Here is a 57,671-nt window from a genome sequence, read left to right as displayed (position 1 = left end):
TTCTGGATCAAACCACAAATACGTCAGCTGACTCTGAAAAGCATAAGGCTTAGGCAAGTAACGGCGATGACGAATGTCAGCAACTGCAATTGCAAGTGGATACAGCTGCATAAGTACTCCTAAGCGGCTTGATTAGATGAATTTAATAAGGCTTCAACCACCCATGACGCACTTCTTGCACCATCTTCATGGAAGCCCCATCCCCAATAAGCACCACAAAAATAGGTCCGATTTAAACCGTTTATTTCAGACCATCTTGACTGAGCTGCAATAGCTTCCGCATTAAATACCGGATGACGATAGTGACGCTGAACCCAGACTTTGTTTGGATCTAAATCAAAATTAGGATTTAATGTCGCAAAAATCTGAGTTTCACATTTCAGATTTTGTAGCTGATTCATCCAATAACTAAATCCATAATGGACACTATTTTGCTGAAATGGAGTGACTTGACCCGCTCTATTCGGTGTGACATGCACATGCCAACTTGCCCACTGACGTCTTGATTTTGGCATAATGCTGGTATCTGAATGCAACACCATATGATTGTCTTGATACTGAAACTTTTCTAATATTTCTGATTCTTTAACCGTTGGTTCAGCGAGCAACTTCAATGTGTCATCTGCATGACTTGCAAATACCACCCAATCAAACCGTTCAATCCCCTGTCCCGTTTCAATACTCACGTCATTTGCTGAGCGCTTAACTGACTTCACTTCTATTTTTTTAAACTGAATATGCTTTGCTTGAGTTTGAATTGCACGGATATATTTAGAAGACCCGCCTTTTACGGTTAACCATTGTGGTCGATCTTTGAGTTGCAACATACGATGATGTTGAAAAAAACTGACTACAAATTTATATGGAATTTGACCTGCTTGCTCTACTGGGCATGACCATAATGCACCACACATCGGATAGAGATGCTCTTGCCTAAACGCTTCCGAGTATCCATGCTCGTTGAAATATTGCTCAATAGTGTAATGCGGGTCGGTCTCTTCAACATCTAGATCTTTATTTGCTGCATAAAATCTGAATAGATCTGACAACATCGCTCTAAAGCGGGTCTTTAAAAAATTCTGTGGTTTGAACAATAATGAGAATTTCTTGGAAGGGTTATATTGCAGTCCTGTGACCTGATTATTAACTGAAAACCCCATATCGCTGCTTTGAGCTTGTACACCAAGCTCCTTCAACATCTCACAAAATAAAGGATAGTTGTGTTCATTAAAAACAATGAATCCGCTATCCACTGCAACTTGCTCACCATCGATCTTTAATTGATGAGTATCAGTATGTCCCCCAAAATAATTATTCTTTTCAAATACGGTCACCTCATGCAACTTACTCAACTTCCAAGCTGCATAAAGTCCTGAAATACCCGATCCAATAATTGCAATTTTCATCTTGATTCCTTTGACTGAACTTGAGAATGTTGGAGTTTGGCCTTTTTCGAACGCGTAATTTTACTTGCTTCATAGACTCGAGCTGGTATGGGTTTCATTCCCCAAACCAAGCCGAACCATGACATAAATTTTAAGATGTAATAGGTCACATCGATCTGCCACCAATAGAACCCTTGGCGCGTACTTCCTGCATAAAAATGATGATTGTTGTGCCAGCCTTCACCAAGTGTAATCAGAGATAAAAATAAGTTGTTGCGACTATGGTCATTCGTCTCAAAATCTCGGCTTCCATAATGGTGAGCCAGTGAGTTAATGCACAATGTGGCATGAATAAGCAGAACAGTAGAAATTGCGCCTCCCCATACCAATAACTGTACACCACTGGTTCCCCAATGCGGCCACATCCAAGCAACCCATTCCCCAAGACCATAAATCCCGATAGCCGTTATTAAGACGATCATCAAACTAAAACGATCTAACCAAATCAGTTCCGGAAACTTCAGCCAATCTTTAATGACACTTTTACGCGTTGAAAAATTATATTCATTTAAAAACCAACCAACATGGCTATACCAAAATCCATGCGTTGATGAATGTGGGTCTTGAGGAGTATCTGTATAACGATGATGATATCGATGATGTGCTGCCCACCATAATGGTCCACGCTGCGCACTCATTGTGCCAATTAAAATAAAGATAAATTGCAGCCATCTCGAAGTTTGAAAAGTTTTGTGTGACAAATAACGATGAAAAAAAGCCGTGATTGCGAACATGCGAATAAAATAAAAAAACAACATAAATGCAAAAGCAAACCAAGAAAACCCGACCCAAAACACTGCCAGACAAGCAAGATGCAGTAGGATAAAAGGAATTATTCTGAGCCATTGAATCTGTTTACTCTCAGAGGTCAATGCTTCATGTGGTACGCTTACGGACCAACTATCCAGCCATTGCATGAGGCTTTTTAACATACAGTCATCCCAAAATAAGCAATCGATCTTTATGATTTAAATAAAGTGTAGTTCTTGATATATGAAGTTTATGTGAAGCACACGCTGTATCTTGAATTTCACGCTGAATCATTGAATTTAATATTAATTTAATTTCATCATATAAACTTAACTCACCCTCATTTTGACTACACAAATGCTGATCAATGAGCACTTCAACCCCTTTTATACCCTCGTTGAGTTACATGACTGCACACTGATAAACCAAACCGAGAAGGTATGTATCTCGATTCAACAAAATAATCATAGGCAAACCTATTGAATCTCGATATAAACTATAGGGAGAAATAAAAAACCAAGAATATTGATGAAAAAGTTGAGACAACGATGTCTGAAACGAATGTAGAAACTGTATCGGATTCTAAACGCGACCCTGATTTAAGAATGGTGCAAATCAATCAAAATTATGTTGCTTGTGAAGAGTGCGATACGCTCTTTCGTAAATCCGATTTATATAAGAATGAACGTGCCTATTGTTCGGCTTGCGGTTCCGAGCTCTATCGTAAAATTCCAACATTTAACACACTGTTGGCCTTAGTCTGTACTGCGTTAATTATCTTTGCGATTGCCAATAGTTTTTCAATTGTCAAAGTTGAACTCCAAGGCATTTATTCAGAAACCACATTATTGGGTGCGGCTTGGGCAATGTTCGAGGCTGATCGTGCTTTTGTAGGCTTTCTTATTCTGATGACCACTTTTGTTGTCCCTTTAGCCTACTTACTTCTGATGGGATATATTCTTTTGATGGCAATGTTTAATAAAAATGTTATTGCAACCCAACAGTATGCATCACTTAAACTCGCATTACGGTCACTCTTTCAACTGAGAGCTTGGGGAATGGTTGAAGTATTTCTGATTGGCGTTTTGGTCACCTTGGTGAAATTAGTGGGGATGGTGGTTGTGATTCCTGGAATTGCCTTATGGGCATTTGCCATTTTAAGTGTTTTGTTGGTCTATTTAGTATCAATCAAAATCAAGGATCTATGGAATGTAATTGATGGAAATCAAATCTCATGACCATTACTTCCACTCATACGAATCAACCCGATCAGATGAAGCATTCGCCACACCCTGTGCAGAAACCTGTCTCATTAGAAACGCTTGCACCGCGTGCAATTGATCTTGAGCTCACACTTTGTCATTGCTGTGGAACACTCAACCGCATGACGTCCTTGTCTGCCATGGAACAAGCACGAAAATCCCGCTGTACCCGTTGTGATAGCCCATTACATACCCGTAAAACCCGAAGTTTAGAACGAACTTTAGCTTATTTAATTGCAGCAAGTATCCTTTATATACCAGCCAATGTTTTACCGATGACGATTACAGAATCTATTCTTGGTCGTCAACAAGACACTATTATGAGTGGAGTCATCTATTTCTGGAAAAGTGGTGACTATTTCGTTTCGTCCGTTATTTTTATTGCCAGTATATTTATTCCACTACTGAAATTGGTCATCCTTGCTCTCCTGCTCAGTGCTGTACATTTACAAGCCTCAAAAAAAATTCACCTCTCACCGAAGCATTGCTCGATCATGTATAGAGTCGTGGAGTTTATTGGCCGTTGGTCAATGATTGATGTTTTCGTTGTCGCCATGCTCGCAGCACTGATCCAAATTCAATCATTGGCAACTATTTTAGCAGGCACAGGTGCAGTTGCTTTTGGTGCAGTTGTGGTTTTGACAATGTTAGCCTCACTGAGTTTTGATCCTAGAATCATTTGGGACAACTATTACGTTTCAATCCTGAGTCAGCATGAAAAAAAAAATGACGCTACAGAACATTGAGATTTACATAAAACCCTTTCACTTCTTGCTTGATATTCATATGATGAAGCGTACAAACAACAAACACATTACGATTTAATAAGATCAATAACTATGTCAGAAAACCAATCGAGTAATGGTCATCCTCATGATGAACAAGTTCTGAGTCAGGTCGGTATACCTGATAAGAAACGTAGCAAATGGAAACCTTCTCTCATTTGGATTATTCCAATTGTGGCATTACTCATTGCATTTTCATTAGCTCTCAAGGCGTATTTGAATACTGGTCCTGTTATTGAGGTTTCTTTTAGGACTGCAGAAGGCATTGAAGCTGGCAAAACTACAGTTCGTTATCGTCAAGTCAATGTGGGTCTAGTACGCGAAATTGACCTTTCGGAAGATCGGTCTCATATCATTGCTAAAATTGAACTTCGGAAAGATGCCAGTAATTTTGCTACGGAAGATTCACGTTTTTGGGTAGTGAGACCACGTATTGGTGCAAGTGGGGTTTCAGGTATCGATACTTTACTTTCTGGCGCATATATTGAAGTAGATGGCGGTAAATCAGATGTCAAAACCACTTCATTTAAAGGGCTAGAAACTCCACCCGTCGTGACTTCCGATGTTCCTGGAAAAATCTTTTTCTTAAAGGCACAAGATTTAGGTTCGCTCGATTTCGGTTCACCTATTTATTATCGAAGAATCAACGTTGGACAAGTAACCTCATACCAACTGGCTGATGATGGAAAAAGCGTTGAACTTCAAACTTTCATTAAGTCACCTTATGACAAATTTGTCACCACAGATGCGCGTTTCTGGCAAGCCAGTGGTGTAGATGTCAATTTGAATGCTTCGGGCTTTAGTTTAAACACACAATCTTTGGCAAGCATCATTTCAGGAGGGATCGCATTTGGTTATCCTGAAAATTCTGATGCAGCTCCTGCTCCGAATAAAATGAAATTTGAATTATTTGACTCTGAAAAGCTTGCGCTTAAAGAGCCTGATCTTAATCCAAGACGGATCGTAATGTATTTCAATGAGTCATTGCGAGGTTTATCAGTAGGAGCTCCAATTGATTTCATGGGTGTCGAAGTCGGTACTGTGAAAAAAATCAACACTGAGTTCTACAATAATCACTCGCAAATTCGAATGCGTGTTGATGCTGAAGTTTATCCTTCACGTATTGCTGGAGGTCATGAGTTGGACCCGCAAGGTACAGTATTCAAGCAATTTGTTGAGCGTGGTTGGCGAGCTCAAATGCGGACTGGCAATTTACTTACAGGTCAAAACTACATTAGCTTTGATCTTTTCCCTAAAGCTAAATATGCCACTGCAATCCGTCGAAATGATGGTGTAGTTGAAGTTCCAACAACTCCTACAGAATTAAAAGGCCTTCAAGCACAAGTGTCCCAAATCGCCGATAATGTATCTAAATTTCCATTGGTTGAAATTGGTCAGGACGTTCGTCATACCTTGGCAAACTTAGATAAAACTATACAATCTTCAAAAAGTTTGGTCGATCAACTGGATGGCAAAGTTGCGCCTAATTTACAAGCCACTTTGGATGATGTTCGTAAAACAGTTCAGTCTTCTGAAACCATCTTGGCAAGTGATGCACCATTACAACAAGATCTACGTCGTGCTTTACAACAAATTACCCGTGCCGCAGCTTCATTGCAGTTAATGGCAGATCAAATAGAACAAAATCCTGAGTCATTGATTCGTGGAAAAACAGCGGAGCCGAAGAAAGATGACAGAGAATAAATTATTGAAATCTCAGCAACGCTGCTACCTAAAAGTCCTTTCAAGCTTGAGTGTTGGTTTGTTTGCACTCATCGTCAGTGGGTGCTCTTCATCCCCTACGCCTAAGTTCTATTCATTGAGCACTCAAACGCTAACATCATCTTCGTCAAATCAAAAAGTGAGGATGATTGAGGTGCTTCCTGTTGGATTATCCGATCGTTTAAACCGAATTCCATTGGTAATTCAACAAGAAAATGGGCAGGCTAAAGTATTGTTCGATGATCGTTGGACATCTACTTTATCGGCTGAATTGAGAGATGCTGTTTCTGCGCGTTTACAGCAAACATTAGGTGCAGTGGATCGTTATAATAGTGGTATGACTGGTGGACAAGCAGCTTATCGAATTGCCTTAGATTTTTCTAACTTCGATTTCATCGAAAAATCAAATCAGCAACGCTTTATGCTCATGAATGCGACTTGGACTTTACGATATGATGATCCCAATCGCCCCTTATTCACACCCAAAAACGCTCAAACATTACCTCAACGTCATCAACTCAGTTGTCGGATGAGTTTTTATGAAGAAATTCAACAAAAATCTAAAGACTTAAATACTTTAGTCACTGTTTCGCAAAAAGCCATTGATCAACTTTCAATCAGTATTGCAAGTTCAGTCAAGCACTTAGAAAATAGGAATCAGCCGATTACTGGTACGGTATGTAGTTAAACATATATCGATCACAAACTGATTTTTTTATTTTAAAAAAATCATGTCTTTTTAGATCTAAAGGATTAAGCAAGATCTATGACTTATTGAGATGGATCCTCTAAATAGTCAATGACTTATAGATTTGATTCAACTAAGTGTTCCCAAAAATGGGCATCATGATGTCGAAGATCTCTCCCCACCTTAGGATTGAATCGTATCACCTCCCACTAAATGATGGGAGAATGTTTTGTTAAGTACTGAATCACGTATGATTTCTTTTTCATTGCCGATCTCAAAATTTCAGCACTCGTCTGATCAATATACCGAATCGCTAAGCCTTCATCTTTAAGGCTTCCAAACAAATGAGGGTAGTGCGTTGATGTACATATTTGATTAGGTCGCCACAGTTTGAAACTGTCATTAAACACATGGCTTCATTTTGATATTGTGCTTATTTTAAAGCTGGAGGATTATTTCTGATAGTTTCAAGACATATTTCCCCCATCTTGGTTTTGAATGAGTTTTAAAAATCATCCATCTCTTTTGATTCTATACAAACTGTCTGCATAAGAAATTAGATCATAAATACTGCTATTCATGCGTGCTCTAATTTAGATTCCAAACAATATCTAAAAAAACATTTTGTGAGTAATTTGATAAAAATATTTTGTGGTAAGAATCACAAAAATTAAGCGCGACAACTGAAATGCCACAATGATTGGGACTGACAAACCTAATACTTTTGCCATTAAGGACATTTCAGCAATCCCCCCCGGAGACAGTCCAAGTAATAGAACTTTTTCATCCACTGAAGCCCATTGAATGAGTCCAAGAACAAATAAAATTGAGAGCATCAATGCCAATAAATTAAAAAGAATCGTGAGCAATAAAAAACGTTTACTGTCTTTTAATAAGCCAAATGGAAATTTACTGCCCAATGACCAACCGATACAGAGTTGTCCAAATGCAATCAACCAATTAGGCAAACTATGCTGAAGCATACCGATGTAAGACAGCAAACCAATAATTAAAATCGGGCCTAATATCCAAGCATTCAGCACATTGAAATGCTCAAATAATTTTGCAATGCCTAAAGCCAATAAAAAAATCAAAATGGTGGAGCCCACATCAAAATGCTGCACGGTCATCACTGTTGTATGCCAATCAACTTCCAAATAAAGGCTCATAAAAATGGGTAATAACACAACTAGAATCACAATTCTTAGGCTATGTGTCGCTGCAACTTTATCGACCTGTGCCTGATATTTTTCAGCTATATTAACCATTTCACTAGCACTACCAATTGCTGATGCAAACCACGCCGTTGACCAATCTAGGCGATTAAAAAAATATTGAAGAGTCGCTAAAATCAAATTCAGCACGATGGACCATAAAATACCCATCAAGATAAATATCCAATAAATCGATAATGCTTTCACAAGCGCCGGTGTGAAATACAGCCCCAAAACCATACCAATAATCACTTGCCCTGTCTGACGCCAGCGGACGTGACATGGATTAGATATCCCAAAACTGCCAATGATAAGCGTGATCAGAAGTGGACCTAATAACCAAGGTAGTGGTAGACCAACAAGAATACCAAGCCATGCACCAATGAAGGCAATTGCCAATCCTTTGGCATTCGATTTGATGTTTTCCATATTCCTCACCAATGATGGTCAACATCATGTTGACCATCAGCTTGGGTTAGATTGATTTTTGTTTTTTTACAAATAGGTATTTGCGTACAATCGGTAGGATCAGTAACAGTGCGGACATCACCCAAAGACCAATACTGATTGGACTACTCCATAAAATGCTAAGTTCACCTTGAGAGATGGACAACGCACGGCGTAAATTCGATTCCATCAACTCACCTAATACGAAACCTAAAATGAGCGGTGCAAGTGGGAAGTCAAATTTACGTAAGATATAGCCAAACACACCCAAACCAAGGCATAGCAACAGATCAAAGACATTGCTATGAATCGCATAAACCCCAATAAAACTCACGGTTGCGATAATTGGAATCAAGATATAGCTAGGTACACTCAACATTTTTGCAAAGAAACCGACCAATGGAAGGTTCAGCACAAGCAAAATAATGTTCCCTACCATTAATGAAGCAATCAGTGCCCATACCAAAGTTGGTTGCTCAGTAAACAGTTGTGGCCCAGGTGCAATGTTATACATTAATAATGCACCCATCATGACCGCTGTAGTCCCTGAACCTGGCACGCCAAGGGTTAACATGGGAACAAATGAACCACAGGCCGCAGCATTGTTGGCACTTTCAGGTGCAGCAAGCCCACGCAAATCACCTTTACCAAACTGACTGTTGTCCTTCGCCATTTTACGTTCAGTGGTATAGGCCATGGCACTAGCTACAGTCGCACCTGCCCCAGGTAAAATCCCAGAGAAGAATCCAATCAATGAACCACGAATGATGGTTGCGAGTGAACTAAAGAATTCTTTGACATTAAATAAAGAGCGTTTACCTTGTTGTAATACGACTTTACCAATGGTAGTACGTTCAAGTAACAGTAAGATCTCGCTGATACTAAATAGACCAATCACGAGTGTAGTAAAGGCGATCCCATCACTTAAACCGACACTATCAAAAGTAAAACGGTAAACACCGGTAATTGCATCCATTCCAACAGTCGAAAGTGCCAGCCCCATTAATGCCATAAGAAAGGTTTTAACAGGTTGGGTACTCACCAATCCCGTTAAACAAACGATCGCAAAAACCATCAATACAAAGTATTCAGCAGGACCAAATGCAATTGCCCACTTTGCTAAAAGCGGTGCAAATAACACAATCCCAATAAATGCAATCGTACTGCCAATAAAGGAACTGACTGAAGATAATGACAGCGCAATCCCTGCTTTACCTTGTTGTGCAAGAGGATAACCATCCAAGGTGGTCATCACAGCGCCCGCATCGCCAGGCACATTAAGAAGAATTGCGGAGATACGGCCACCATATTCGCAGCCCAAATATACAGCAGCCAATAAAATCAGTGCGCTATCGACGGGTAAACCTAAGGCATAAGCAAATGGTAAAAGAATCGCAACACCGTTGATTGGACCTAAACCGGGCAATAAACCGACGACAGTTCCAATAAAAGCCCCAATAAAGGCAATTAATAAGTTTTTCGGTTGTAAGGCAACCTCAAAACCCATCATTAAAAAATTTAATATTTCCATATGGTTGTTATCCTTAACCAAAGAGCCCAAGCGGTAAAGGCACGTCTAACACACGGTCAAACAGATAATAAGTACTCAGACTTAAGACAATACTGGTGATTACAATCGGGATCATTTTGCCGTTAAACAAATGTCCAAGCGCGATTGTGAGTAACAAAGTAGCCCCCATAAATCCAAGAAACTCAAAGACAGCAGCATAGATTGTCAAAGCCACTACACACAGGACCAATTTACCAACCAAGTGCTTTGTCCACCCTAGCTCAACTACCTCAAACATAATGGCTGGCCGAACCGTTAAGTAAAAAGCACTGAAAGTGATCAAGCTCATCAGCAGCACCGGAAAGGCTTTTGGTCCGACTGGGTCGTAAGAAATGGGGGCTTGAAAGTTCAATGCGTAGATCAATAAGCCCAATCCAATAACAGTAATGATGGCTGTAAGCATGCGTTCAGATTTCATCAGCTTCCCTCTAAACAAAACTGAGTTAGAACAACCGTCCTAACTCAGTCTGTTGATTATTTTGATAATTTGTATTCTTCCGATAACTGACGCATTTCATTGGTTTGCTTATATACATACGCTGCTAGTTCGTCGCCAGTCATTTCAAATGGCAGTAAATCTTGATTGTCACGTACTGCATCAAATCTCTGATCTGCCATCATTTTTTCAAAGGCTTTTTTCCACCACTGATAAGCATCATCACTGACTTTTGGTCCCACATAGAAACCACGAATGACAGGCCACTCAAGGTCATAGCCTTGCTCAATTGCGGTAGGTAGATTTGAAAATTTACCTTCCAATCTATCTTTGGAAAACACCGCTAAAATACGAATTGAGCCGCTGTCTAAATGTGAACCAACTTCACTGACATTACCTACACCCACTTGTATATGCTGCCCCAAGAGTGAGGTTAAAACTTCGCCACCTCCTTCTAATGCAACGAAGCTCATATCGGCAGGATTCACGCCTGCTTTTTTCGCTAAAATTGCTGTTTGCATCCAATCCTGACCACCAACACTACCTGCACCACCAAAGCTGAGTTTCTTCGGATTTTCACGCAATGCCTTCATCAAATCATCAAGGTTTTTCAGTGGTGAATCTTTGTGAACTGCTACAAGCCCATAATCAACGGCAACACCTGAAAGCCACTTCACATCTTTTTCTGTGAAATTACCAAATTTGCCTTGGGCCAAGTTCAATAGTGAGCCTGTGGAAAATGCAATCACAGCATTATCGTTCGCTGGGTCATTGTTAACGATTTTGTTATATGCCACTGCCCCTACACCACCCGGCATATACGTTACACGAACGGGTGACTCAAGAACTCCCGCTTCCTTAAAGCCGGATTGCATCAGTTTACAGGTCATATCAAATCCCCCCCCTGGCTTAGCAGGTGCGATACATTCTGCTCGTTTAGGTTGGCCGGGTTCTTTTGATGCATTTCCTGTACCACAACCCACTAACACTGCTCCTGTACATGCGAGTGCTAACCATTTCATTTTTTTCATAGCAAACTATCCTTATTGCTGAATTATTAATTGATGTATGTCCATGTTTTACCTATTTCCAATCTAACCTCTGGCCTAGATTGGTTTGGGTGTTTACTTCGTTTTAGCTCGTTGTTTTGCAATTCTCTCTTCCACAGCGAACTTTAATAAAGCTGCACTGCGATAGAAACCGTGAGCGAACTTACCAAAGGGAATTGTTAAGAAGAAAGTCATAACTGTTGCGAGATGAATTATCAGGAGTAATGCCATTGCCGAGGTATCACGAAATGCCAAGAGCAATAAACCGGTGATACTGATCAGCAGAAGCAAGAAAATAAATCCACGGTCCATTGGCTTTTGCTTCACATCACCATGTAAAGGATGACGTTTAATATTGAGATATAACAATCCTACTGGGCCAATGATTAAGCCAATTCCACCCAACGTACCTAAAATTACGGGTAAACTGCTGTAGGCATAGGGTGCTTGAAGACCAAGAAAATAGTGATAGAACGTTGCAACGCTTGTTGCTGCAAAACAGAGTAAAAAGCCATACATTGTGAAGTGATGATAAACACGACGGATTTGTGTATATCGATCATCTTCTTCATTACAACCTTTACCATGCCCACCATCTAAATATTTGAGCGTGAGAACATTTTTAGAAGCTTGTAGAATATCTGGCTGCGCCACGCCTTCAGGAATAATTTTAGAGGTTTGCTTCCAGAATTTTGCAATGCCTAAACCCAATAGCACAAACGCTAAAATAAACACTGAACCAAACAGCACTGCTAAAAAATTGTGAGGAAAAATGGCGTAGAAATCACCTTGGTAGCGACCAAATAGATCGGTGCCATTCATCCAAACACCTGCCAACATCAGTAAGAAAAATAGTACTGACATTGCAGAAACCAGTGGAATGCCTGTTTTTTGATAGATTGATCCAAATGCAGAAGGGACTGCAAATTCTTGATAAGTCTCTAATCGAACTTGTGCCATGGCTTGCGGAATATTGACACCAAATTCATGCGGTGGCGCATATTGGCAAGCATGTAAACACGCACCGCAGTTATGACAAAGATTAGCCATATAGTGGATATCCGCCTGCTTAAACTCAAGACGTTTGGTCATGGCAGGGAAAACCGCACAAAATGTTTCACAGTATCGACAAGCATTACAAATCTGTAAGGCTTGTTTGACTTGATCTTCGTTCTGACTCAACTGCACGATAGGAATTAAATTTTTTGCATTGGCATTCATAATTAAACTCCCAACATCAGTGCAGCATTCGCCGCATTTTTTCCTGCAATACGACCAAAGGTCGTTCCAATTGACATCCCCACACCTGCGGTATAACCCTGACCTAACACATTGCCAGCCATCATTTCACCTGCAACGAATAAATTTGGGCTTGGCCGATTATTGAAACGAACGGCCGCATCATCCTCTACTTTTAAGCCGAGATAAGTAAAAGTGATCCCCGGACGAAGTGCATAAGCATAGAAAGGGGGTTGATTCAGCGGAACAGCCCAATGGGTTTTCGCAGGGCTTAAATTTTCAGTATGACAATTATCAAGCACAGTATGATTAAACTCACCAACAATACAGGCTTGGTTAAACTCATCCACCGTTTTCGAGAGGGTAGCCACATCTAAATTGAGCTTTGCTGCTAACTCTTCAATGCTATCTGCTTTCGTGCCTTCAAATACGGGGGGCATGAAACGTCCAACGGATTTCGAATCAATTATTGAATAGGCAATTTGATTCGGCTGCTTCGCAACTAAACGCCCCCAAATCGCATAACGTTTTGGCCAGAAGTCTTCACCTTCATCGTAGAAACGCTCTGCATTTTTGTTGACGACAATCCCTAAAGATACACAGTCAATACGGGTACAAATTCCACCATCATATAAAGGAGCACGTGCATCGACAGCGACACAATGCGATTGAGATGGATCGCCAATGATATCGGCTCCTTGATCCATCATAAATTTGAGTAAGTTGCCTTGGTTGAAACGTGTACCACGAATAATAAAATTATCCGCTGGCCACTCACCATTTTCGTTTTGTCCCCAAGCTTCTTTAAGCCATGCTATGTTCGATTCAAAACCACCTGCAGCAAGAACACAAGCCGCTCCTTCAAAACGTGTACCGTCTTCAGCAATAGCAGCTTTGAAAGTATTGTCTTCTATGTCCAAGTCAACAATTTTGGTGCTATAGCGAACCTCAACACCTAAATCTTGTGCGCTTCTAAAATAGGCATTAACTAAAGCTTTTCCACCGCCCATAAAAAATGCATTAGTACGTGCGACATGCAGTGCCCCTGACAGCGGTGGTTGGAAATTCACCCCATGCTTACGCATCCAATCTCGACAAGTTGCTGTACTTCGAATCACCAAGCGTGCCAAATGTTCATTGGTCTTGCCCGCGGTAACTTTTAACAAATCCTGCCAGTACTCTTCCTCAGGATAAGCGTCCACCAATACATCTTGTGGTGCGTCATGCATACAACGTAAATTACGAGTGTGCTGAGAGTTCCCCCCACGCCACTCTTTGGGTGCAGCTTCCAATAATAAGACAGATGCGCCTTGTTCTCTTGCTGTCAGTGCAGCACACAATGCGGCATTCCCACCGCCAATCACAATTACATCATGCATTCGATGTCTTCCCTCTCGAATTTGATGTAATTTAAGACTAAAAGTGTGAATTAACGTGATAGGCAGAATTTAAATAGGTGTTTAATAAAATTAAATAGGTTAAAAGTCTAATAACTCAGCACTTGGCCATAGTCCTTTCTGAATCAAGCTTTTAACTGTGCTTTTAATCGCCACTTTAGTTGCTAAGCTCGCGGGTGAAAGCTCTTCTTCAGCCAAACTAATTAAATAATTAATTCGATCAAGTTCTGGTTCAACCACTTTTAATAAACAAATATCCGACTTTAGATAATCAAAATGTGCACTGACAGGTTGAATGGTTGCCATGTTTAAATTGCTAACACAATTCATCAGAAGATGTAGACCATCTACTTCATAGTCAACATCTAATAATTCAACTTTTTGATCAAGAAATTTACGCAAACCATGTCTCTGACTTGGCAATACAAGTGGTAAGCGATTCACTTTTTCTAAATCAATTTTTCCTTCTAAAATACATTGTTCATAACCCTGCTCTTTTAACAAAGCACAATTGGCCATCATGAACATTTGCTCTTTCAATAAAGGTTGAACAGCCCAGTTACTATCGACATCTTTAGTAAAAATGATCGCAATATCTAGTTGCCTTGCATTGACTAAATTGGTGAGATTACCAGATAGGCTCTCGACTAAATGAATTTTTATATCGGGATAACGCTCCGACATTAGTTGCATGAAGGGAATGCCGAGTACTGATGCAATACTGGGTGAAAATCCCACACTCACATGACCTGTCAAACGTGATGAATGAGCCGCTTCTATTGCATATTGCGCATGACGAAGTGAAAGTTGTGCCTGTTTGAAAAACGCTAAACCTGCAGGCGTTGGAGTCACACCTGTAGAGTTACGTTGCAATAACCGTGTACACAGCTCATCTTCTAACTTTGCAATTTGCTGGCTAAGTGCTGATGTGCCCACATCTAACTTCTGCGCAGCTTTACCTAAACTTCCTGACTCAACAATCGTAATAAAGTATCTAAGTTGCTTCAGTTCCATATGCCTCCCCCTACCCATACGAATATTAAATAAGCATCGTACTTTTCGTTTTATCAGTTTTAATTAGCAATAAAAAAGCCACTTAAAATAAGTGGCTTTTTTATTGCAAGAATTTTGGTGGAGATGGCGGGAGTCGAACCCGCGTCCGCAAGCACTACACTCGAGATTACTACATGCTTAGATATCGTCTATTATTTTAACCCTCAAAGACCCGACGAACAGGGTTAAGAGAGCGATCCTTTAAGTTTAGTACAACACCCCAAGGCTTGATGTTATACGGACTTGTGTGCGTGCGCTTCAGTCGGGATCTCTAACCACAAGTATTCAGAGATGCGGACAAGCTGCCCTTAGGCAGCTAGAGCGTAAGATTCGTCGTTTGCGACTATTTAAAATGCAAATTTTATTTACGAGAGAAAATGCGCTCTCGGCATGCATCTATGAGTTTCATCACCAGCGTCGAAGCCAGGAACATCCCCAAAGTACAACGCAATCATAGCATAAAAGTTTGAAAATACGACCTCTAATTTCACAACAATTAAACATACACATGCGCTTATTCCAATAATTGAGATAAAATCCCTTTTTTCAAGTTCAAAATTGCATATTTTATGAGTTATTTACTTGCACTGGATCAAGGGACGACGTCAAGTCGTGCGATCATTTTTGATGAACATGGAAACGTTCATGCAACAGCTCAAAGAGAAACTAAAATACGAACACCAAAGTCAGGCTGGGTAGAGCAAAATGCACAAGAGATTTGGAGTTCACAAATCGCTGTAGTGCAGCAAGCAATTGCTGATGCGCGATTACTGCCTAAAGATATCAAAGCTTTAGGCCTAACCAATCAACGCGAAACGACAGTGATTTGGGATAAAAAAACTGGTGAACCTCAAGCCCCTGCGATTATTTGGCAAGATCGCAGAGCAAGTGATTGGTGTAATTCCCTCATTCAACAAGACTTACAAAACAAGATAAATTACACCACAGGACTCCGCATTGATCCTTATTTCAGTGCTGGAAAATTAGTGTGGTTACTTGAAAATATTGATGGTTTAAGAGCTCGTGCGGAACAAGGCGAAGTGGCTTTTGGAACCATTGATAGCTGGCTAGTTTGGAATCTCACTCAAGGTGCTGAACACGTGATTGAAGTCTCGAATGCTTCAAGAACCATGTTAATGAATCTGCATACCCAGCAATGGGATGACGAATTACTCGCACTATTTAATATCCCAAAAGCAATACTACCCAAAATCGTGGCTTCTGATTGCCATATTGCCAATACAGCAAAAGGTCTCTTAGGTGCAGAAATTCCAATTACAGGGATTTTAGGTGATCAACAATCAGCGTTATTTGGTCAATCATGTTTTGACGTAGGCTCAGCTAAAAATACCTATGGTACTGGCTGCTTTATGTTATTCAATACAGGTGATCAAATTCAACTGAGTCAAAATCAACTCCTCTCCACTTTAGCTTGGCAATGTAAAGAACACACCTCGTATGCGCTTGAAGGTAGTGTTTTTATGGCTGGTGCAATTGTGCAATGGTTACGTGATGGACTTGGAATTATTCAAAGTAGCCAAGAAGTTGAACAATTGGCGTGTCAAGTTAACAGTACCGATGGTGTCGTACTTGTTCCTGCCTTTACAGGCTTAGGAGCACCTCATTGGGATACGGATGCCCGCGCATTATTATGCGGTATGTCTAGAGGGACAAATAAAGCACATATTGCGCGAGCAGCTCTCGAATCAATCGCATTTCAAGTCGCTGACGTTTTAAATGCCATGCAATCTGATATTCAAAACCCTTTAAAAGAATTGCGTGTAGACGGTGGTGCGAGTCAAAATGATATGTTGATGCAGTTTCAAGCCGACTTACTGAATGTTCCTGTGTTAAGACCGCAACTTTTGGAGTCAACGGCTTGGGGAGCTGCGGCAATGGCAGGTTTAACTGCAGGTGTATTTAAAAATCCGTCTGATATTGCGGCATCATGGAAATTGGATAAAGCCTTTGAGCCAACAATGTCTGAAGATCAACGTCAATTTCATTTACATCAATGGAATCGTGCGTTGAAACGTTCAAGATCAGATGTTTAGTATAAAAAACCGCCTACAAGGGCGGTTTTTTTATAAGAGATACATGGATTTTTCAATATGCGTATGAAGCAATACCTGTTGCAATTGCTTTACCTTCATCATTCACCATATTCATGCGCATCGTACAACCTTTGCGACCCATGCGTAGGACTTCAGCAGTGGCAATAAAATACTTTCCGCGCCCTGGTGATAAATAATCCACTCGCATATCCACTGTTGCTAAACGTGAAACTTTCTTTAAAGTTTCAGGCAACATATCAGGCTCTGCACGCTTGTAAAGCTCGCCCATTGCAACAATCCCGCCAATACTATCAAGTAATGTTGCCGCTACACCGCCATGCAAAATTTGGAAAGAAATATTACCAATGAGATTAGGTTTCATCTCAATATAACCTTGGATTTCACCTTCTACGACACGCATTTGCATTTCGTTGTAAGCGAAATAAGGAGAGGTATTAAATACTTGAGTGAGTTGATTTAATACCACTTCAAGATCTGGTTTAGCACCTAAATGGAGGTTACCCATCCATTTTTTTTGGGAATCGTTCATACAAAACTCAAATTAACATCATGAGAAAAAACCATCAGCATTTTCCCAAAAACCGCCTTAAGGGGGCTACAATTAGACCCAAGTAAAATACCAAACATCGAGATTGTGATGACTTATACGTTTAATCGCCCTGCTTTTCCTGCAACACGCATGCGCCGTATTCGAAAAAATGACAAACTCAGAGCGATGGTGAGAGAAACACATCTTTCTGCTGAACATCTCATTTATCCGGTATTTGTTCTACCAGGTCAAAATCAAACCCAAGAAATACCTAGTATGCCAAATATTCACCGTCTTTCAGCTGATTTGTTGTTAAACAAAGCTGAAAAACTTTTAGAATTAGGTGTATCTAAATTAGCTTTATTCCCAGTTACCCCACAAGAAGACAAAAGTTTAACTGCTGAAGCAGCATGGAGAGATGATGGTTTAGTTCAAAGCACTGTCCGTCTTCTAAAAAAAGAATTACCAGAAATGGTACTCATCACTGATGGCGCTTTAGACCCTTATACAACACATGGTCAGGATGGCATCATCGATGAAACAGGTTATGTCCTGAATGATGAAACTGTTGAGTGTCTGATTAAACAAGGTTTAAGCCATGCAGAAGCAGGAGCCGATGTTTTCGCACCGAGTGATATGATGGATGGTCGTATTGCTGCGATTCGTCAAGCATTTGAAGCAAATGGTCATATTTATACCAATATCATGGCTTATTCTGCCAAATATGCATCAAGCTTCTATGGTCCTTTCCGTGATGCCGTGGGTTCAGCATCTAATTTAAAAGGTGGTAATAAGTATAACTACCAAATGGATGTAGGAAACCGAGCTGAAGCTCTTCACGAAATTGCACTAGATATTCAAGAAGGTGCAGACATGGTGATCGTAAAACCAGGGATGCCATATCTAGATATTGTACGTGAAGTTAAAGACACATTTGGCATTCCAACATTTGTTTATCAAGTGAGTGGTGAATATGCCATGTTGGCAGCAGCAATCCAAAACGGCTGGCTTTCTGAAAGTGTGATTTTAGAATCATTGATGAGCTGTCGTCGTGCTGGTGCAGATGGAATTTGGACCTATTTTGCTGAAGATGCTGCAAAAATGCTTAAAGATCTGTAATACACTATTGAATCAAAAGCGCTTTTACATAAAGCGCTTTTTTTCTACTACAATCATCATTGTATTCGAGACCCAACTTTTAACTCACTCATTTAACATCTTACATCTCATCGATCTCTTTTCATCATTGAGATTATTTGCACGATTAGAGCTTGAATATGGTCTAATACACCCCGTCATTTTGAAGGTGGATAAAAATGCACGTTGCCATCATTGGATGTGGAATTAGCGGCTTACTAACAGCGCTTGAATTACTCGAACAAGGTTGTGAAATTACCCTCATTGATCAAAAACAAGCAGCTAAAGCTGCATCTTGGGCAGGTGGTGGTATTTTGTCACCTATGTATCCTTGGCGTTATCCCAAAGCAGTCAATCAATTGGCACAACATGGTAAATCGTTATATCAATCTTGGAATCAAAAAATTCAACCATTGAGTGGCATTGATTTCGAAATTCACGATTCAGGCATGTTAATTTTTGATGAAGATGATTTTGAGATTGGACTCAGTTATAAGGCGCAATATAACGAGCCGATGCAGCATTGCGATTTACTCGACGAGACTCAATTAAGAAATCTGAATCCACGAGTTTCTAATACTTTCAAGCAGGCTTTGCATTTTCCACAATTGTCTAATGTTCGTAATCCTCGTCTTTTAAAGTCTATTCTGACTTATCTTAAATCACATTCAAAAGTAAAGATTATCGAGCATAAGTGGGTAGAAAAATTACTGATTCAAAATCAGCAAGTGCAATCCATTGTTCTGCATGATCAACATCAAATTAAAGCTGATCAGTATGTTATCGCTACTGGAGCTTGGTCGGCACATTGGGCATCACAACTCAATTTCAATATCCCTGTTCAACCTGTTCAGGGGCAGATGATCCTATTCAAAACCCCTGAAAACTGGCTACCCACGATGTGTATGTACAATGTCATGTATATGATTCCACGTCGAGATGGCCATATCGTCTGTGGTTCCAGTATGGCGGAATTAGGTTTTGAACATCGCCCAAATTTGAAAACACAACAATCCATTTACCAAGCATGCATTCAACTCATACCTGAACTTAAAAATTTCCCGATTGTGCAACAATGGGCAGGCTTGAGACCTAGCTCACCTGATGGAATTCCATATATCGGTTTAATGCCTGAAATGAAAAACTTATGGGCGAATTTTGGTCATTTTAGAAATGGCTTATGCATGGGGCCAGCTGCAGCGCAGTTACTACGACAACTCATGCTGAATCAGACCACCCTCGTTGATCCTAGACCCTATGACCCATCTTTGAAGTTTCAAGTTTAATGTGATGGAAGTAGTTGCTCCAACGCCATTTTGAGTTCTGGATACTGAAATGTATAACCTGCTTGAATAAGTGCTTCTGGTATAACGTATTGTCCATTTAAAACCAATTGAGACTGCTCACCTAACATGATTTTAAACAATGAATCAGGCAGACTTAAAAGCGGTTTCTTGTTTAAAATTTTTGCTGCGGTGCGAACAAAATACACCTGATTCGTTTGTTCAGGAGCAACGAAATTAAAAACTTCTTTCGGTGTGTCATTCAACATCAGAAATTCAATCGCCTGAATCACGTCCTGAATATGAATCCATGCTAAGGGCTGCTGACCTGAACCAATTTTACCCACCAGATTAAATCGAATCGGTAAGAGTAATTGTTGTAAAATTCCTCCGCCATGCCCAATCACCACGCCTAAACGAATGACCTTAATATCAAACTGATTTTTGTGTTGGAGAGCCGACCTCTCCCACTCTTGGCAAAGTTCGGACATAAAGATCGGTTGAGATGATCCCTGCTCATTGTTTTTTTCTGACCATTCTTGATCAGGATCAATACCATAATATCCTACAGCAGAACCAGAAATAATTCGCTTGGGATGTTGCTGATGGGTCAGCAGATAATGTAATAATGCATCGGTCGTATTCACTCGGCTGTCGATGAGTTTTTGTTTTCGCCTTTGCGTCCAGCGACCATCACCAATACTTTCACCCGCTAAGTTAATAACATAGTCAATTTGAGCGTGTTGGATATCATCGAAAGATTGAACCCATGTCAAACGTGGATGCTTCATTTTTGGATTAGACTGTCGGCTTAAACCAATCACTTGATAATCTTGATCTAGCAAATATGCAACCAAATAAGACCCAATAAAACCTGTTGCACCAGTAACTAAAACGCAAGGATGATACATAGAAATACTCTTATGATCTGATCCCTCTATCATGGTGAAAGATGCCTTTGAGCTCAATTCATGATTACTTATTTACCACCAATTTATTCGCCATGCGCTTCGCTTGTGGACCATAAAACCAAAAGGTAATTAAATATAATGGGATCGCCAGCATCAAAATCATAATTACACTGAGACTTAAGAAACTAGAATTTTGGACATAGAGTAAAAAGTTATGCCAAATTTCAGGGTCTTTTCTCGAAAAAAATAAAATACTTAAAAAAACACCAAGAAAGTTATAGCCCCAAAAGATCAACGTAAAACCTAATGTGAATTTTTTACGTTCTTGATCCGAAGGTGCACGTTGTTGTTGATCAATAAACTTATATAAAACAACAATCATCGCTATTAAATATGGAAGTGCTGTGACTATTCCTGCAATTGCCGAAGGCAATAACGCTGCCAAAATACCTGCAACCAGCGTTAATCCTAAGCAAAGTAAAAAGAACCATAAAAAATATTTTCTTAAAGAAACCATAACTCTCAGACGCAATAAATTCCTGTCACAAAGCATAACCGAAAATAAATCAAATATTTTTAATTTTCTTGTCAACCGAATCACAACCTTATGCGTTATATAAGGTACAAGGTCAGTAGCAACCGCGTAGTCATTGCACCGGCATCCGCAATGATACACGGTGACCTTATACCCCAATGAGACCTATAAATCATGCTTCTTGCAGAAAATTTAGTTTAGCAGCCTAAATTTGAATGACTGAAGTATTTTGGCCGACGATTTCACATCACTCGAATCGTCGGCTTTATTTTTGAACTTAATAAATTTTCTAAATATACTTTTATCCATAAAGATGAGATAACAATCAGAATAAATCCTAGTCGCAATGTATAAAGAAAAAATTAAACATAAAATTAGTCTAAAAAAACGTCTAAATTTTAAATCAGACTTTTGGGATGTATTGAATTATCCATTCACTCGCTTTCTTATCAGTATCGTATTAGTTTGCTATTGCTTTGTTTTTATTAAAGCATTTATTAATCATCAATTTCACATACCGCTTACAATCATCAGTTTACTCTGTGGTGTTTTTTATCAAAGTTATCAAATCATTAGAAACAAAGAAAAAATCTTAATTTATTCAATTTTAAGCCTATTTTTGAGTGCACTTTCATTTATTTCTATACAGAGTAATAGCTCGAATCCATTAATAATTTGGGTCTATTTCTATCTTGGTGCTTACTTAATAGTTTTTTCTCTAGAGCATCATCAGAGTTCACCACACCTTTTAGTGAAGGGCTTAGTTTTTTATTCGCACTTGGAATTTGCTATTGGTTTTTCGAAAAACAGATGCTTGGTGTTGATACAGTATTATCGACATTCATCACAATAATCTTGTTAATATTTTTACTCTATTCGATTTTACATGCCTTTTTGAAATTAAGCATCATCATTTAAGCCGTTTTCTGCTGAGTTTCTTTACTTGTTGTTCAATTTTAATTTTGTCTATTGATCAAATTATAGAACTTTATTCACAGGGCGATATTACATCTGAGCATCGTTGGGTTGAGCGTTTAATTTTATTATTTCGATATTTTTACTCGGTTTATCGTCTTTATATCTTTTTCAAAACTTAATGCTGCTTCTCAGCTATTTTCCCAATAAATACACGCGTTCTTATTTTTCAGATGTCAAACAAAATACGCTGATCCATATCAAACGTTTTTCAGAAGATCAAATTTCTAAAACAGAAGCTTGGTTTGCACTCATTTTTACGGTTTCAGTCTATTCTTTAAATTATATCTATCAAATAATTCCCATCAATATGAGTATTTGGCTAAGCATTCTATTGGTACCCTTAGTCATCCAATCTTTTTTTCATCATAAAGTAGATCAATCGTTAACAGCAGCTAAACTGCATGCATCCTCTTCTCATAAGCAAATCTCGATCAACTCGAGAATCAAAAATAGAAAAAAGAGAAAAAGACGAAAAAAGAGTAAATCGAATAAAAAATAGCGATTAAAAGCTGTCTTATAGAGATGTTAAAAATTTCGATGTTTTAAAGTCCGATATTGGATAAGATGACAATTGAGATGTTTTGGGGTTCGGTAATGGCAGTGCGTTTTTTTCATACTTCAGATTGGCATTTGGGGCAATTTTTTCACAATCATGATCGTGACTATGAACACACACAATTTTTAAATTGGCTACTTGCGCAAATTCAACAAAAACAACCGAATGCCCTGCTGATTGCCGGTGATATTTTTGATGTGGTCAATCCTGCATCATCTGCTCAAAAACAGTTATACCAGTTTCTCACCGATGCCCATGCCATTGCCCCGCATATGCAAACCTTAATGATCGCAGGTAATCATGATTCCGGTTACCGCATTGAACAGGTTGAACCTTTTCTAGCGAAATTCAATGCCAAAGCGGTCGGTATTATTGGCAAACAGGATGGTGAATTTGATCTCGATCGTTTGTTGGTACCTATTTATGATGCTGATAAAAATATCGTTGCTTGGTGCTTAACCCTGCCTTATTTACGCAGTGCCGAAATTACAGGCTTTAATGAAAATACCACCAACAGCCAAAATGCGATTGCCTATTTACACCAACAACTTATTGCGGAAGCTAAAGCGCGTAAACAACCCAATCAAGCCTTAATTTTGATGTCACATGCCCATATGCAAGGCGGTGAAACCTCAGATTCCGAACGTCCAATTGTGATTGGTAACGAAGAGGCTTTATCCACTGCATTATTTGATGATGTGATTGATTATGTGGCACTCGGTCATTTGCATAAACCGCAAAAAGTTGGACAGGAACATATTCGCTACAGTGGCTCACCTATTCCACTGTCTTTTAGTGAACGCAACTATAAACATCAAGTGGTTGAAGTCACCATTGACCCCGAAGCTGATGAACAAAATCATTTTCAATATCAAGCGCACGTTATTCCACGTACCTTGGATTTGATTCGAATTAGTGAACCCTTGTCTGAATTAATCACTACGGTACATGCCCTGCCAAAAGGCGAAATTGACAATCTCAATGCACGACATTTTCTAGAGATTGAATATACGACAGATGCCCCACCGCCTGTAGACTTACGTCAGCAGATTGAACTGGCACTGCCACCAAATCGTTATCGTTTACTGCGTATAGCTCGAGTTTATCAAAAAGCAACGGAGCAAAACGATGAAAGTCACAAAGTCGATTTAGCGCCTCCCACCCCTGAAAAATTATTTTTAAGCTTGTGGAAAAAAATGGGCTATGAGCAGGATGAATCGGTGAAGCGTGATTTCTTAACTTTGCTTGAAGCGGCACAACACGATTTGGATCAAAAAGCGCACTAAGGACAGGTCATGAAAATTATTCGACTCAGTTTAAACAACTTGGCCTCTTTAGCCGGTGAACAACATATCCATTTTGAACAAGCGCCATTGGCTCAGGCAGGTCTGATTGCCATTACTGGTAAAACAGGTGCAGGAAAATCGACGCTGCTCGATGCCATGTGTTTAGCTTTGTACGATGAAATCCCACGTTTACGTGGCGCAGCTGGCAGCATGAAAGATGTAGGCGGTAAAGACATTTCAATTAAAGATTCGAAGAATATTCTGCGTCGTGGTACCACCGCTGGTTTTGCTGAACTTGAATTTCTTGCCCTTGATGGTAAACGCTATTTGGCGCGGTGGGACATTAGCCGTGCGCGTAAAAAAGTTGATGGCAATTTAAAAGTCGAGCGCTTTGTTCAATGTTTAGATGATGGCGCGACCTTAACGCAAAAAATCTCGGAAGTGACGCCACTGATTGAAAAGCTGATTGGTCTCAGTTTTGAGCAATTTACCCGTGCAGTCCTGTTAGCACAGTCTGAAGTCGGTGCATTTTTAAAAGCCAAAGACCATGAACGTGCAGACTTACTCGAATATTTAACCAATTCGCAAATTTTTAGTGAAGTCAGTAAAAAAGCCGCTGATAAATTTAGTGAAATTAAACAGCAACGTACTGATTTAGAAAAGCAACTCGGTCATATTGATATTCTGAGTGAAGAACAACTTGCAGCCTTAAATCAACAACATCAGCAGTTAAAACAACAACTCGTACATTTGGCACAATCAGAAAAGCTGCTTGAAAATGAACGTAAATGGTATCTTGAGCGTGATCAATTGTATGCTGAAGTCCATGGCAAAAAAGAGATTTATGAAGTTCAGCTTGATGCCGTAAATAAATCCGCAGCACAACAACAATTGCTACAACAGCTTGATGCATTTCAAGCCATTCGTGAACAATATGTACAGCGTGCACGTTTAGAACCACAAAAACTTGAGGTGCAACAAAAACAACTGGCCTTTCAAGCTGAGTTTGTCTCTTTACAACAACAAGCTACTACTGAACAACAGCGCTTAAAAGCCTATGAACATGCCCAAGCGCAATTTGAGCAGCAACGTTTGGATATTAAGCCTCATCTTGAACAAGGCTTAAAGTTGGATCATGACATTCACAGTATTTCTGAACAGTATAAAAAACTCAGTGCAGATAAAGATCAGCTTGTTCTCAATGAATTAGAACAGTCAAAACATGCTGTGGAACAACAAAAAACCAGCGTATTGGCTTGGCAAAACAAACAGCAACAAATCAACTTTGAGTTAACCCAAAGCCAATTTTTACAATGCTTTGACCAAGAACCACAAAGTACTTTGCAGGCGCTACAACACTATGTAGAGCAATATCAGTTGCTTCATCAACAAGAGCCAGAACTATTACAACAATCCTTCGCAACTTTAGAACAACAACAGCAAACCGTTGTACAACGTCTGCAAAGCTATGTGGCTCAACATGAAAGTCTTGACGCTTTGACACAATCGCTGAAAAACATCCAACAACAGCGTGAACAGCACCAAAGCACGGTATTACGACTGCAACATCAACAGCAGCAGCTTGAGCAAGTCATCAACCATGTCAGTGAAATACAAACTCTGACAGGCTCAATCGCTGAACAACAAAAGCAACTGCAGATTATTCAACAGACCCTTGAAAAACGCTTGAGCGAAAAAGCCACACAAGAAGCCGCCTATACCCAGCTACAAAGCATCTTGGAGGCACAGCGTCTATTGCATAGCGAAAACGTGCAGCATTTACGTGAACAGCTCAAAGCCAATCAACCGTGTATGGTCTGTGGGAGCCATGAACATCCGTTTTTACAAAGTCAGCAACGCTTAGAACAAGGTTTATTGCAACTACACGAGCAGCAATTACAGGAGGCTCGTCAACAACTGGAACAGTTCAATCGTGAGGTACAGCAAGCCCAGATTGAGCAATCCAAAGTACAGACCTTACTTGAACAACAACAACAACGTGTGCAACAGCTGACGCAGTCGACTCAGCAACAGATCGTGCATATTCAAGCAGCATTACAACAACTGGGTTTAGATCTCGACACGGCAGACCCGATTCAGTTACAGCAGCGCATAATGCAGCAGATCGAAACACTGCAATCGCATATCGAACAACAACAGGCACAAGAACAACAACTTGGTCAATTGCTTGAGCAATGGCGTAAGGAGCAACAGCAACAACAGCAATTACAATTGAATATTCAACGTCGTGTGCAACTTGATCAAGGTATTCAACCCATTGTGCAGTTACTGCCTGCTCGCTATCAGCAAGACATGCCAATACATTGGGTTGCTGAATTACAACAGCAGCTACAGCAACGTGTTGCATTGCTCACCATGCAAAAACAGGTAGAGACATCACTGCTGCAAGCACAGCAGGAACTTGAAAAAATGACGCTGCGCTTTGAAGCAGCGCAAAAGCACGAACAACACCTGACTCACCAGATTGAACAACTGATTGAGCAAGGCAAAATGTTACGCTCGAAACTTGCGGAACTGACCCAAGACTATGCCGGTCAAAGCTACCGTTATGCTGCGGATTGGCAAAAACATTTAGAGGAAACTGCTGTCGCCCATGCCAATGAGGTTCATGCACAACGCAGTAAAACTGCACATGCTGAACAACAGCTGAATGCAGCCAATTTACAACAGCAGCAGTTGCTCAGTGATTTACATCATATTGAACAGGCATTACAGCAAGTACAACAGGCTATTCAGCAATGGCAACTGAGCCATCCGACCGTGACCACAGATCAAATCACAACATGGTTAAGCATTGATTTAGCCCAACATCAACAAATACGCCATGAGTTAAATACGCAGCGACAACTTTTAGAGAATGCCAAAACCGCTTGGCAAGTTTTAGAAGAACGTTATCAAGCCCATTTAAAACATCAGCCTGAACATGATCTCAGCATGCTCGAGCAGCGACTTGCGAACTTGCAAACGGAAAAGCTCGCTCAACAAGAAGCACTCACCGATACAGAAACTCAGTTACGTATGAATGCTGCCAATCAAGCCAACTATGCTAAGTATCAAAGCCAAATAGAACAAATCAAGGCGGAAGAATATCGTTGGGGACGTATCTACGATTTGATTGGGCATAAGGAAGGCACCAAGTTTAAAAAGATTGCTCAAGAGCATCATTTAGATATTTTGGTGGAATATGCCAATCAGCAATTACAGCCGCTTGCGCCACGTTATCAGTTGCATCGTATTCCTGACAGTTTAAGTTTGGCCATTATTGACCTAGATATGAACAGCGAAGTTCGACCTGTGTTGTCCTTATCAGGTGGTGAAACTTTCTTAGTGTCTTTAGCCCTTGCTTTAGCGATTGCTAACATGGCATCAGGTTCAATGAAACTTGAATCACTGTTTATTGATGAAGGCTTTGGCACGCTCGATCCTGCATCACTACATATGGTGATGAATGCCTTAGATCATTTACAAAGTCAGGGACGTAAAGTGGTGTTGATCTCGCATGTACAGGAAATGCATGAACGCATTCCAGTACAGATTCAGGTCAAACCTGTAGGTGCAGGTGCCAGTACCATTAATATTGTCGGTTAATGATTAATGATAAAAAGTTGAAGCCGTCAAATGACGGCTTTAATCTAAGCCAGTTTTCTTAAAGTTAAAATTTGCTCAGCTCGTCCAAAAGGTCCATTCAGATCATGAAGAATAGATGAAGTTAACCCGATACCGTCATCACCATATTGTTGCACTGTTTCCAGACCTAGCCACTTACCTATTGGCATACGATAGAGATGTATCTGTAAATCTAAATTTGGAAAAGTATAGTTAAACGGCCAACCTTGTCGTGTGACAATTCCATTCGCTGTATCGACCATTCCCATCAACTTCACAAAGTCTGAATGTATTTGTCCTTCAACCATGTCATAAGGATTGGTTAGCCATACAATGCCCTTGCCTGCCCGTCGATCTAAACGGCGTGCCTCAAGTGATTGAATATAGCCTCCAGGCCAGTTTCTAATTTCTTCCCATAAGATCCCCTCGTCAGGATCAGCAACTTTTTGATCTTCTAATCCTGCGACTGCCTGAGTATCACTCATCATCATTCGCCAAGTACGTGCCTGAATACAGCTTTTACCATGTGCAGACATGGTCGACTCGATCAATTCAATGGTTTTTCCAGGTCGAATAATTCGAGTTTCAATTTGAAACTCCCCAGCGGGTATCAGGCCCAAAATATCTAAACTTATACGTCCAATCCGTAGGTCAGACCGAGCAGAAAAGTGATCCAACTCTGCACAAATAATCCCTGTTGCGGGCGCCATATGCTGTTCGTGCGCATTCCATGCACCTTGAGCATGTATAGTCGACTTATACTTAGCCAGTACTGATCCATCATCACACACTTTTCGTTCTAAAAGCTGATAATACGAACTCATCCAATTCTTCCCTGTTTTATGATTATGTGAAATATATTGGTTTATTTTTATACACAAAAAGTTGTATTTACAATGACAGCGACTGAACCCGAAAGTTCAGTGCAGACTGAATCCAATCATTTTGAGTAATCTCGCGCCCCAAATAAGGCCGTCCCTATGCGAACCATAGTCGATCCAGCGCTAATCGCATCTTGTAAATCACCCGACATTCCCATACTCAAGGTATCCCAATCAGAAGGATGTGCATGATGCTCTTTCATCTGATCAAAAAGTGTCTTGGCATCATAGAGTGCATCTACATTGCCAGGTGCTGGAATGACCATTAATCCTCGTAATCGAAGTCGAGGTAATATGCTCATTTGAGCAACCAGATCTTCGACCTCTGAAACTGCACAACCATCTTTGCTTTCTTGAGCATCAATATTCACTTGAAGACAAATATTGATAGGCTCCTGTTCGATTGTGCGTTGATTAGAGAGTCGCTCTGCGATAATAAAGCGATCAACCCCATGCACCCATGCAAATTGTTCAGCCAACTGTTTGGTTTTATTGCGTTGTACATGACCAATAAAATGCCATTCGATGTCTAAATCATTCAGCGCTTTGATTTTATTTAATGCTTCTTGCAGGTAATTCTCACCAAATGCTCGTTGACCAGTCTGATACATTTCTCTCAAAATATCCGCTGGATGCGTTTTGGAAACAGCAAGGAGTTTAACCTCGTTAGATTGTCGTTGAGCAACTTCACAGGCTTGTTCAATTTGTTGAATGACACTATTTCTCGCTTGCTCTAGACTCATCATGTATAGCTATCTCAGTTAATTCATCTTTTTTTACTTTCTTGCACGCTAACTGTTGGTTAAGCTGTAGGAAAGCCTTATTATTCTATCAAAATAATTACGATTTTAATGCGTTCGGGGAATTTATGGATATTACAGAATTACTGGCATTTTCAGTGAAAAACGGGGCGTCTGACTTGCACCTTTCTGCAGGAATGCCACCGATGATTCGTGTTGATGGTGAAGTTCGTCGTATTAACTTACCAGCCTTAGAACACAAAGAAGTACACCGCTTAATCTACGACATCATGAATGATAAACAACGTCGCGATTATGAAGAAAAATTAGAAACCGATTTCTCATTTGAAGTACCTGGTGTAGCACGCTTCCGTGTCAACGCATTCAACCAAAATCGTGGCGCTGGCGCGGTATTCCGTACCATTCCTTCTCAAGTGATTTCTATGGAAGACTTGGGCATGGGGCAAATTTTCAAAGACATTTGCGCCTATCCACGAGGAATTGTTTTGGTCACAGGACCAACGGGTTCAGGTAAATCGACTACGCTTGCGGCGATGATGGATTACATTAACGACAACCGTTACGACCATATTTTAACCGTCGAAGATCCAATTGAATTTGTGCACCAATCCAAAAAGTGTTTGATTAACCAGCGAGAAGTGCATCGTGACACACATGGTTTTAATGAAGCGCTACGCTCTGCACTGCGTGAAGATCCAGATATTATTCTCGTCGGTGAAATGCGTGACCTCGAAACCATTCGACTTGCACTCACTGCTGCGGAAACTGGTCACTTGGTGTTTGGAACACTGCATACCACATCTGCCGCAAAAACAATTGACCGTATTATCGACGTGTTTCCTGCCGATGAGAAAGACATGGTTCGTGCCATGCTTTCTGAATCGCTTCAAGCCGTCATCTCTCAAACACTTTTGAAGAAAACAGGTGGCGGTCGGGTAGCTGCTCACGAAATTATGATTGGAATTCCAGCGATTCGAAATCTCATCCGTGAGAACAAAGTTGCACAAATGTATTCTGCAATACAAACCGGTGCAAATTATGGCATGACCACTCTCGATCAAAGTCTCAAAAATCTTGTCGCGAAAGGCATTATTACCCCGCAAGTTGCACGTACTGCGGCTAAACAACCAGAATCATTTTTATAAAAAAGTGAACGTCATTTGATTTAGGGGAATCAAAATGGATTTTAATGACCTGCTCGACATGATGATTGCGCGCAAGGCTTCAGATTTATTTATCAGTGCAGATATTGAACCATCAATGAAAATTAATGGTGAAATTGTGCCTGTAGTTAAAACAAAACTCACTGGTGAAATCATAGGTCAATTGATTCACTCGATTATGAGTGAAAGACAACGAATTGAATTTGCTGCAACACACGAATGTAATTTTGCTATTGCCAATCGTGATAAAACTGCACGTTTTCGTGTCAGTGCTTTTCAGCAACGTGATCAACCTGGCATGGTCTTACGTCGGATTGAAACTGTCATTCCAAGTATTGATGAGCTGAAACTACCGCCCGTACTTAAAGATTTAGCAATGACTAAGCGCGGGATCATCTTATTTGTAGGTGCTACTGGTACAGGTAAATCGACTTCGCTTGCAGCAATGATCGGTCATCGTAATCAAAATTCTAAAGGTCATATTATTACCATTGAAGACCCAATCGAATTTATTCATCAACATCAAGGCTGTATCATTACTCAACGTGAAGTTGGCATTGATACAGACTCCTTTGAAATTGCACTGAAAAACACACTCCGTCAAGCACCTGATGTTATTCTTATTGGTGAGATCCGCTCACGTGAAACCATGAACTATGCGATTAGTTTCGCTGAAACAGGACATTTAGTATTTGCGACCTTACATGCCAATAATGCTAACCAAGCCTTAGATCGTATTATTCATTTCTTTGAGACAGATCGTCACAGCCAACTGTTTATGGACCTCTCACTGAATTTGAAGGCAATCATTGCACAACAGTTAATTGCGACTCCTGATAAAAAATCACGTCATCCCGCAATTGAAATCTTAATCAATTCTCCACTGATTTCAGACTTGGTGCGTAAAGGCGAAGTTCATGAAATTAAGGAAGTCATGAAGCGTTCCCGTGAAATTGGAATGCAGACGTTTGATCAAGCGCTATTTGACTTATATAAAGCTGAGAAAATCACTTATGACGAAGCATTGCGTCATGCTGACTCTGCCAACGATTTACGCTTACAAATCAAACTCTCTGAAGAAGATCCAAACTATCTGTTGAATTCTGGCCCCCGCCTCACTTTTGATGGTCAAGATGATTAATCAATAGTGAATAAAAAAGGAGCAATCATTGCTCCTTTTTTACTTTAATCAAGATTTATTTTTTACGGTATGCTTCTTGGCATTCAGGCGCATCGCAATAACCATATAAATTCAAAGAGTGACCTGTTAAAACAAAACCAAGTTGTTCAGCAACATTATGTTGTTCTTGTTCAATCAAATCATTGTGGAATTCAACAACTTTGTTGCAGTTCTGGCAGACCATATGATCGTGGTGATCATCTTGCATGATTTCGAATACAGAGTGATTATTCTCAAAATGATGACGTTGGATAATACCAGCAGCTTCAAACTGAGTTAACACACGATATACAGTTGCTAGACCGACATCTTCGCCTTGCTCAAGTAAGGTCTTATAGATATCTTCCGCGCTCAAATGATGCTGTCTTGAATTTTCTAATAATTCCAAAATCTTGATTCGTGGAAGGGTAACTTTAAGTCCAGCTTTGCGTAAATCTTGATTTGAAATAGGCATATAAAAAGGTCTCTCAACAAATTTTAAGTTGGAATATGCAACAGAGTTGAGATGCAGTATGATCTATCCTTGGATCAATTGCATCATAATTAATTTGGGATAGTGTAGCAAAATGCAAAAAATCATGCTGACGTTATTCGTCGCTTCTTTACTGGGTGGTTGTTCTGTCTTTGGTGTATACAAAGTTGATATTCCTCAAGGAACACCATTAACCCAAGCGCAAGCTTCAAAAATTCAAGTCGGGATGACTTACCAACAAGTTCGTTTTTTACTTGGTAGCCCAACCATTTCAGATCCTTTGAATCCTTTACGTTGGGATTACATCTACAATTATACCCCAGGTACATATGCTAAAAAAGCAAATATTCCTGCAACTCAAGGTCAGCATCTAAAAGTATATTTCGATGGTTCTGGCGTCGTGAATAAAATCGAAGGTTTAGAAACTATCCCAGAAACTCAACCTGGTTTACCAGGTTCGAAAGATGCGATTTTGAACGCGCCACCACTATAAAGAATTAGACATAAAAGAAAACCCCTCAAAGAGGGGTTTTTCATATCATTTCAATTGTTTAAAGCGATTGCCACGACAATAGCGCCCAACTGGATTCGCTGCCGCTCGCTTACGGCGTATATCTTTTGGATTAATCTTTAATGCCCGATAGATTTCCACCCGATCACCTGCTTGCAAAACATGCGATTGATCTTGTACTTTCGTCCCAAAAATTCCAACAGCATACTCGTCTGGCAACTGCGTACACGACGCGATACCACTTTGTGTAATAGCATCCGCAACAGACATGCCTTCCACAAATTCAAGTTCAATGTGAAACTGCTGGTCTACAGCAGCATAAGCAACCCAAACTTTTGCATTTTGGATCATGGTAACAATTGACCTAAGTAAGAAATCATTGCAGCCACAATTGCTAAAGGTGTCACAATACGTACAGCCACACGCCAGATATTATAAAAAGCTTCATTACTAAAATTCAGCGCTTTACGTAAATGACTAATTTTCATGATCCAACCCACGAAAATTGCATAGATTAAACAAATGCTTAATCCCCAAAGCATTAAAATCGGAGTTAAAAATAGATCGGCTTCAGGGAATACCCAAATTAAAAGTGGTGCAAGCAATAAAAAATATTGCACCGCTTGTGCTAATCCACGATGTGCGAGTTGTTCCTTCCCAAGTTCCAGGAGTAAAGCTACTGCAAATATTGTCGCGATTAAAACGATATATGCTGGAATTGCAGCACTAATTGCAAAATATCCAAATCCAGCCACAGCCACCAGTTGCGCTAGCCAAATCGGTAAAGTTTTTGGCGTTGCAGCATCTTGTTTCTCTTGATTGAGATTTGTCTGCCAATATAATCCAAGCCCGAGACCTGAAGCTACTAAAGCGAGAATAGTTGCATTACCCCACTCTTTAAACTCAACAGGAGTCAGCTGCCAATCATTGACTTGGACACCAAAAACCTGAGCCGCGATTAAACTTGCAATCGTTGCAATCGCAGTAAGTACAACCAATACAGAACGTTGAAGAAATGATAAACCAAATGCAATGAATGCTGCGATACCCATCAAAATATTTGAACCAATACCAAAATCATTTTGTTGTGCTACAGCATTAGAAGTATTAAGTAATATACCGCCTGCTAAGAATGGAATAAAAATAACAGCAAGCCAGCCCACTACTCTCCAACGTTGGTTTGCATCGGCTTCACGGGTCAATTTTGATAATGCGTTCAGCGCTGAAGTTTGAGCTCGTTTCGCCAATCCAATTTCTAAATAAATAATTGGCAACGCTAAAAACAACATCGTTGCAAACCAAAGTAACCAAAAATCGAGTTGTCGATCAATTTGCAAGCCTAAGCTTGGTGCTAGACCCACAATAATGATAAATGACAAACAAAATGCCATCAGCGGCGATAACCATCGTGACATAGCGGTGTCCTGCATGAGGTATTCCATTAAAAAGTTTTACGCTATTTTGCCTAGCTCAATCATTAAAATCAAAGTCTAGCGTAAAAAAATAAGTGTAGATCTTAGCCACTTCAAATTAAATTTTTAATATTGATCCGCGCGAGTAACACGCTTCAAGCTTGGGTCACGGGCTTCTCTGACCAATCGCTCAACGTGAGTTATGGTACGTAATGTTGGCTTACCATCCTGAAATAAAATCATTTCGCCGGGCGTATATGCAAACCAAGCTTCATTATCTGTTAATGGTTCTGTCGTAATCACAGCCACACGATCTTCAGGTGTCGTGACCTGACTAAAATCGACCTCAACATCAATATCAATTAATCGTGCAGGTTGAAATGGATATTCGCGAACAATCCAGTGTAATTTTGTGGTCGCATAACTATACAAAGCCTGCCCATTTGATAAACAAAAATTGAATGTCCCATGCTCTGCTATTGTTGGTGAAATTTCTTCTAATGCATGAAAGACATCGTGGACACTTGGCTCTACATAACCAAACTTTTGTACGAGATGTTCTAATAAATAGCAAAATGCAAGCTCACTATCTGTATTACCTACTGGTGTGAACTGTCCCGACAACCTTGGATGAAAATTATGCAGATCGCCATTATGCGCGAAAATCCATTGTCTCCCCCACAATTCACGAATAAATGGATGAGAATTTTCTAAAGTAATTTTTCCCTGTGTTGCTTTACGAATATGGGCAATGACATTACGGGATTTAATCGGGTAATTACGAACGAATTCTGCAATTGGAGACTCGACTGCAGATTGGTTATCAACAAATAAGCGGCATGCCTTATCCTCAAAGAAAGCGATGCCAAAACCATCTGAATGATCTGACGTTATTCCAGCGCGCTGAGAAAAACCACGAAAAGAAAACGTAATATCCGTAGGGGTGGCACAATTCATTCCAAGTAGTTGGCACATAATCTTTCATTTTGCTTTAGTTATCAGTTTTATTGTGCATCAGCCTTATAGATGTTGCAAATATGAATATAGTAATTGAATATGTTTTATACGGGATATATGGGACATAAAACGATTATTCTTATCAAACAAAAAAAGCCACCGAAGTGACTTTTTATTATGTGATTATGAATTAGTGCGCCGACTTAGAACGATTGGTAATCAATGTTCCAACACCGTGATCCGTAAAAATTTCCAACAAAGTCGCATGTGGAACACGACCATCCACAATATGCGCGCTCACTACACCACCTTTCACCGCATCAAGCGCACATCCCACTTTCGGAATCATACCGCCGTAGATCACACCTGTATCGATCAAGCGATCGACTTCTTGTGTTGTTAGTCCAGTGAGTAGGTTTTTATTCTCATCCAATACACCACTGATATTCGTAAGAAGAATTAACTTTTCTGCACCCAAAGCTTCAGCAACTTTACCAGCAACTAAATCTGCATTGATATTGTAAGTATTACCTTCCTCATCAACACCGAGTGGCGCAATCACTGGAATAAAATCACTTTGAGTGAACATTTCCAGAACGTCAGTTTTTACACCGACCACTTCACCCACTAACCCAAGATCAATTTGTTGAACAGATCCATCCTCTTGGGTTTTTTCCATCAACAACTTTTGAGCACGAATTAAGTTACCGTCTTTACCCGTTAATCCAATTGCACGACCACCATGTTGATTGATCAAATTCACAATAGACTTATTTACACTTCCGCCCAACACCATTTCTACAACTTCCATAGTTGCAGGATCAGTTACACGCATTCCATCAATACGGTCTGATTCACGCCCAAGTTGTTTCAAAAATGAATCGACTTGAGGACCACCACCATGCACCACAACCGGATTAAGACCAACTGTTTTCAGAAGCACGATATCACGGGCAAACGAACTTTCTAATGCAGGATCAGTCATTGCATTGCCGCCATATTTCACTACAAGTGTTTTACCTGTAAATCTTTGGATGTATGGCAAAGCTTCTGTCAAAATTTGAGCTTTGTCGATGCCAGTTTGTTGGTGTGGCATTCGCCTCTCCTTCATTCCTACATTAGTGTGCATTCAAAATACTTTGAGCAAGCACAGGATATTTATCATTTAAAATTTTTACAAAATGCTGGCGAATTTCATAAAGTTTCGATGGGCTATCTGCATCAAACCGCACCGTGAAGTATTCACCAGTATTTGATGCTCGAATAATGCCAAATCCGTAGTCAAAATCAAGGCGAATACCATCGATTTTACTCATTTTAGCCCCAGTACTTTTACAATTCTGCTCTATCAAGGCTAAGACGTCTTGCGGATTTGCATCTTGAGTTTCAATGTAGGTATCTTCAGTACCAAAGCGATCTGGAAATTGGGCGAGATATTCAGATAGCGTGATATTGAGTTGACTCAATGCCTCCATGACCCGTAATGCTGCATAGATACCATCATCGTAACCAAAACCACGACCATCATTGAAAACATAATGACCCGCATATTCTCCCCCAAAAACAGCTCGACCTTTGGACTGGGAAATATAACGGCGCATGAAACTGCTGCCAGTACGAATCATTTTTGCGATGCCTTGTAATTGTTCAATGGTTTTTGACACCATCGTTGAACATTTTACGTCATAAACAATTTCATGATGTGGATGCTGAGTTAAACACAATGATGCGAATAATGCCAACAAGCGATCAGCAGACACAATGTGAGCATTCTCATCCAGAATGACGGCACGATCACCATCACCATCGAGAGCAATCCCTAAATCCGCCTGATGCAACAAAATTTTTTCTTTTAACTGCGTCAAATGCTTCGCTTGTGAAGGGTCAGGAGGATGATCTGGAAACTCTCCATTTTCACAACAACGTATTGAAATGACTTCGCATCCCATTTTTTGTAGTACTAAATCAGCACAACGCCCAGCGGCACCATGCATACCATCTAATACAACCTTGAGTGGACGCTTTAATTGAATATCCTTGAGCAAAGCATGCTGATAAGCCAAGCAATATTCTGATTTAATCTGATGTGTCAGTTGAGGTGGCGTTGGAAAGTGATCATGTTGAAAATAGAAACCTTCTGCATACTCCCCAACATTTTGAATCATGTCTGGACAAGGTGGTTCGTATTCAATAATCCATTTAATCCCATTATCATGTTTAGGGTTATGACTCGCGGTCACCATGATGCCATTGCCATTTTTATGTCGAGCAGCAAAATACATTTGTGGGGTTGAACAACATCCAATGTTCTCGACATTCATCCCTTGGTTTTTGAAGACTGATTCAATAATCCAAGCAAAAGTAGGCCCAGTCAATCGAGCATCGTAACCTAGCACAATACTTTTCTGGCCACGTGATTGATACTGAGCAGCGAGCCCATGCGCAATCGCATAAATTGTTCTTGTATCCAATTGACTGACTTTTCCGCGAATATCATAAGCGCGGAAAATTTGTCTTGGAAAAATAAGTGGTTGGGTATTCATTCTTAATTAACACCGTTGACTGCTGAGTCAGAACAGCGTGATGAGAGTTGATCCAAATAAATTTTGAATATATTGAGTAATAGAAAATATCGTTATTCTTTATATAACGTGTACCAATTTCAATTTATATAATCTTTGTTAATATTTTGCAACATATAAATAAAAGCCTGATTTTACAGGCTTTTATCCAAAATACTATTGTTTTCCAGTGTGTCCGAATCCACCAGCTCCTCGCTCACTTGCCTTGAATTCGTCAACTAAATCAAATTCAGCTTGTAAAACAGGAACCAATACGTATTGAGCCAATCGCTCACCCGGCTCTAATGTAAATGCATTTTGACTGCGGTTCCAAACTGAAACCATTAATTCACCTTGATAATCTGAATCAATTAGACCGACGAGATTTCCTAATACAATCCCGTGTTTATGACCTAAGCCAGAACGAGGCAAAATCAAACCCGCATAACTTGGGTCTTCGATATAAATTGCCATACCTGTTTTAACTAAAACAGTCTGACCAGGCTCAATAGTGATCGCTTCATCTACACATGCACGTAAATCTAAACCTGCCGATCCTGTTGTTGCATAAGTAGGTAATGGCCATTCTTGACCAAGTCGTTGGTCGAGTACTTTCACTTGAACTTTCATATTCAATCCTGTTTTAAAATGTAATTAACGTTTGAGTAAAGCTTTCAGATTTCGCAGATAATGCTGTGCCTGTAATTTTGGATCGATATTTTCAGCCAATTTCTTTTTTCGACCTAGCCAATCGACTTCATCTTGTGGCAATTCATCCAAGAAGCGACTTGGTGTCATTTGTTTCATCTGACCGCCATTTTTACGCTGTTCTGCAAGCGTCAAAGTCAGACCTTGTTTGGCACGGGTAATACCAACGTACATCAGTCGACGTTCTTCTTCGATGGTATCAGCCACAATTGAATTCTTGTGCGGAAGCAACTCTTCCTCAAGCCCCATAATATAAACGAATGGGAATTCCAGGCCTTTAGAAGCATGCAAAGTCAGTAAGTTTACTTTATCGATATCTTCATCTTCTTGCTGTTGCTCCAACATATCCAGCAACACCATCTTACGAATGACACTTTCGATATTTTTTTCATCGACATCTTCAGCACGATTGATCAAACTTTGAATACTGCTATAAAGCACTTCAATATTGTCAATTTTAGTTTTTTCTTGTGCTGGCGTCGCTGCCGTTTCTTTGATGTAGTCGATATATCCTACCTCAACCATCATTTGGCGGACTTTAGGCACAGGTTCATCATCATCTAACAGTTCACGCGTAAAACCTTCGATAAAATCAGCAAACTCAGCCAATTGAGATGTCGCCTTCTTCGGTAATACCATACTTAGGCGCTGATCATTCGCGGCACCTAGTAGAGAAAGATTATTCTCTTGCGCAAATAAACCTAGTTTTTCTAAAGTCACAGGTCCTATGGCGCGTTTAGGTGTGTTGATAATCCGTAAGAAAGCACTGTCATCTTCAGGATTAATAATGAGACGTAGATAGCTCATAATATCCTTGATTTCAGCACGACCAAAGAACGACTGACCACCAGAAAGTTTGTAAGGAATCTGCATCTGACGAAGTTGTGTTTCTAAAACACGTGCTTGGAAGTTTCCACGGTATAACACGGCGTAATCTTTCCAATTTTTGCCATTCATCAATTTATGAGTCAGCAAATCTTTAACAACACGTTCCGCTTCATCATCATCATTACGACAAGTAATAATACGGATCACCTCACCATGTCCTTTATCACTCCACAATTTTTTATCAAAAATATGTGGGTTATTCTCAATCACATGGTTTGCAGCTTTTAAAATACGACTGGTTGAACGATAGTTTTGCTCAAGCTTAATGACTTTTAAATTGGGGAAATCTTCCTTCAATAAGGCCATATTTTCTGGCTTTGCCCCCCGCCAAGCATAAATTGATTGGTCATCATCCCCTACAGCCGTAAATTGTCCCATGACACCAACAAGCAGTTTGACCAAGATATATTGGGCGGTATTGGTATCTTGATATTCATCTACCAATAAATAACGTACACGGTTTTGCCATTTATCACGGACTTCAGCATTTTCTTGAAGAAGGCGTGTCGGCATTACGATTAAATCGTCAAAATCGACCGCATTATAGGCACGTAAATTACGCTCATAAAGTTGATAGAGATGCGCAAATTGAACATCTTCAGCCGTTTCACAAGTCGTATGTGCTTGCTCAGGCAAAATTAGATCGTTTTTCCAATCTGAGATCATCTTCATCGCTTTTGCGATCAGCTCTTTACTTTCTGCACCAGACAAATTATCTCGGTGCATTAAATCCATTAAAATACGCTTACAGTCATCAGCATCTAAAATGGAAAAGTTTGCTTTAAGTGGCGTATGTTTTAATTCTAGTCTTAATAAATTCAAACCAAAGGTGTGAAAGGTAGAAACAGATAAACCCTTTCCATCCTCTTTACCAAGCAATTTACCGACACGCTCTTTCATCTCTCGTGCAGCTTTGTTGGTAAAAGTCATCGCAGTAATACGATGTGCTGGTATACCGCATTTTTTGACTAAATATGCAATTTTCTGTGTGATTACAGAGGTCTTACCTGAGCCTGCCCCAGCAAGTACTAACAAGGGTCCTTGAGTGTATTTCATGGCTTCAAGTTGCTTGTCGTTCAAATGACTGGCTGATGACATATTCTTTCCTCTTTTCCTTCAGCGCTCGATTATAGTCATCTGCTTCGAATATGACTAACGTTAAATTTAATGAAGGTATATTTGAATAAATTTCAGACATAAAAAAACCACCCGAAGGTGGCTTTTTTCAGATCATGTATTATTGAACTGCGTAAACAGCAATCTCTACACGACGGTTTTGTTCTTTACCTGCTGCAGTTGTGTTATCAGCAATTGGGTTTGAAGAACCTAAACCTTGAGCATTAATACGTGCTGTAGAAACACCCTTAGATGCTAAATAGCTAGCGACAGATTGAGCACGTGCTTGTGACAATGGGATGTTAATCGCATCATTACCTGAACTATCAGTATAACCAGTTACAAGGATACCGCTCTTGTTGTCTTCAGTTAAAACTTGTGCAACACGGTTTAAAGTGTCATAGAAGTTTGGCTTGATATTTGATTTATTTGTATCAAACGTGATAGCACCTGGCATTACTAAGTTAATAGAGCCATCTGGATTACGGTTTACATCAATACCTGTACCAGCAGTTGCTTGGCGTAATTTTTTCTCTTTATTGTCGAGATATACGCCTGCAGCACCACCTAATACAGCACCAATCGCTGCTGCACGGTTATTTTGACGGCTAGTGTTCGCATTACCTTTAGAAACACCGTAACCAGCTGCTGCACCAATTAAAGCACCCAATGCAGTTTTGTCATACTCGACGCCACCAATATTGTTACCAGTTGTTTGACAACCAGAAAGTACCATTGCCCCAACCACTGCAGCTGAAATAGCTAATGCACGCATGGGATGACTCCTTTTATATGTTTTTGTATGTGATGAATAATGATTTGTTAGAAACAATTTAACCATTACTATTTTGTTAATAATAAACAGTTTATTAACAATATGTAATCTTTTGTAGCATCTTTCGTTAATGCTTCATCATATTTTATACATAGTTAAGAAAACGGGCTTTGTGATTTGAGCGACTCGATTTATAGTGTTTTAAAAATTTCAATCACATGCAATCACTTTTTAGGACTGTGCAATGGCAGCAGAGAAGCAGAAACAACCTATTTTAAAAAAAATTTCTAAGGGTTTAACCGTAGGTTCTGTGATCACAGGAAGTACATTTTTTCGTGGCCCACCTATTCTTGCATTAGGTTTGACTAAACTCGTAAAAAAATCATCAAAAATCGATGAAACCAATATCAATATCGCCAATGGTTGGATTGGTACGAATAACTGGCTCATTGAAAAAGTTCTCCCTGAGCTTAAATGGCACATCACGATTGATGAAGATCTAGATCTCAATCTACAAGGTCGTTACATCATGACCTGTAATCACCAAAGCTGGGTGGATACAACTGTTACTCAATATTTTGGTCTTAAACGTATGCCGCTCACACGTTTTTTTACGAAATGGGAACTCATTTTTATTCCTTTTGTTGGGCAAGCATTCAAGATCCTTGGTTTTCCTATGATGAAACGTCATACCAAAGCGCAAATCGAAAAAAATCCTGCGCTGAAATATCGTGATATGGAAGAAGCGCGTAAATCGTGTGAACAACTGCTCAGCCAACCTTTTACATTATTAAATTATTTAGAAGGTACACGCTATACCCCTGAAAAACACGCCCAACAAAAATCTCCGTATAAAAATTTACTTAGGCCCAAAGCAGGTGGTTTAGCACTTGCCCTAAATATTCTAGGAAGTGAAATTGATGCGCTAGTCGATATGACCATTGTCTATCCAGATGGTGTGCCAGGTTATGGAGATTTTTGGTTAGGAGAAGTTTCTCAAATCGCCGTGAATTTAAGAAAAATTGAAATTCCTGCTTGGGTGCATGGCGGCAATTATGAGGATGATGCCGACTATCGCGCTCGTTTCCAAAAATGGGTTGATGAGCTTTGGACAGAAAAAGATCAGTTAATTACACAGTTAAAACAACAGCTTCAAACTGAATCTGTAAATTAAGCTGTCCTCAGAATGTATTGCATATGACAGAACGCATGACTAATTCTCGAAAAACTTTCCGTCCACAGCGTCACGATACGTTATTTTGGAAGATGTTCCTGATTTATGACATCTTTATGATGCTCATTATTTTAGTCAATTTGTTTTGTCTATGTGCCAATGCATTTTTAATGAGTAATTTTGGCTCATGGGTATTTGACACGGTTCAATTACCTCAAATTCTGGAGTTTTATAAATCCGAGCTTCACCCATGGGTCATCATTACTGAAAGTTGGTTTATCACATTTTTAATTGTTGAACTCGCTGTAAGATGGCTGATTGCAATCGTCAATAAACATCATCAGCGTTGGTTTTTCTTTCCCTTCATTCATTGGTATGAAATATTAGCTATTATCCCTTACCTTCGCTTTTTACGTTTAATTCGCGTCGGAGTGATTGCCTATAGACTGCATGAGCTAGGCTATAAAGTCATACCTAATAAATGGTTCAGACGTCTTAATTTTTACTATAACGTGATCATGGAAGAGCTCTCTGATCGTGTGGTGATTACTGTCATTGATAGTGTAAAAAAAGAGTTAGACACTAGCTCAACCCATAAAAAAATCATTCATGATCTGGTGAATCACCATCGAGACATGTTTGCCACGACATTAGCGCAAGTCTTACAAGAATCTTTAGCAACCGAATTAAAACTTCAAAAAGATAATATCTCGCAAGGCGTTGGTCACATTGTCATTAAAGCAATTGAAGACACACCAGAGCTAACACAGCTCTTAAAGCTGATTCCATTGGTGGGTGGTCGTATAGAACAGCAAATCCACAACATTGGTCAACGATTAGGTGAAAATATTACCGACGGTTTAGTTGAACCTTTTATTTCTGGAACCATTGATAAACCGAATGCGCATTATCAACTCATTGCTGAAAAAATTAGCCAGCTCAATATTGATAATCATGCATTAGAACAACTCGTTGAATCTGTCGTTTATGAAAGTCTTGAGTCTTTAAGAAAACAGGTGGCAGTAAAACAATGGCAAATAGAGTTATCAAAAAACAATCAAGTCAAGGAATGATCATTTCTCTATTAATTTAATATATCCGCTAGAGAATTCTTGAGAATTGAACTAGCATTTGCACAATTAACAATTTTTACTTCGATTATAAAGCGCGAAGCAAGCAAGGAATGAATATGGCAGATATTCGGATTACCGGTAGAATGGTGAATTTTACCCGAATTACCTTTGACACCAATGATCATAATGTTATCCGCCAACAATTAAGTGCCATGATGAGTGAAACCTCTTATGAAGGTGCGCTTGTCATTCTAGACACAACCGTTGAACAAGAACTCATTGGACTCATTCAATTGGTCATCAGTTTAGGGTTACAGCCAATGGCTGTCGTTGATGGTTTAATGGGTGATGAAGCACGTGCGATCCAATTCCCAGTTCTTGCGGCTGATCGTCCTTTGCAGCGCATCAAAGCAACAAAAGAACAAGTGGTAGAAGCTCCAGCAAATACCCCTGAAGCTGAGAAGGCTCCAACACACATAGCTCCTGCAACCACACATAAAACTTCGTATCACAATGAAGTGCTTAGAACAGGACAATGTCTGGTACAAGATCACGGCGATATTATTTTAACTGCTGGAATTAATAGTGGCTCTGAAATCATCGCTTCAGGAAATATACATATTTATGGCTCTGCTCGTGGTAGAGTCATCGCCGGCGCCGGTGGCAATACAGCAGCACGAATTTTCTGTCATGTTTTAGAAGCTGAATTAGTATCTATCGCAGGAACATATTGTGTTGCAGATGATATTCCACCACATATGCTAAAAAAGTCAGTACATATCTATTTAAATGATGCTCAAGAGCTTGTCTTTGAAGCACTCGAATTTTAATGTATAACTAAACATGAGAACCCCTATAGTATTGGGGATAAACATAACAGGAGTGGATTCGGTGGCGAAAATTGTTGTCGTAACATCAGGTAAAGGTGGCGTAGGTAAAACAACTACCAGTGCATCTTTTGCAACAGGTTTAGCCCTTCGTGGCCACAAAACTGTTGTAATCGATTTTGACGTAGGTTTACGTAACCTCGACCTTATCATGGGTTGTGAGCGTCGTGTTGTTTATGATTTTGTGAATGTATTAAATAACGAAGCGAGATTACAACAAGCACTTATTCGCGATAAAGAAATCGAAAATCTATATATTTTACCTGCATCACAAACCCGTGATAAAGATGCGTTAACCGATGAAGGTGTTGCACGTGTTATGGACGAACTTTCTCAAGAGTTCGACTACATCATTTGTGACTCTCCTGCAGGAATTGAACGTGGTGCGATTTTAGCAATGTACCATGCTGATGAAGCAATCATTGTAACGAACCCTGAAATTTCATCTGTCCGAGATTCCGACCGTATTATTGGTATGTTGGACAGTAAAACGAAGAAAGTAGAAAATAACGAAGGTCGTATTCGTAAGCATCTTTGTATCACACGCTTCAACCCTGAACGTGCTGATAAGCAAGAAATGTTAACAGTCGATGATATTTCTAAAGATATCCTTCGCGTGCCAACGCTCGGTGTAATTCCTGAATGTAAAAGCGTGTTACAAGCTTCGAATGAAGGTAAGCCTGTTATTCTTTATACTGAAGAAGCAGCTGGACAAGCTTATGACGATCTTGTTGCACGCTTCCTTGGTGAAGAACGTCCATATCGTCACATCTCTGTGAAGCCGAAAGGCTGGTTAGCACGTTTATTTGGAGCATAAAGATGGCAGGATTCTGGAGTAAACTTTTTAGTAGTGATGACAAACCATCAAGTGCACAAACAGCTAAAGATCGCTTAAAAGTTATCGTGGCATCTGAAAATGGTCTAGGTAAGCGTTTAAGCCAAGATAAAATTGATTTAATGAAAAAAGAAATCATGCAAGTTGTGAATCGTTATGTGCGTGGTGTAGATGAACAGCATATACAAATGTCGGTTCGCTCAGAAGCAAATATCGAAATGCTAGAAATGAATATCAATTTGCCTGAAGAACGTTAATCTGATTTTTGATTAGTCAAGCAAATTGAATCAGGGCAAAATATGAGAGTGGCAGAAATAGGCTATTAGCTATATTCCGCCCACTTGAAGCAGAGCTTCAAGTCTTGCGACTAGACAAAGCAGTGCTTCGCTCATCTAGTCTCATATTTTGCCCTTTTTTATTGATTAAAAATACCAAGGAGATTGTGATGGCATTATCACAGCCAGCCACGTTCAATGAAGAATGGTCAGACGAGCGTGTTTTTGCCTATTTAAATCAGTTACCTCCTGAAGGTGTAAACGCTGATTTTCATGTTCTCTATCATGCTTTTAAACATATGCGTGCTAATGACTATGAGCGTTTACTCACTAAATTTATAGCAGATGGTCGAGATCTTAACGCTCAAAATCCTGAAGGCAAACGTATTCATGATGTGATCGCAGAATTCCCACGCCAAAGTGCAGAATTCCTTGCTGTTTTAGCAAAATTTGCCTAAAAACAGATAAAAAAGCCTGCTTGAGCAGGCTTTTTTGATTTAAATCTATCTTATACCTGTTAAAAAATAGTTTCGTATTAAGGTTACTTATACGTTTGGGTGAAACTTAGATTATTTCCATTGCCAACCCAATGCAATAGCACCACCAACATCACCTTGTGAACTTGCGGTTCCAGATGCTTTATAGACAAAGCGATTCGTTTCAGAAACCCCACTAAATCCAATGGCAATACCTTGCTCACCATCCCATGTACCAGCAGCTGCACTGAACATACTTGCACCAGCATAAGTTGGCTGGGGTAATGAAGCGACAGCCAAAGACGCTGCAATAGCTGCTCGAGTGTCACGTCGTTCATCGGCAAAACTCTGTTCTAAAGCATTTACACGTCGACTAGTATACTCATTGGCCTGATTCAATATTTCATTGGTTCGTATATTCGTATATTCCTGTGCATCGCTCAAAACTTGCTGATCTGCTTGACGCATTTGTTTTACATTGACTGCGTCGGTATCCGCTGTACCTGCTGCCACATTAACAATTTGGCGCTGTTGCGTAGAGGAACCCACTGAAACCGTATTGTCCCGATCGGTAGACGAAGCATTTCCTAAAAGAACAGCATTATTTGCGTCAGACGTTATATTATTCCCAAGAGCTACAGTACTATTTCCTGAAATATTGTTGAAATTACCAACTGAATGCGTATTTTCACCCGTAACCGTATTGTGATTTCCTAAAGCTGTTGCATGTTCACCAGCGACTTGTGATTCAGCCCCAATTACAATACTCTCACGACCCGATACTACTGATGAACTTCCGATTGCAAGAGCATCTTCACCTGTTGCATTTGGTAATATTGCATTTTCACTAGGATTTGTTCCAACAGATATTGCGACAGTTCCACCACTAGCCAAAGACGTTAGCCACTGTTGTTCGGTGCCATTAAAGCCATTTTGTACAGCAATCTCAAAAGCACTAAAACCTTGATCACCTTTGTCACCTTTGTCACCTTTGTCACCTTTTAAGCCTTGAAGTCCTTGATCACCTTTATCGCCCTTGTCGCCTTTTAAGCCTTGAAGTCCTTGATCACCTTGATCTCCCTTATCACCTTTCAATCCTTGAGGACCTTGGTCACCTTTATCTCCTTTGAGTGACGTCAGCCAATCTTGCTCTGTTCCTACAAATCCATTATTCACCGCCACTTGGTAAGCACTATCACCTTGTGGTCCTACACCGCCACCAGGTCCACCGCTTGCACCTGGTATACCTTGATCCCCTTTGTCACCTTTCAACCCTTGTGGACCTTGATCACCTTTATCTCCCTTATCGCCTTTTTCACCTTTTAATGATGTAAGCCAATCTGTTTCAGAGCCCTCAAATCCATTACTCACAGCAACCTCGTACGCACTTGGTCCAGCTGGTCCAGTGGTACCTGTACCTGTTTCACCACCAACACCATTATTTTCGAGTGCAGACACTCGGTCTTTTAACGCTGTAAATTCAATATCAATCCCTCTAATTGTTTGATTTACGTTTTGGTATGTAGAGCCTTGCATTTCAAATGAAAGGGGCATCACACTCCCCTGAAACATAGTCACCCCAGTACCCAGAATTCTTTGTAAACTGGCTGTCAATTGATCAACATTAATAGCATCATGAGTATCTAATCCCCATGCTAAGTTCATGATTCGGCGTTTTAATTGATCACTACCGACTGAAATAACATTCTCTCGATCTGCAACCGATGCACTACCTAAAGCAACAGAGTTGCTCGCATAAACCTGACTCAGCTCACCAATCGCGACTGACTCTCTTACGGATGTATAATTTGGTCCTGGTCGAATAATAATAGAACCACCGACAGCCACATTAGTGTGACCTTGCACATTACTGTTGGAGGCAAATATATGAGAACTCGTCGCGCCAACCTCATTAAATCCACCAAAAATCATCGAGCCATTAGTGTTGACGTCGTGAATATTATTCATACCAACAACAACAGATTTTACAGACGAGTTTAAATTTGAAATACCTATAGAGATACCCCCTTCAGCAGTATTTGAACTACCGATCGCAATACTCCCTTCCCCCTTAACCACTTGATTATTACCAATGGCAATATTACTTGTATGATGCGTTGTGTTTTGATTTCCAATGACCACATTATTTTGCGTTGTCGTTACAGCGTTTGGTGTCACCGTATTATTCAAACCAAAAACAGTATGATTCATCCCAATATTGACGTTATTGCTTTGTCCCATAACCACACTGTTCGGTGCAACCACTGAGTTATTTTCACCACAGATGAAAGATGTAGTGTCTGAATTCGTTGCTGTGCCTGTTGAACCCTCACATTCATCAGCTTGCACCTGACTCGTCATTGCGGTTAATGCCCCAATTAAAATCAGATAACCTGTCGTCATTCCAATATTTTTTAAAGATTGTGTAAAACGTGTACGTCCAAGTTCCCCTGTTACGACTAATTTTCCATTACGATTACGGATAACTCGGTATATATGGTTCATGTAATTCCCCTTAGTTTTTGACATGGTCATGTCACTTGCAGGTTTTCCATAGTTTGCAAGAAAGACCTTTTATAATGAGGAAAATCAAACCATAAAGCTGATAATCTAGAAGCCCCCCTTTAAGGGGGGATGAAAAAAATATTTTTGTGAAAAAATGATTAATATTTACTTTTTTATCTCAATTTTTTTAAAAAAATCTATAATTTGAATTTGTTATAATCAAAACAGTTCAATCGAAGATGAATTCAATAAGTTTTCGTAAAAGTGATCGAACAAGGCTCGGCACCCTCCATCGCCTGAGAAATCTTTGCTGTACTCAACTTCCGCTCCTTACCATTGCGCCCAGTATTTTTGACTATTTGAATTTTTTGATTCCACATGATGCCTACGGTATGGCACTGACCTATCCAAATGGTGAACCTTATATACTGTTTTACAAAAATCTTAACCCTCAGTCGATGAGGTATGTCCAAGAAAATACTGAATTATTCTTAAACTTAAAAACCGAAAGCCATATCCGCTGGCTCAACTGCCCTATGTTACCCAAAGTCGGAAATCTTTTACGCCCAGATGATCCGTATTTTCATAGCTTAACCTACCAGATGATTGTGCGCCAAAGCGGTCTTCACCATACACTAGATCTAAGATTAGAACGCAATCATATTCCTGCAGGAGGTATTACCCTCTATAGGCGTATGTCACAACCCTTCCAATTACAAGATCATCGTTTATTAGAACAAGCTGGTGTCTATATCGAATATGCGCTTAACAATCAAATGGAGGATGGCGACGATGTAATTGAATCAGATCAAGCGTTGTTAATCGTGAATTCTCAAAATGATTTAGTCATGATGACTGATGCTGCAAAGGATTTACTGAATCTCTTCCCGATACATTATGAATTTTGGGAACCATATAAAGCGTTGCCAAAATCATGCTATCAAGTCATCAATGAGCTTAAATATGGGCAACAAATCCCCAAGCTTAGTTTGACCATTCCTAATGGAATATTAACCCTTCGTGCTGAATGGTTAAGTAGTCAAAATACAACCGATACAAATATCGCCTTATACTTAAAGCGCTCATTACCACGCTCCCTCATTATTTTAAAAAAACTAGAAGCACTTGATCTATCACCCAGAGAATGCCAAGTGGCTTTTTCGTTAATTACAGGCATGAATAAAAGTGAAATTTTACAAAAATTATCCATTAGCCCTGCGGTATTTAAAGATTGTGTCAAGTCAGTTTATCAAAGCTTGAATGTTCACTCTGTGAGTGAACTGATCACATTTGCCAGCCAATGGACTACCCCCAAAAACAACACTTTTTTGAGTTAAATAAAAAAAAGCAACCTATGGTTGCTTTTTCTGAGTCAGTCTTCGTTAAACTAAAATTTCACGTTTACCATTTGCGCCCATTGCACTCACGATACCGTTTTCTTCCATTTGGTCAATAATACGTGCGGCACGATTATAACCCAGACTAAACTTACGCTGTAAAGATGAAGTGGATGCTTTGCGGGTTTCTAAAACAAAAGCAACACATTGATCATAAAGTGCGTCACGGTCTGAAGCACCATCCCCATCTTCAAAGCCACGTGATGCTGGCTCTTCATCAAATGGGGTGAGAATTTCATCCACATAGTTTGGTGCACCACGCTCACGCCATGCATCACAAATACGATTCACCTCATCATCGGCAATAAATGCACCATGCACACGCTCAGGCTCAATTTTACCTGGTCCTAAGAACAGCATATCACCATGTCCAAGCAAATCTTCTGCACCACCCGCATCCAAAATCGTACGCGAGTCAATTTTAGAGTTTACACGTAGCGCAACACGCGTCGGTATATTCGCCTTAATTAAGCCCGTGATTACATCGACGGATGGACGCTGTGTCGCAAGTAATAAATGAATGCCAGCAGCACGTGATTTTTGAGCTAAACGAGTGATCATTTCTTCCGCTTTCTTACCCACCTGCATGATCATATCTGCGAATTCATCTGCAACAATCACAATCGAAGGCAATGGTGTAAGTCTAGGTGCACGTTCTCCAGCAACTGACTCACTGGCTTTCCAAGTTGGATCAAATAGATCTTCACCATTGGCAATTGCTTCTTCAACTTTACGGTTATAGTCACTCAATTTACGTATTTTTAAGAACGACATCAGCTTATAACGACGCTCCATCTCATTCACACACCAATTTAAAGCACTGACTGCATCTTTCATGTCAGTCACAACAGGCGTGAGTAAATGCGGAATATCGTTATAGTTCGCCAATTCAAGTTGTTTAGGATCAATCAAAATAAGGCGCAATTGATCTGGCGTATATTTTAAAAGCATCGATAGAATCATCGAGTTTACAGCAACAGATTTACCTGAACCTGTGGTACCCGCAACCAACATATGTGGTGCCTTGCCCAACTCAGTAATGACTGGGTTGCCAGAAATATCTTTACCCATGGCCATGGATAAGATTCCATCTGGATCCTTAAATTTTGGAATTTGTACCAATTCAATCAGGCGCACCATCTCACGTGTACTATTCGGAACTTCAATGCCAATGTAAGGTTTTCCAGGGATCACCTCAACAACACGTACTGATGCCATCGACATTGATCGTGCTAAGTCACGAGAAATATTAGTTACTTTCGAGGCTTTCACACCAGGCGCAAGATCCAGTTCAAATCTGGTCACGACAGGACCCGGTTGAGCTTCAATCACTTTCGCTTTGACATTAAACTCTTGTAATTTAATTTCTAACAGTTCTGATAATCTTGATAATTGCTCTGCAGTGAAGTTTACTTTTTTGTTTGGGTCTACTTCATCAAGTAAATCCAAACCAGGAAGTGGTGATAAATCTTTACGGCGCTCTGCAACTTGCATTGCACGAGACATTGGACGACCAGCAGCATCTGTTAATGGCGCATCGAAATCAAACTCATCCTCTTCAACTTCGGGCTTACCTACCGTTTCTTGCCAAGCTTCTCTAAAAGCATCCTTATCTGAAGATATACGTTGTTTTTCCTCATCACTCACTTTAGCAACAGGAATTAATGATCCCTCTTGCTCAACCATATTTTGTGGTGATGGAGCAATAATACCTTGCTCTGATTCATATTCTGCGACTGTATCTGACTTAGGTGAAGTCATAAATTTAATATTTGGCGTCACCAAATTTGGACGCTTGACCTCTGGATTAGACAAAGCTTCTGCTTCATCCGCAAGTGATGCAAGACCATCAAGCTCAGAAGCTAACAGATCTGCTTTAGTGATCGCTTCCGCCGCTGCGCTCGATTGACTTGCGTATACAGCACTTGCACCAATAGCTGAGGTATTTTGGATTAGGGATGCTGTATTTTGATCATCAGCAGATTGACCTGAAGGATTTGTTTGATGATGAAAAGGAGTATGAATATCTTTGGCGTGCTGTCCTTGTGGAACAACTTCAAGCAATTCATCAAAGATTTGATCATCATTCCAGTCCAAAGCAGTATCTTGAACAGTTGAGCGCTGCTCTACTCGAACGTTTTTACTTAATTCATTAATTTCTGAAGTACGTTGATCAAGCTGATCCTCCTCTGCTGCGCGCAAAAGCTCATCAATTTCTCTTTTATGATCTTCATCGCTATGCAAGGCTTTCCAAACTTCACCCGTTGGAACAATACGTTGACTCTCACGCTCTAACTCATGCGCTTTCGCGATGGTACGCTCGAGCTCTGCCTCATCATCTTCATCAAAACGATGATTTTGTTGAGACTCTTGGAAACGCATATCTTCAAATAGTTTTTCAGCAGTACGTTCATGACGCGCTTGTAATTGATCTATTTCTTCTAAATGACTGACATCATTGAGCTCAGCTTGATGAGGGACTGGAGCTGAATCTTTTACAGGAGGTTCAATTTCTTTTTTCGCTTTTGGCTGAGTCGTCAAATCATAAGCTGATTCAGTCTCAGGTACATTTTTATAGAATAAATCTTGCAAATAAGCGGGTGTCGCCTTCAAAGTAGACCATGTCTTGTTCCACTGAATACCAAAAGCCAGTGTGATTAGAACGATGCTAAGTACGATCAGAAAAAAAACGGCGCCATAAATCGTCAAAAGCTGTTTTAAACTCTCACCCAATTCGTAACCAATGATTCCACCTGAAGCGTTAGCAAGCGTATCTGCAGGCACTGACCAAAGTAAATAAAACAAACTCGCGACGGTAAGTAGAATGAAAAATTGAGCAGCAAAACGAAATGGACGACTCAAAAAACTTCTTGGCCACCACACTTGAATCGCTTCAATGAATAAATAAATTGGGATCAGTAAACTTGCCCAGCCCAGAAATCCAAATAAGAGATCTGCAATCCAAGCACCTGCGACACCACTTGCATTTGAAACTTGTTGAGTATCACTCGAAATATGCATCCAACCCGGATCAAATGGCGTATAAGTCACTGTTGCTAAAAACAGATAAATACCAAATGATATTAAGAAGAATGTTAAAACTAAGCGCTGTGCATATACACTCGACACCGCAGTCATATACTGTCCTGTAAACGATTATTCATTAATGTTCTAATGTTGAAATGGAACAATTTCTTCATTATAGAAAACTTACTATTATGCACCTGTTCATAAAAAAAAGGTGCAGCTTTCTAAGGTTTCCTTGTTAACACTTTTAACTATATAGCTCAATTCGATTTAGTTGATCAATATAATCCACATTCATTCCACACAACTGTGGTGAAGTTTCACGTATAATTTTCAGTAAATCGATATATCAAATTAAAAGGATGCTTATACATGAGCGCTCGTCACTCAAGATTGATTATTTTAGGTTCTGGTCCTGCAGGTTATAGCGCAGCTGTATATGCTGCACGAGCAAATTTAAAACCAACTTTGATCGCTGGTATGCAATTGGGTGGTCAGCTCACCACAACTACAGAAGTTGATAACTGGCCAGGTGATCCTGAAGGCTTAACAGGTCCTGCTTTAATGGAGCGTATGCAAGCTCACGCAGAACGTTTTGGTACTGAATTGGTTTACGATCACATTAACGAAGTTGACTTAAATGTACGTCCATTCGTTTTAAAAGGTGATATGGAAGAATACACGTGTGATGCTTTGATCATTGCAACAGGCGCTACGGCTCAATACTTAGGATTAGAATCCGAAGCTGCTTATATGGGTCAAGGTGTGAGTGCGTGTGCAACTTGTGATGGTTTCTTCTATAAAAATCAAAAAGTCATGGTTGTCGGTGGTGGTAACACTGCGGTTGAAGAAGCGCTTTATTTATCAAACATTGCTTCACATGTAACACTTGTACATCGTCGCGATAAATTACGTTCTGAAAAAATCCTTCAAGATCATCTTTTTGCAAAAGAGAAAGAAGGCAAAATCAGCATCATCTGGAACCATGAAGTTGAAGAAGTACTTGGTAACCCTCAAGATGGCGTTACTAGTGTTCGTTTGAAATCTACAACTGATACTACAACACAAAACGTTGAAGTGACTGGATTGTTCGTCGCTATAGGTCACAAACCTAATACTGCAATGTTTGAAGGTCAGCTTGAACTACGTGATGGTTATATCCAAGTTCAAAGTGGTACACGTGGTAATGCAACTGCGACTTCTGTTGAAGGCGTATTTGCTGCAGGTGATGTTGCAGACAATATCTACCGCCAAGCAATTACATCAGCAGGTTCAGGTTGTATGGCTGCTTTAGACGCTGAGAAATATTTAGACAACTAATATTTATTTAAAAACCCAAAAAACCACCTTCGGGTGGTTTTTTTATTCTTTCAACTTGGCATAATCATTTTAAACATTTTTATCTTCGGTTTTTCATTATTATTTTTAGAACTTAATCCCTATGCTCCCTCCTTCTGAATTTATTTTCCCTAATCCAATTGAATCCGATCCCGAAGGTCAAGGCCTAATCTGTATAGGTGCTGACCTCTCCCCTTCTACATTATTTGAAGCTTATACACATGGTTTATTTCCTTGGTTTTCCGAAGGTGAGCCGATCTGCTGGTGGAGTCCAGAACCTCGCTGCATTATCTACCCTTCGTCATACCATCCAAGTAAATCACTCATTCGTAACATGAAAAAACATGATTATACGATTACCATTAACCGTGATTTTGAACATGTGATACGTTCTTGCTCATTACCACGAAGTTATGCCAATGAAACATGGATTAATGAAGATATCATTCAGGGTTACTGTTCATTATTTGAGTCAGGCTATGCATATAGTGTCGAAGTACGCAGAGAAAATTCGATTGTCGGCGGGCTGTATGGTGTCTCTATAGGTCAGGGTATTTTTGGTGAATCCATGTTTAGTCGAGAGACTGATGTTTCAAAAATGGCTTTTTATACCCTCATGTTGATCAGCCTTGAAAACCAGGCACCCTGGGTTGACTGTCAATTGGTGAATGATCATCTCATGAGCTTAGGTGCTTGCACAATTTCTCGCCAAGACTACCTTAATTCGTTACAAGATGTGATAAAACAGCCTCAGATTGATTGGCAAAAGTATAAAGACGGTGTATTTTCAAGTAAAACAATAGCATTTGATCAACGACTCATGGATTGAGAAATAGGAGGGACAATATGAATTCTTATCAACCCCAGTCCCTATTAAATGAACTGCAGTATTACATTACACCACCGCATGACTGCAGTTATCTTCCCGAGAAATCAGCACGGATGGTCTTTTTAGATCCTGCTCATAAAATCGACGTTGTAACTTTATCAGAATTGTCTCGTGTAGGATTTCGAAGAAGCGGAGATTTTGTCTATCGACCTGAATGTCATTTGTGTCGACAATGCCTTTCATGTCGTGTACCTGTTGATGATTTTAAAATGAACAGTCAACAAAAGAAAGCTTGGAAACGTAATCAAGACTTAGAAGTTAGAATAACCCAAACTCAAGATGCTACTGATTTACACTATCAACTCTATGAACGTTACATCAATGAGCGTCATTCAGATGGAGATATGTTCCCCCCTAGCTATGATCAATTCGAGAAGTTTTTGATTCACAGTTGTAGCAATAGTTTCTTTATAGAACTTTGGAAAGATAATCGACTCATTTGTGTCTCAACCTGCGATGTATTAGATGATGGAGTATCCGCCGTCTATACATTTTTTGATCCAGATGAATCCAAACGTTCTTTAGGTGTTTTTGCAGTCCTTAAGCAAATTGAATATGTAAAGCAGCACAATCAAGAGTTTGTATATTTAGGATATTGGGTACCCCATTCATTCAAAATGAACTATAAGTCCCAATATGCGCCTTTTGAATTATTACTGGATGGTCAATGGCGACGTGTTAATAAAATGCTCAGCAACGAAGAAATCGATCAATTAGGTCATATGCTGATGACGACACTTCCCTCTGAATGGAATAACTTTATTGTAAAGTAAGGTATTGAATTTTGTCACTTGAATAAATCTGCAAAATTATCACTGCATGCCTTTACCATAATGATGGCATGCTCTTTTCCACCATCTAATGTTGGATAATAGTTTTTACGCATATCAATTTGATGAAATCCGGATTTCTCATATAGCGCAATCGCAGCCTTATTACTTTCTCGGACCTCTAAAAAGATTTGTACAGGATCATTATTGAGTTGAGCCATTGAAGCTGCAAGCAATTGATATCCCAACCCTTTTCCACGCATCTTCGGATGAACTGCCATCAACAGCAAATTCGCTTCATCCAATACAGGCTGTAAAATACAGAAACCAACAACACGATTCTGGTATTCAATCACTGTAGATTGATATGAATCAACCGCTTCTAAAAATTGTTTTTTTGTCCAAGGATGCGTTTGCCCCAAACTTTCAATTTCATATACCACCTCAACATCTGATGTCAGCATCGGTCGAATCATAATCACTACATTACATTTTTTAAGTGAGTACATTATAGAAAGTTCGAAAATAAATGAAATAAAAAAAGGCAGCTTACGCTGCCCGAATGCACAAAAGTAAATACTTAAAAACCGAGTTTTGCTTTCCATGTTGCCAATAAACCCACGGTATCCAAATCATTCGGATGGAAGCCTGGTTTAAAATAAGCCAACATTTCCTTACCCATACCAGAAATAATGCCTTTAGATGGACTATATCCATAGGTATAGATATCTTTCAAAGATGCAATATTTAACTGTTTATCGTCTTTCAATAAACGCGCTACAAAATAAGTCTGCACCATGAATAGCACAACCATTGCTGCCACTAAAGAAGATGTTCGAGCAAGATAAGATTTGATTCCTTTACCGAACACACCTTCAAATACATCATATGCGACAGCCTTATGCTCATTTTCTTCAATGGCATGCCAAGCCCACATCGTCGCCATTGTTTCATCAGTCATTAATGCTTGAATATGTTCGTTACGCAATAATTCTGAGGCAATGGTTGCTGTAAAATGTTCTAGCGCAGTCGTTCCCATCAGATCGATCATTTCTTGTGAAATACCAAATGGTTTCATAACGGTGCTAGCTGACTTACGAAAAGTTTGAATGACCGTATCTGTGGCTTTTTCAAGTGCAGCAACATCATGTCCAAATTTTTGTGCTGATGCATTAAAGCCAGCATGCTCATGTGTATGCATTGCTTCCTGACCAATAAATGCTGAAATCTCTTTTTGGAGATCTTCATTATCTTTAATGGCTGGATGTTGGCGAACTGCACGCACTGAATCGATAAAGAATTTTTCACCTGCAGGAAATAATGCAGATAACGCTGTCATGAAATGAGTTAATCCTGCTGAACCATTCATCCAATATTCTGGTACGTGATCAAAATCAAATTGCATACGACGTACTGGAAATGATGCACCGGCACGATTTGTAATATTTACTTTAGCATTCATTGCTGGACTCCTATTCGGGATCTATCCAAATCTAGTTTTATGATTCTTTTCATTACTTCATCTTAGTGATTTATTATTTTTATGATAAATGCCTTATAGGTCACATCATTATCAGTTAAGGACAGCTTACAATTCTTATTGTCTAACAATTTTTAGATTACATAAAAAACGCCCCAATGGGGCGTTTTTTCACACAATCAATAC

At 39.8% G+C, this 57,671-nt stretch carries 50 protein-coding genes and 1 other RNA gene (1 of these 51 running past the window's edge); 22 read left to right on the top strand and 29 right to left on the bottom strand.

Going from position 1 to position 57,671, the window contains the following annotated elements; translation table 11 throughout:
* The 3 genes in view from AC1M9N_RS12985 to AC1M9N_RS12975 are tightly spaced (at most 8 nt apart) and all read right to left on the bottom strand, a layout consistent with a single transcriptional unit that may run on beyond the window.
* Positions 1-111, bottom strand: the start of a protein-coding gene (locus tag AC1M9N_RS12985) for a DUF1365 domain-containing protein (protein WP_481954870.1). 678 nt of this gene lie to the left of the window's left edge; the window shows 111 of its 789 coding nt (coding positions 1-111); the start codon lies at positions 109-111; its stop codon lies beyond the left edge, outside the window.
* Positions 112-119: 8 nt separating this feature from the next.
* On the bottom strand, positions 120-1,406 hold the full coding sequence (locus tag AC1M9N_RS12980) for an NAD(P)/FAD-dependent oxidoreductase (RefSeq protein ID WP_481954869.1): 1,287 nt from the start codon (positions 1,404-1,406) through the stop codon (positions 120-122).
* Positions 1,403-2,377 carry an acyl-CoA desaturase gene (locus AC1M9N_RS12975; RefSeq protein ID WP_481609245.1) on the bottom strand — a complete coding sequence of 325 codons (975 nt, stop codon included), beginning with the start codon at positions 2,375-2,377 and terminating at the stop codon, positions 1,403-1,405. Before AC1M9N_RS12975 ends, AC1M9N_RS12980 begins: the two co-directional genes overlap by 4 nt.
* A 423-nt stretch (positions 2,378-2,800) precedes the next feature.
* On the opposite strand from AC1M9N_RS12975, the gene AC1M9N_RS12970 reads away from it, so the two are divergent.
* The 4 genes from AC1M9N_RS12970 (at position 2,801) to AC1M9N_RS12955 (ending at position 6,652) form a co-directional block, all read left to right on the top strand.
* Positions 2,801-3,433 carry a paraquat-inducible protein A gene (locus AC1M9N_RS12970; protein WP_228143131.1) on the top strand — a complete coding sequence of 211 codons (633 nt, stop codon included), beginning with the start codon at positions 2,801-2,803 and terminating at the stop codon, positions 3,431-3,433.
* Positions 3,434-3,468: 35 nt separating this feature from the next.
* On the top strand, positions 3,469-4,203 hold the full coding sequence (locus AC1M9N_RS12965) for a paraquat-inducible protein A (protein ID WP_180000502.1): 735 nt from the start codon (positions 3,469-3,471) through the stop codon (positions 4,201-4,203).
* Between the two features lie 93 nt (positions 4,204-4,296).
* Positions 4,297-5,946 (top strand): PqiB family protein, encoded by a 1,650-nt coding sequence (locus AC1M9N_RS12960; protein ID WP_481609244.1) that lies wholly within the window; start codon positions 4,297-4,299, stop codon positions 5,944-5,946.
* Complete coding sequence (locus tag AC1M9N_RS12955) at positions 5,933-6,652, top strand: PqiC family protein (protein ID WP_481954868.1); 720 nt, start codon at positions 5,933-5,935, stop codon at positions 6,650-6,652. The genes AC1M9N_RS12960 and AC1M9N_RS12955 overlap by 14 nt, the downstream gene beginning before the upstream one ends.
* 611 nt (positions 6,653-7,263) lie before the next feature.
* On the opposite strand, the gene AC1M9N_RS12950 is transcribed toward AC1M9N_RS12955, so the two are convergent.
* The 8 genes from AC1M9N_RS12950 to ssrA form a co-directional block, all read right to left on the bottom strand.
* Entirely contained in the window at positions 7,264-8,295 is a 1,032-nt protein-coding gene (locus AC1M9N_RS12950; RefSeq protein WP_481954867.1) for an AbrB family transcriptional regulator, read from the bottom strand.
* A 46-nt stretch (positions 8,296-8,341) separates the two neighbouring features.
* Positions 8,342-9,844, bottom strand: coding sequence for a tripartite tricarboxylate transporter permease (locus tag AC1M9N_RS12945; protein WP_481954866.1), 1,503 nt, complete (start codon positions 9,842-9,844; stop codon positions 8,342-8,344).
* 13 nt (positions 9,845-9,857) lie between these two features.
* The gene (locus AC1M9N_RS12940) at positions 9,858-10,304 is read right to left on the bottom strand and encodes a tripartite tricarboxylate transporter TctB family protein (RefSeq protein ID WP_481954878.1); all 447 of its coding nucleotides are present in this window, start codon (positions 10,302-10,304) and stop codon (positions 9,858-9,860) included.
* A gap of 53 nt (positions 10,305-10,357) precedes the next feature.
* Positions 10,358-11,350 (bottom strand): Bug family tripartite tricarboxylate transporter substrate binding protein, encoded by a 993-nt coding sequence (locus tag AC1M9N_RS12935; protein ID WP_481954865.1) that lies wholly within the window; start codon positions 11,348-11,350, stop codon positions 10,358-10,360.
* Positions 11,351-11,443: 93 nt separating this feature from the next.
* Complete coding sequence (gene tcuB / locus AC1M9N_RS12930; protein ID WP_481954864.1) at positions 11,444-12,589, bottom strand: tricarballylate utilization 4Fe-4S protein TcuB; 1,146 nt, start codon at positions 12,587-12,589, stop codon at positions 11,444-11,446.
* A gap of 2 nt (positions 12,590-12,591) precedes the next feature.
* Positions 12,592-13,986: an FAD-dependent tricarballylate dehydrogenase TcuA gene (tcuA, locus tag AC1M9N_RS12925; RefSeq protein ID WP_481954863.1), complete on the bottom strand. Its 1,395-nt coding sequence runs from the start codon at positions 13,984-13,986 to the stop codon at positions 12,592-12,594.
* A gap of 99 nt (positions 13,987-14,085) precedes the next feature.
* Positions 14,086-15,018 (bottom strand): LysR family transcriptional regulator, encoded by a 933-nt coding sequence (locus AC1M9N_RS12920; protein ID WP_481596554.1) that lies wholly within the window; start codon positions 15,016-15,018, stop codon positions 14,086-14,088.
* A gap of 115 nt (positions 15,019-15,133) precedes the next feature.
* Positions 15,134-15,494: a transfer-messenger RNA gene (ssrA, locus tag AC1M9N_RS12915) on the bottom strand.
* Positions 15,495-15,626: 132 nt separating this feature from the next.
* Here ssrA and glpK point away from each other — a divergent pair.
* Entirely contained in the window at positions 15,627-17,111 is a 1,485-nt protein-coding gene (gene glpK / locus AC1M9N_RS12910) for a glycerol kinase GlpK (protein WP_481954862.1), read from the top strand.
* Between the two features lie 52 nt (positions 17,112-17,163).
* On the opposite strand, the gene AC1M9N_RS12905 is transcribed toward glpK, so the two are convergent.
* Entirely contained in the window at positions 17,164-17,661 is a 498-nt protein-coding gene (locus AC1M9N_RS12905) for a thioesterase family protein (protein WP_035266285.1), read from the bottom strand.
* A gap of 108 nt (positions 17,662-17,769) precedes the next feature.
* Between AC1M9N_RS12905 and hemB the strand changes: the two genes are divergently transcribed.
* Together hemB and thiO are read left to right on the top strand one after the other, a co-directional pair.
* Positions 17,770-18,780, top strand: coding sequence for a porphobilinogen synthase (hemB, locus tag AC1M9N_RS12900; protein ID WP_180000234.1), 1,011 nt, complete (start codon positions 17,770-17,772; stop codon positions 18,778-18,780).
* A gap of 197 nt (positions 18,781-18,977) precedes the next feature.
* On the top strand, positions 18,978-20,084 hold the full coding sequence (gene thiO / locus AC1M9N_RS12895; RefSeq protein ID WP_481954861.1) for a glycine oxidase ThiO: 1,107 nt from the start codon (positions 18,978-18,980) through the stop codon (positions 20,082-20,084).
* Here the strand turns inward: thiO and AC1M9N_RS12890 are convergent.
* Both AC1M9N_RS12890 and AC1M9N_RS12885 read right to left on the bottom strand, forming a co-directional pair.
* Complete coding sequence (locus AC1M9N_RS12890; protein ID WP_481596557.1) at positions 20,081-20,992, bottom strand: TIGR01777 family oxidoreductase; 912 nt, start codon at positions 20,990-20,992, stop codon at positions 20,081-20,083. The genes thiO and AC1M9N_RS12890 overlap by 4 nt on opposite strands.
* 64 nt (positions 20,993-21,056) lie before the next feature.
* A complete protein-coding gene (locus tag AC1M9N_RS12885; protein WP_481954877.1) occupies positions 21,057-21,509 on the bottom strand; it encodes an ABZJ_00895 family protein in 453 nt (150 codons plus the stop codon).
* Between the two features lie 1,590 nt (positions 21,510-23,099).
* Between AC1M9N_RS12885 and AC1M9N_RS12880 the strand changes: the two genes are divergently transcribed.
* A complete protein-coding gene (locus tag AC1M9N_RS12880) occupies positions 23,100-24,347 on the top strand; it encodes an exonuclease SbcCD subunit D (protein WP_481954860.1) in 1,248 nt (415 codons plus the stop codon).
* Between the two features lie 9 nt (positions 24,348-24,356).
* On the top strand, positions 24,357-27,956 hold the full coding sequence (locus tag AC1M9N_RS12875; protein WP_481954859.1) for an AAA family ATPase: 3,600 nt from the start codon (positions 24,357-24,359) through the stop codon (positions 27,954-27,956).
* Between the two features lie 44 nt (positions 27,957-28,000).
* On the opposite strand, the gene AC1M9N_RS12870 is transcribed toward AC1M9N_RS12875, so the two are convergent.
* Together AC1M9N_RS12870 and AC1M9N_RS12865 are read right to left on the bottom strand one after the other, a co-directional pair.
* A complete protein-coding gene (locus tag AC1M9N_RS12870) occupies positions 28,001-28,798 on the bottom strand; it encodes a thioesterase family protein (RefSeq protein ID WP_180028750.1) in 798 nt (265 codons plus the stop codon).
* Between the two features lie 116 nt (positions 28,799-28,914).
* Complete coding sequence (locus AC1M9N_RS12865; RefSeq protein ID WP_481954858.1) at positions 28,915-29,601, bottom strand: YggS family pyridoxal phosphate-dependent enzyme; 687 nt, start codon at positions 29,599-29,601, stop codon at positions 28,915-28,917.
* 122 nt (positions 29,602-29,723) lie between these two features.
* Here AC1M9N_RS12865 and AC1M9N_RS12860 point away from each other — a divergent pair, with 122 nt between their 5' ends.
* A complete protein-coding gene (locus tag AC1M9N_RS12860) occupies positions 29,724-30,761 on the top strand; it encodes a type IV pilus twitching motility protein PilT (protein WP_092768204.1) in 1,038 nt (345 codons plus the stop codon).
* A gap of 34 nt (positions 30,762-30,795) precedes the next feature.
* The gene (locus AC1M9N_RS12855) at positions 30,796-31,920 is read left to right on the top strand and encodes a PilT/PilU family type 4a pilus ATPase (protein ID WP_481587875.1); all 1,125 of its coding nucleotides are present in this window, start codon (positions 30,796-30,798) and stop codon (positions 31,918-31,920) included.
* Positions 31,921-31,975: 55 nt separating this feature from the next.
* Here AC1M9N_RS12855 and fur read toward each other — a convergent pair whose 3' ends face one another.
* Positions 31,976-32,413: a ferric iron uptake transcriptional regulator gene (fur, locus tag AC1M9N_RS12850; RefSeq protein WP_035267453.1), complete on the bottom strand. Its 438-nt coding sequence runs from the start codon at positions 32,411-32,413 to the stop codon at positions 31,976-31,978.
* Positions 32,414-32,525: 112 nt separating this feature from the next.
* Between fur and AC1M9N_RS12845 the strand changes: the two genes are divergently transcribed.
* Positions 32,526-32,924, top strand: coding sequence for an outer membrane protein assembly factor BamE (locus AC1M9N_RS12845; RefSeq protein WP_092768200.1), 399 nt, complete (start codon positions 32,526-32,528; stop codon positions 32,922-32,924).
* Between the two features lie 45 nt (positions 32,925-32,969).
* On the opposite strand, the gene AC1M9N_RS12840 is transcribed toward AC1M9N_RS12845, so the two are convergent.
* The 8 genes from AC1M9N_RS12840 to AC1M9N_RS12805 form a co-directional block, all read right to left on the bottom strand.
* Entirely contained in the window at positions 32,970-33,293 is a 324-nt protein-coding gene (locus AC1M9N_RS12840) for an RnfH family protein (protein WP_481954857.1), read from the bottom strand.
* The gene (locus AC1M9N_RS12835) at positions 33,290-34,372 is read right to left on the bottom strand and encodes a hypothetical protein (RefSeq protein WP_481954856.1); all 1,083 of its coding nucleotides are present in this window, start codon (positions 34,370-34,372) and stop codon (positions 33,290-33,292) included. Before AC1M9N_RS12835 ends, AC1M9N_RS12840 begins: the two co-directional genes overlap by 4 nt.
* Positions 34,373-34,480: 108 nt before the next feature.
* Entirely contained in the window at positions 34,481-35,329 is an 849-nt protein-coding gene (locus tag AC1M9N_RS12830; RefSeq protein ID WP_035267429.1) for a class II glutamine amidotransferase, read from the bottom strand.
* Between the two features lie 172 nt (positions 35,330-35,501).
* Positions 35,502-36,407 carry an acetylglutamate kinase gene (gene argB, locus AC1M9N_RS12825; protein WP_481587878.1) on the bottom strand — a complete coding sequence of 302 codons (906 nt, stop codon included), beginning with the start codon at positions 36,405-36,407 and terminating at the stop codon, positions 35,502-35,504.
* A gap of 22 nt (positions 36,408-36,429) precedes the next feature.
* Entirely contained in the window at positions 36,430-37,854 is a 1,425-nt protein-coding gene (locus AC1M9N_RS12820) for a phosphomannomutase/phosphoglucomutase (protein ID WP_481952426.1), read from the bottom strand.
* A 195-nt stretch (positions 37,855-38,049) separates the two neighbouring features.
* Positions 38,050-38,502, bottom strand: a complete 453-nt coding sequence (gene dut, locus AC1M9N_RS12815; RefSeq protein WP_035267418.1) for a dUTP diphosphatase — start codon at positions 38,500-38,502, stop codon at positions 38,050-38,052.
* A 24-nt stretch (positions 38,503-38,526) separates the two neighbouring features.
* The gene (locus AC1M9N_RS12810) at positions 38,527-40,566 is read right to left on the bottom strand and encodes a UvrD-helicase domain-containing protein (RefSeq protein ID WP_481954855.1); all 2,040 of its coding nucleotides are present in this window, start codon (positions 40,564-40,566) and stop codon (positions 38,527-38,529) included.
* 139 nt (positions 40,567-40,705) lie between these two features.
* Entirely contained in the window at positions 40,706-41,359 is a 654-nt protein-coding gene (locus tag AC1M9N_RS12805) for a YiaD family glycine zipper/OmpA-like lipoprotein (protein ID WP_092768184.1), read from the bottom strand.
* A 244-nt stretch (positions 41,360-41,603) separates the two neighbouring features.
* Here AC1M9N_RS12805 and AC1M9N_RS12800 point away from each other — a divergent pair, with 244 nt between their 5' ends.
* The 6 genes from AC1M9N_RS12800 (at position 41,604) to AC1M9N_RS12775 (ending at position 46,061) form a co-directional block, all read left to right on the top strand.
* The gene (locus AC1M9N_RS12800) at positions 41,604-42,533 is read left to right on the top strand and encodes an acyltransferase (RefSeq protein ID WP_481591899.1); all 930 of its coding nucleotides are present in this window, start codon (positions 41,604-41,606) and stop codon (positions 42,531-42,533) included.
* A gap of 35 nt (positions 42,534-42,568) precedes the next feature.
* Positions 42,569-43,606 (top strand): preprotein translocase subunit SecA, encoded by a 1,038-nt coding sequence (locus tag AC1M9N_RS12795; protein WP_416202018.1) that lies wholly within the window; start codon positions 42,569-42,571, stop codon positions 43,604-43,606.
* A gap of 116 nt (positions 43,607-43,722) precedes the next feature.
* On the top strand, positions 43,723-44,436 hold the full coding sequence (gene minC / locus AC1M9N_RS12790; RefSeq protein ID WP_481587882.1) for a septum site-determining protein MinC: 714 nt from the start codon (positions 43,723-43,725) through the stop codon (positions 44,434-44,436).
* A gap of 61 nt (positions 44,437-44,497) precedes the next feature.
* Positions 44,498-45,310 carry a septum site-determining protein MinD gene (gene minD, locus AC1M9N_RS12785; RefSeq protein ID WP_035267390.1) on the top strand — a complete coding sequence of 271 codons (813 nt, stop codon included), beginning with the start codon at positions 44,498-44,500 and terminating at the stop codon, positions 45,308-45,310.
* 2 nt (positions 45,311-45,312) lie between these two features.
* Positions 45,313-45,585 (top strand): cell division topological specificity factor MinE, encoded by a 273-nt coding sequence (gene minE / locus AC1M9N_RS12780; RefSeq protein WP_035267388.1) that lies wholly within the window; start codon positions 45,313-45,315, stop codon positions 45,583-45,585.
* A 188-nt stretch (positions 45,586-45,773) separates the two neighbouring features.
* Positions 45,774-46,061 (top strand): PA4642 family protein, encoded by a 288-nt coding sequence (locus AC1M9N_RS12775; RefSeq protein ID WP_035267385.1) that lies wholly within the window; start codon positions 45,774-45,776, stop codon positions 46,059-46,061.
* Positions 46,062-46,172: 111 nt separating this feature from the next.
* On the opposite strand, the gene AC1M9N_RS12770 is transcribed toward AC1M9N_RS12775, so the two are convergent.
* Entirely contained in the window at positions 46,173-48,584 is a 2,412-nt protein-coding gene (locus AC1M9N_RS12770) for a YadA-like family protein (protein ID WP_481954854.1), read from the bottom strand.
* A 239-nt stretch (positions 48,585-48,823) separates the two neighbouring features.
* Here AC1M9N_RS12770 and AC1M9N_RS12765 point away from each other — a divergent pair, with 239 nt between their 5' ends.
* Positions 48,824-49,921 (top strand): helix-turn-helix transcriptional regulator, encoded by a 1,098-nt coding sequence (locus AC1M9N_RS12765; RefSeq protein ID WP_481954853.1) that lies wholly within the window; start codon positions 48,824-48,826, stop codon positions 49,919-49,921.
* A gap of 45 nt (positions 49,922-49,966) precedes the next feature.
* Here the strand turns inward: AC1M9N_RS12765 and AC1M9N_RS12760 are convergent, their stop codons facing one another.
* A complete protein-coding gene (locus AC1M9N_RS12760; protein WP_481596566.1) occupies positions 49,967-53,119 on the bottom strand; it encodes a DNA translocase FtsK 4TM domain-containing protein in 3,153 nt (1,050 codons plus the stop codon).
* A gap of 261 nt (positions 53,120-53,380) precedes the next feature.
* Here AC1M9N_RS12760 and trxB point away from each other — a divergent pair, with 261 nt between their 5' ends.
* The 3 genes from trxB (at position 53,381) to AC1M9N_RS12745 (ending at position 56,008) form a co-directional block, all read left to right on the top strand.
* A complete protein-coding gene (gene trxB / locus AC1M9N_RS12755) occupies positions 53,381-54,328 on the top strand; it encodes a thioredoxin-disulfide reductase (protein ID WP_035267378.1) in 948 nt (315 codons plus the stop codon).
* A gap of 115 nt (positions 54,329-54,443) precedes the next feature.
* Positions 54,444-55,175 carry a leucyl/phenylalanyl-tRNA--protein transferase gene (aat, locus tag AC1M9N_RS12750; protein WP_481587889.1) on the top strand — a complete coding sequence of 244 codons (732 nt, stop codon included), beginning with the start codon at positions 54,444-54,446 and terminating at the stop codon, positions 55,173-55,175.
* 17 nt (positions 55,176-55,192) lie between these two features.
* Positions 55,193-56,008, top strand: a complete 816-nt coding sequence (locus tag AC1M9N_RS12745) for an arginyltransferase (RefSeq protein WP_481608025.1) — start codon at positions 55,193-55,195, stop codon at positions 56,006-56,008.
* 14 nt (positions 56,009-56,022) lie between these two features.
* Here AC1M9N_RS12745 and rimI read toward each other — a convergent pair whose 3' ends face one another.
* On the bottom strand, positions 56,023-56,481 hold the full coding sequence (rimI, locus tag AC1M9N_RS12740) for a ribosomal protein S18-alanine N-acetyltransferase (protein ID WP_481597975.1): 459 nt from the start codon (positions 56,479-56,481) through the stop codon (positions 56,023-56,025).
* 104 nt (positions 56,482-56,585) lie between these two features.
* Positions 56,586-57,467, bottom strand: coding sequence for a metal-dependent hydrolase (locus tag AC1M9N_RS12735; RefSeq protein ID WP_035267371.1), 882 nt, complete (start codon positions 57,465-57,467; stop codon positions 56,586-56,588).
* Positions 57,468-57,671 lie beyond the last annotated feature (204 nt).

It is taken from the genome of Acinetobacter sp. ANC_7655 (genome assembly GCF_056784015.1).
Note: the sequence above shows the minus strand (reverse complement) of the source record. Positions and strands in the feature narration are given on the sequence as shown.

What these genes read in the sequence shown, in the direction of transcription:
- AC1M9N_RS12905 (WP_035266285.1), bottom strand. Translation starts at nt 17,661, where the DNA reads ATGAACGATTCCCAAAAAAAATGGATGGGTAACCTCCATTTAGGTGCT.
- AC1M9N_RS12965 (WP_180000502.1), top strand. Translation starts at nt 3,469, where the DNA reads ATGAAGCATTCGCCACACCCTGTGCAGAAACCTGTCTCATTAGAAACG.
- AC1M9N_RS12955 (WP_481954868.1), top strand. Translation starts at nt 5,933, where the DNA reads ATGACAGAGAATAAATTATTGAAATCTCAGCAACGCTGCTACCTAAAA.
- AC1M9N_RS12975 (WP_481609245.1), bottom strand. Translation starts at nt 2,377, where the DNA reads ATGTTAAAAAGCCTCATGCAATGGCTGGATAGTTGGTCCGTAAGCGTA.
- hemB (WP_180000234.1), top strand. Translation starts at nt 17,770, where the DNA reads ATGACTTATACGTTTAATCGCCCTGCTTTTCCTGCAACACGCATGCGC.
- AC1M9N_RS12810 (WP_481954855.1), bottom strand. Translation starts at nt 40,566, where the DNA reads ATGTCATCAGCCAGTCATTTGAACGACAAGCAACTTGAAGCCATGAAA.
- AC1M9N_RS12760 (WP_481596566.1), bottom strand. Translation starts at nt 53,119, where the DNA reads ATGACTGCGGTGTCGAGTGTATATGCACAGCGCTTAGTTTTAACATTC.
- AC1M9N_RS12860 (WP_092768204.1), top strand. Translation starts at nt 29,724, where the DNA reads ATGGATATTACAGAATTACTGGCATTTTCAGTGAAAAACGGGGCGTCT.
- AC1M9N_RS12840 (WP_481954857.1), bottom strand. Translation starts at nt 33,293, where the DNA reads ATGATCCAAAATGCAAAAGTTTGGGTTGCTTATGCTGCTGTAGACCAG.
- AC1M9N_RS12775 (WP_035267385.1), top strand. Translation starts at nt 45,774, where the DNA reads ATGGCATTATCACAGCCAGCCACGTTCAATGAAGAATGGTCAGACGAG.
- AC1M9N_RS12945 (WP_481954866.1), bottom strand. Translation starts at nt 9,844, where the DNA reads ATGGAAATATTAAATTTTTTAATGATGGGTTTTGAGGTTGCCTTACAA.
- AC1M9N_RS12845 (WP_092768200.1), top strand. Translation starts at nt 32,526, where the DNA reads ATGCAAAAAATCATGCTGACGTTATTCGTCGCTTCTTTACTGGGTGGT.
- AC1M9N_RS12935 (WP_481954865.1), bottom strand. Translation starts at nt 11,350, where the DNA reads ATGAAAAAAATGAAATGGTTAGCACTCGCATGTACAGGAGCAGTGTTA.
- AC1M9N_RS12745 (WP_481608025.1), top strand. Translation starts at nt 55,193, where the DNA reads ATGAATTCTTATCAACCCCAGTCCCTATTAAATGAACTGCAGTATTAC.
- minC (WP_481587882.1), top strand. Translation starts at nt 43,723, where the DNA reads ATGGCAGATATTCGGATTACCGGTAGAATGGTGAATTTTACCCGAATT.
- AC1M9N_RS12885 (WP_481954877.1), bottom strand. Translation starts at nt 21,509, where the DNA reads ATGGTTTCTTTAAGAAAATATTTTTTATGGTTCTTTTTACTTTGCTTA.
- AC1M9N_RS12765 (WP_481954853.1), top strand. Translation starts at nt 48,824, where the DNA reads ATGAATTCAATAAGTTTTCGTAAAAGTGATCGAACAAGGCTCGGCACC.
- AC1M9N_RS12950 (WP_481954867.1), bottom strand. Translation starts at nt 8,295, where the DNA reads ATGGAAAACATCAAATCGAATGCCAAAGGATTGGCAATTGCCTTCATT.
- AC1M9N_RS12805 (WP_092768184.1), bottom strand. Translation starts at nt 41,359, where the DNA reads ATGCGTGCATTAGCTATTTCAGCTGCAGTGGTTGGGGCAATGGTACTT.
- argB (WP_481587878.1), bottom strand. Translation starts at nt 36,407, where the DNA reads ATGCCACACCAACAAACTGGCATCGACAAAGCTCAAATTTTGACAGAA.
- AC1M9N_RS12830 (WP_035267429.1), bottom strand. Translation starts at nt 35,329, where the DNA reads ATGTGCCAACTACTTGGAATGAATTGTGCCACCCCTACGGATATTACG.
- thiO (WP_481954861.1), top strand. Translation starts at nt 18,978, where the DNA reads ATGCACGTTGCCATCATTGGATGTGGAATTAGCGGCTTACTAACAGCG.
- tcuA (WP_481954863.1), bottom strand. Translation starts at nt 13,986, where the DNA reads ATGCATGATGTAATTGTGATTGGCGGTGGGAATGCCGCATTGTGTGCT.
- AC1M9N_RS12735 (WP_035267371.1), bottom strand. Translation starts at nt 57,467, where the DNA reads ATGAATGCTAAAGTAAATATTACAAATCGTGCCGGTGCATCATTTCCA.
- dut (WP_035267418.1), bottom strand. Translation starts at nt 38,502, where the DNA reads ATGAAAGTTCAAGTGAAAGTACTCGACCAACGACTTGGTCAAGAATGG.
- AC1M9N_RS12890 (WP_481596557.1), bottom strand. Translation starts at nt 20,992, where the DNA reads ATGTATCATCCTTGCGTTTTAGTTACTGGTGCAACAGGTTTTATTGGG.
- AC1M9N_RS12870 (WP_180028750.1), bottom strand. Translation starts at nt 28,798, where the DNA reads ATGAGTTCGTATTATCAGCTTTTAGAACGAAAAGTGTGTGATGATGGA.
- AC1M9N_RS12800 (WP_481591899.1), top strand. Translation starts at nt 41,604, where the DNA reads ATGGCAGCAGAGAAGCAGAAACAACCTATTTTAAAAAAAATTTCTAAG.
- tcuB (WP_481954864.1), bottom strand. Translation starts at nt 12,589, where the DNA reads ATGAATGCCAATGCAAAAAATTTAATTCCTATCGTGCAGTTGAGTCAG.
- minE (WP_035267388.1), top strand. Translation starts at nt 45,313, where the DNA reads ATGGCAGGATTCTGGAGTAAACTTTTTAGTAGTGATGACAAACCATCA.
- AC1M9N_RS12960 (WP_481609244.1), top strand. Translation starts at nt 4,297, where the DNA reads ATGTCAGAAAACCAATCGAGTAATGGTCATCCTCATGATGAACAAGTT.
- trxB (WP_035267378.1), top strand. Translation starts at nt 53,381, where the DNA reads ATGAGCGCTCGTCACTCAAGATTGATTATTTTAGGTTCTGGTCCTGCA.
- AC1M9N_RS12980 (WP_481954869.1), bottom strand. Translation starts at nt 1,406, where the DNA reads ATGAAAATTGCAATTATTGGATCGGGTATTTCAGGACTTTATGCAGCT.
- AC1M9N_RS12920 (WP_481596554.1), bottom strand. Translation starts at nt 15,018, where the DNA reads ATGGAACTGAAGCAACTTAGATACTTTATTACGATTGTTGAGTCAGGA.
- AC1M9N_RS12970 (WP_228143131.1), top strand. Translation starts at nt 2,801, where the DNA reads ATGGTGCAAATCAATCAAAATTATGTTGCTTGTGAAGAGTGCGATACG.
- AC1M9N_RS12855 (WP_481587875.1), top strand. Translation starts at nt 30,796, where the DNA reads ATGGATTTTAATGACCTGCTCGACATGATGATTGCGCGCAAGGCTTCA.
- glpK (WP_481954862.1), top strand. Translation starts at nt 15,627, where the DNA reads ATGAGTTATTTACTTGCACTGGATCAAGGGACGACGTCAAGTCGTGCG.
- AC1M9N_RS12770 (WP_481954854.1), bottom strand. Translation starts at nt 48,584, where the DNA reads ATGAACCATATATACCGAGTTATCCGTAATCGTAATGGAAAATTAGTC.
- AC1M9N_RS12865 (WP_481954858.1), bottom strand. Translation starts at nt 29,601, where the DNA reads ATGATGAGTCTAGAGCAAGCGAGAAATAGTGTCATTCAACAAATTGAA.
- AC1M9N_RS12875 (WP_481954859.1), top strand. Translation starts at nt 24,357, where the DNA reads ATGAAAATTATTCGACTCAGTTTAAACAACTTGGCCTCTTTAGCCGGT.
- AC1M9N_RS12820 (WP_481952426.1), bottom strand. Translation starts at nt 37,854, where the DNA reads ATGAATACCCAACCACTTATTTTTCCAAGACAAATTTTCCGCGCTTAT.
- AC1M9N_RS12795 (WP_416202018.1), top strand. Translation starts at nt 42,569, where the DNA reads ATGACTAATTCTCGAAAAACTTTCCGTCCACAGCGTCACGATACGTTA.
- AC1M9N_RS12880 (WP_481954860.1), top strand. Translation starts at nt 23,100, where the DNA reads ATGGCAGTGCGTTTTTTTCATACTTCAGATTGGCATTTGGGGCAATTT.
- AC1M9N_RS12835 (WP_481954856.1), bottom strand. Translation starts at nt 34,372, where the DNA reads ATGCAGGACACCGCTATGTCACGATGGTTATCGCCGCTGATGGCATTT.
- rimI (WP_481597975.1), bottom strand. Translation starts at nt 56,481, where the DNA reads ATGATTCGACCGATGCTGACATCAGATGTTGAGGTGGTATATGAAATT.
- fur (WP_035267453.1), bottom strand. Translation starts at nt 32,413, where the DNA reads ATGCCTATTTCAAATCAAGATTTACGCAAAGCTGGACTTAAAGTTACC.